The 54,799-nt window shown below is 59.6% G+C and carries 58 protein-coding genes (1 of these 58 only partly in view); 34 read left to right on the top strand and 24 right to left on the bottom strand.

The window, feature by feature from the left end:
- The first annotated feature begins 269 nt into the window (after positions 1–269).
- The 10 genes from ACWHXD_RS27805 (at position 270) to ACWHXD_RS27760 (ending at position 8,159) form a co-directional block, all read left to right on the top strand.
- Positions 270–851 (top strand): YjfI family protein, encoded by a 582-nt coding sequence (locus tag ACWHXD_RS27805; protein WP_083535088.1) that lies wholly within the window; start codon positions 270–272, stop codon positions 849–851.
- 17 nt (positions 852–868) lie between these two features.
- Positions 869–1,567, top strand: coding sequence for a PspA/IM30 family protein (locus tag ACWHXD_RS27800; RefSeq protein ID WP_003194548.1), 699 nt, complete (start codon positions 869–871; stop codon positions 1,565–1,567).
- Between the two features lie 63 nt (positions 1,568–1,630).
- The gene (locus tag ACWHXD_RS27795; RefSeq protein ID WP_138761840.1) at positions 1,631–2,191 is read left to right on the top strand and encodes a rhomboid family intramembrane serine protease; all 561 of its coding nucleotides are present in this window, start codon (positions 1,631–1,633) and stop codon (positions 2,189–2,191) included.
- Between the two features lie 72 nt (positions 2,192–2,263).
- Positions 2,264–3,298, top strand: coding sequence for an ion channel (locus tag ACWHXD_RS27790; protein WP_138761841.1), 1,035 nt, complete (start codon positions 2,264–2,266; stop codon positions 3,296–3,298).
- Positions 3,285–3,959: a DUF2491 family protein gene (locus ACWHXD_RS27785; protein WP_138761842.1), complete on the top strand. Its 675-nt coding sequence runs from the start codon at positions 3,285–3,287 to the stop codon at positions 3,957–3,959. Before ACWHXD_RS27790 ends, ACWHXD_RS27785 begins: the two co-directional genes overlap by 14 nt.
- A 15-nt stretch (positions 3,960–3,974) precedes the next feature.
- Entirely contained in the window at positions 3,975–4,403 is a 429-nt protein-coding gene (locus ACWHXD_RS27780) for a DUF350 domain-containing protein (RefSeq protein ID WP_003194539.1), read from the top strand.
- An 18-nt stretch (positions 4,404–4,421) separates the two neighbouring features.
- Positions 4,422–5,132: a DUF1190 domain-containing protein gene (locus tag ACWHXD_RS27775; RefSeq protein ID WP_034126869.1), complete on the top strand. Its 711-nt coding sequence runs from the start codon at positions 4,422–4,424 to the stop codon at positions 5,130–5,132.
- 11 nt (positions 5,133–5,143) lie between these two features.
- Positions 5,144–6,301 (top strand): glutathionylspermidine synthase family protein, encoded by a 1,158-nt coding sequence (locus ACWHXD_RS27770; RefSeq protein ID WP_138761843.1) that lies wholly within the window; start codon positions 5,144–5,146, stop codon positions 6,299–6,301.
- 180 nt (positions 6,302–6,481) lie between these two features.
- Positions 6,482–7,246 carry a type IV toxin-antitoxin system AbiEi family antitoxin gene (locus tag ACWHXD_RS27765; protein WP_138761844.1) on the top strand — a complete coding sequence of 255 codons (765 nt, stop codon included), beginning with the start codon at positions 6,482–6,484 and terminating at the stop codon, positions 7,244–7,246.
- Entirely contained in the window at positions 7,236–8,159 is a 924-nt protein-coding gene (locus ACWHXD_RS27760) for a nucleotidyl transferase AbiEii/AbiGii toxin family protein (RefSeq protein ID WP_138761845.1), read from the top strand. The genes ACWHXD_RS27765 and ACWHXD_RS27760 overlap by 11 nt, the downstream gene beginning before the upstream one ends.
- Positions 8,160–8,215: 56 nt before the next feature.
- On the opposite strand, the gene ycaC is transcribed toward ACWHXD_RS27760, so the two are convergent.
- Entirely contained in the window at positions 8,216–8,848 is a 633-nt protein-coding gene (gene ycaC / locus ACWHXD_RS27755) for an isochorismate family cysteine hydrolase YcaC (protein ID WP_069557506.1), read from the bottom strand.
- Positions 8,849–9,358: 510 nt separating this feature from the next.
- Here ycaC and ACWHXD_RS27750 point away from each other — a divergent pair.
- Positions 9,359–9,595, top strand: a complete 237-nt coding sequence (locus ACWHXD_RS27750; protein ID WP_138761846.1) for a hypothetical protein — start codon at positions 9,359–9,361, stop codon at positions 9,593–9,595.
- A 237-nt stretch (positions 9,596–9,832) separates the two neighbouring features.
- Complete coding sequence (locus ACWHXD_RS27745) at positions 9,833–10,483, top strand: sce7726 family protein (protein WP_411101163.1); 651 nt, start codon at positions 9,833–9,835, stop codon at positions 10,481–10,483.
- A 2-nt stretch (positions 10,484–10,485) separates the two neighbouring features.
- Here ACWHXD_RS27745 and ACWHXD_RS27740 read toward each other — a convergent pair whose 3' ends face one another.
- The 12 genes from ACWHXD_RS27740 to exaC form a co-directional block, all read right to left on the bottom strand.
- A complete protein-coding gene (locus ACWHXD_RS27740; RefSeq protein WP_138761848.1) occupies positions 10,486–11,613 on the bottom strand; it encodes a beta family protein in 1,128 nt (375 codons plus the stop codon).
- A 4-nt stretch (positions 11,614–11,617) separates the two neighbouring features.
- Complete coding sequence (locus ACWHXD_RS27735) at positions 11,618–12,109, bottom strand: ImmA/IrrE family metallo-endopeptidase (protein WP_192901630.1); 492 nt, start codon at positions 12,107–12,109, stop codon at positions 11,618–11,620.
- On the bottom strand, positions 12,106–12,711 hold the full coding sequence (locus ACWHXD_RS27730) for a hypothetical protein (protein WP_138761849.1): 606 nt from the start codon (positions 12,709–12,711) through the stop codon (positions 12,106–12,108). The genes ACWHXD_RS27735 and ACWHXD_RS27730 overlap by 4 nt, the downstream gene beginning before the upstream one ends.
- 480 nt (positions 12,712–13,191) lie before the next feature.
- Positions 13,192–13,962, bottom strand: a complete 771-nt coding sequence (locus tag ACWHXD_RS27725) for a LexA family transcriptional regulator (protein WP_138761850.1) — start codon at positions 13,960–13,962, stop codon at positions 13,192–13,194.
- A 211-nt stretch (positions 13,963–14,173) separates the two neighbouring features.
- Positions 14,174–14,701, bottom strand: coding sequence for an inorganic diphosphatase (ppa, locus tag ACWHXD_RS27720; RefSeq protein WP_003176323.1), 528 nt, complete (start codon positions 14,699–14,701; stop codon positions 14,174–14,176).
- A 109-nt stretch (positions 14,702–14,810) separates the two neighbouring features.
- Positions 14,811–15,626, bottom strand: a complete 816-nt coding sequence (locus tag ACWHXD_RS27715) for a M90 family metallopeptidase (protein WP_098950264.1) — start codon at positions 15,624–15,626, stop codon at positions 14,811–14,813.
- 6 nt (positions 15,627–15,632) lie between these two features.
- Positions 15,633–16,289 (bottom strand): DedA family protein, encoded by a 657-nt coding sequence (locus ACWHXD_RS27710; protein WP_003194521.1) that lies wholly within the window; start codon positions 16,287–16,289, stop codon positions 15,633–15,635.
- Positions 16,290–17,103: 814 nt separating this feature from the next.
- Complete coding sequence (locus tag ACWHXD_RS27705) at positions 17,104–17,562, bottom strand: GNAT family N-acetyltransferase (RefSeq protein WP_014720105.1); 459 nt, start codon at positions 17,560–17,562, stop codon at positions 17,104–17,106.
- Positions 17,563–17,651: 89 nt separating this feature from the next.
- On the bottom strand, positions 17,652–18,488 hold the full coding sequence (eutC, locus tag ACWHXD_RS27700) for an ethanolamine ammonia-lyase subunit EutC (RefSeq protein ID WP_032895129.1): 837 nt from the start codon (positions 18,486–18,488) through the stop codon (positions 17,652–17,654).
- A complete protein-coding gene (locus tag ACWHXD_RS27695; RefSeq protein WP_138761852.1) occupies positions 18,485–19,879 on the bottom strand; it encodes an ethanolamine ammonia-lyase subunit EutB in 1,395 nt (464 codons plus the stop codon). The genes eutC and ACWHXD_RS27695 overlap by 4 nt, the downstream gene beginning before the upstream one ends.
- 63 nt (positions 19,880–19,942) lie before the next feature.
- A complete protein-coding gene (gene eat, locus ACWHXD_RS27690) occupies positions 19,943–21,376 on the bottom strand; it encodes an ethanolamine permease (protein ID WP_003194515.1) in 1,434 nt (477 codons plus the stop codon).
- Between the two features lie 255 nt (positions 21,377–21,631).
- Positions 21,632–23,152, bottom strand: coding sequence for an acetaldehyde dehydrogenase ExaC (gene exaC, locus ACWHXD_RS27685; RefSeq protein WP_138761853.1), 1,521 nt, complete (start codon positions 23,150–23,152; stop codon positions 21,632–21,634).
- A 272-nt stretch (positions 23,153–23,424) separates the two neighbouring features.
- Between exaC and ACWHXD_RS27680 the strand changes: the two genes are divergently transcribed.
- Entirely contained in the window at positions 23,425–25,335 is a 1,911-nt protein-coding gene (locus ACWHXD_RS27680; RefSeq protein ID WP_098950270.1) for a sigma-54-dependent Fis family transcriptional regulator, read from the top strand.
- A gap of 357 nt (positions 25,336–25,692) precedes the next feature.
- Here ACWHXD_RS27680 and ACWHXD_RS27675 read toward each other — a convergent pair whose 3' ends face one another.
- The gene (locus ACWHXD_RS27675) at positions 25,693–25,875 is read right to left on the bottom strand and encodes a hypothetical protein (protein WP_138183518.1); all 183 of its coding nucleotides are present in this window, start codon (positions 25,873–25,875) and stop codon (positions 25,693–25,695) included.
- A gap of 13 nt (positions 25,876–25,888) precedes the next feature.
- Here ACWHXD_RS27675 and ACWHXD_RS27670 point away from each other — a divergent pair, with 13 nt between their 5' ends.
- The 4 genes from ACWHXD_RS27670 to ACWHXD_RS27655 all read left to right on the top strand — a co-directional run bounded on the left by ACWHXD_RS27670 (position 25,889) and on the right by ACWHXD_RS27655 (position 29,042).
- Entirely contained in the window at positions 25,889–26,680 is a 792-nt protein-coding gene (locus tag ACWHXD_RS27670) for a hypothetical protein (RefSeq protein WP_238344542.1), read from the top strand.
- 109 nt (positions 26,681–26,789) lie between these two features.
- Complete coding sequence (gene mpl, locus ACWHXD_RS27665) at positions 26,790–28,139, top strand: UDP-N-acetylmuramate:L-alanyl-gamma-D-glutamyl-meso-diaminopimelate ligase (protein WP_138761855.1); 1,350 nt, start codon at positions 26,790–26,792, stop codon at positions 28,137–28,139.
- Entirely contained in the window at positions 28,136–28,765 is a 630-nt protein-coding gene (gene ubiX / locus ACWHXD_RS27660; RefSeq protein WP_032895136.1) for a flavin prenyltransferase UbiX, read from the top strand. The genes mpl and ubiX overlap by 4 nt, the downstream gene beginning before the upstream one ends.
- The gene (locus tag ACWHXD_RS27655; RefSeq protein WP_003194502.1) at positions 28,758–29,042 is read left to right on the top strand and encodes a YceK/YidQ family lipoprotein; all 285 of its coding nucleotides are present in this window, start codon (positions 28,758–28,760) and stop codon (positions 29,040–29,042) included. The genes ubiX and ACWHXD_RS27655 overlap by 8 nt, the downstream gene beginning before the upstream one ends.
- A 504-nt stretch (positions 29,043–29,546) precedes the next feature.
- Here ACWHXD_RS27655 and ACWHXD_RS27650 read toward each other — a convergent pair.
- The 3 genes from ACWHXD_RS27650 to ACWHXD_RS27640 all read right to left on the bottom strand — a co-directional run bounded on the left by ACWHXD_RS27650 (position 29,547) and on the right by ACWHXD_RS27640 (position 32,588).
- Complete coding sequence (locus ACWHXD_RS27650) at positions 29,547–30,188, bottom strand: oxidoreductase (protein WP_138761857.1); 642 nt, start codon at positions 30,186–30,188, stop codon at positions 29,547–29,549.
- A 29-nt stretch (positions 30,189–30,217) separates the two neighbouring features.
- A complete protein-coding gene (locus ACWHXD_RS27645; protein ID WP_032895140.1) occupies positions 30,218–31,936 on the bottom strand; it encodes a C13 family peptidase in 1,719 nt (572 codons plus the stop codon).
- Positions 31,937–32,132: 196 nt separating this feature from the next.
- A complete protein-coding gene (locus ACWHXD_RS27640) occupies positions 32,133–32,588 on the bottom strand; it encodes a MaoC family dehydratase (protein WP_003194496.1) in 456 nt (151 codons plus the stop codon).
- A 182-nt stretch (positions 32,589–32,770) separates the two neighbouring features.
- On the opposite strand from ACWHXD_RS27640, the gene ACWHXD_RS27635 reads away from it, so the two are divergent.
- From ACWHXD_RS27635 to ACWHXD_RS27620, 4 genes are all read left to right on the top strand, one after another.
- Positions 32,771–33,124 carry a CidA/LrgA family protein gene (locus ACWHXD_RS27635; RefSeq protein WP_003194494.1) on the top strand — a complete coding sequence of 118 codons (354 nt, stop codon included), beginning with the start codon at positions 32,771–32,773 and terminating at the stop codon, positions 33,122–33,124.
- Positions 33,121–33,837, top strand: a complete 717-nt coding sequence (locus ACWHXD_RS27630) for an LrgB family protein (protein WP_032895141.1) — start codon at positions 33,121–33,123, stop codon at positions 33,835–33,837. The genes ACWHXD_RS27635 and ACWHXD_RS27630 overlap by 4 nt, the downstream gene beginning before the upstream one ends.
- A 22-nt stretch (positions 33,838–33,859) precedes the next feature.
- Complete coding sequence (locus ACWHXD_RS27625) at positions 33,860–34,450, top strand: LON peptidase substrate-binding domain-containing protein (RefSeq protein WP_138761858.1); 591 nt, start codon at positions 33,860–33,862, stop codon at positions 34,448–34,450.
- Positions 34,451–34,550: 100 nt separating this feature from the next.
- Positions 34,551–34,766, top strand: a complete 216-nt coding sequence (locus tag ACWHXD_RS27620; protein WP_138761859.1) for a hypothetical protein — start codon at positions 34,551–34,553, stop codon at positions 34,764–34,766.
- Here ACWHXD_RS27620 and ACWHXD_RS27615 read toward each other — a convergent pair.
- Together ACWHXD_RS27615 and ACWHXD_RS27610 are read right to left on the bottom strand one after the other, a co-directional pair.
- The gene (locus ACWHXD_RS27615) at positions 34,760–36,076 is read right to left on the bottom strand and encodes a bifunctional DedA family/phosphatase PAP2 family protein (protein ID WP_047711862.1); all 1,317 of its coding nucleotides are present in this window, start codon (positions 36,074–36,076) and stop codon (positions 34,760–34,762) included. The genes ACWHXD_RS27620 and ACWHXD_RS27615 overlap by 7 nt on opposite strands.
- 161 nt (positions 36,077–36,237) lie before the next feature.
- The gene (locus tag ACWHXD_RS27610) at positions 36,238–36,921 is read right to left on the bottom strand and encodes a DNA-3-methyladenine glycosylase (protein WP_098950274.1); all 684 of its coding nucleotides are present in this window, start codon (positions 36,919–36,921) and stop codon (positions 36,238–36,240) included.
- A gap of 175 nt (positions 36,922–37,096) precedes the next feature.
- On the opposite strand from ACWHXD_RS27610, the gene ACWHXD_RS27605 reads away from it, so the two are divergent.
- The 13 genes from ACWHXD_RS27605 to ACWHXD_RS27545 all read left to right on the top strand — a co-directional run bounded on the left by ACWHXD_RS27605 (position 37,097) and on the right by ACWHXD_RS27545 (position 49,577).
- Positions 37,097–38,362, top strand: coding sequence for a glutamate-5-semialdehyde dehydrogenase (locus ACWHXD_RS27605; RefSeq protein ID WP_138761860.1), 1,266 nt, complete (start codon positions 37,097–37,099; stop codon positions 38,360–38,362).
- Entirely contained in the window at positions 38,362–39,006 is a 645-nt protein-coding gene (nadD, locus tag ACWHXD_RS27600; RefSeq protein WP_003194480.1) for a nicotinate-nucleotide adenylyltransferase, read from the top strand. The genes ACWHXD_RS27605 and nadD overlap by 1 nt, the downstream gene beginning before the upstream one ends.
- A gap of 66 nt (positions 39,007–39,072) precedes the next feature.
- Positions 39,073–39,567, top strand: coding sequence for a ribosome silencing factor (rsfS, locus tag ACWHXD_RS27595; RefSeq protein WP_003176298.1), 495 nt, complete (start codon positions 39,073–39,075; stop codon positions 39,565–39,567).
- Between the two features lie 9 nt (positions 39,568–39,576).
- Complete coding sequence (gene rlmH, locus ACWHXD_RS27590; RefSeq protein WP_003176297.1) at positions 39,577–40,044, top strand: 23S rRNA (pseudouridine(1915)-N(3))-methyltransferase RlmH; 468 nt, start codon at positions 39,577–39,579, stop codon at positions 40,042–40,044.
- Positions 40,045–40,059: 15 nt separating this feature from the next.
- Positions 40,060–41,958 carry a penicillin-binding protein 2 gene (mrdA, locus tag ACWHXD_RS27585; protein ID WP_003194477.1) on the top strand — a complete coding sequence of 633 codons (1,899 nt, stop codon included), beginning with the start codon at positions 40,060–40,062 and terminating at the stop codon, positions 41,956–41,958.
- A 31-nt stretch (positions 41,959–41,989) separates the two neighbouring features.
- Positions 41,990–43,093, top strand: coding sequence for a rod shape-determining protein RodA (gene rodA / locus ACWHXD_RS27580; RefSeq protein WP_044268991.1), 1,104 nt, complete (start codon positions 41,990–41,992; stop codon positions 43,091–43,093).
- 17 nt (positions 43,094–43,110) lie between these two features.
- Complete coding sequence (gene mltB / locus ACWHXD_RS27575; RefSeq protein ID WP_054896188.1) at positions 43,111–44,121, top strand: lytic murein transglycosylase B; 1,011 nt, start codon at positions 43,111–43,113, stop codon at positions 44,119–44,121.
- Positions 44,121–45,125 carry a septal ring lytic transglycosylase RlpA family protein gene (locus tag ACWHXD_RS27570; protein ID WP_032895156.1) on the top strand — a complete coding sequence of 335 codons (1,005 nt, stop codon included), beginning with the start codon at positions 44,121–44,123 and terminating at the stop codon, positions 45,123–45,125. Before mltB ends, ACWHXD_RS27570 begins: the two co-directional genes overlap by 1 nt.
- 183 nt (positions 45,126–45,308) lie before the next feature.
- A complete protein-coding gene (locus tag ACWHXD_RS27565; RefSeq protein WP_003194468.1) occupies positions 45,309–46,466 on the top strand; it encodes a D-alanyl-D-alanine carboxypeptidase family protein in 1,158 nt (385 codons plus the stop codon).
- Positions 46,467–46,551: 85 nt separating this feature from the next.
- Positions 46,552–46,827, top strand: coding sequence for a DUF493 domain-containing protein (locus tag ACWHXD_RS27560; RefSeq protein ID WP_032895158.1), 276 nt, complete (start codon positions 46,552–46,554; stop codon positions 46,825–46,827).
- Positions 46,827–47,474, top strand: a complete 648-nt coding sequence (gene lipB / locus ACWHXD_RS27555; RefSeq protein ID WP_032895159.1) for a lipoyl(octanoyl) transferase LipB — start codon at positions 46,827–46,829, stop codon at positions 47,472–47,474. Before ACWHXD_RS27560 ends, lipB begins: the two co-directional genes overlap by 1 nt.
- Positions 47,475–47,499: 25 nt before the next feature.
- On the top strand, positions 47,500–48,501 hold the full coding sequence (gene lipA, locus ACWHXD_RS27550) for a lipoyl synthase (protein ID WP_161794304.1): 1,002 nt from the start codon (positions 47,500–47,502) through the stop codon (positions 48,499–48,501).
- Positions 48,502–48,656: 155 nt separating this feature from the next.
- A complete protein-coding gene (locus ACWHXD_RS27545; RefSeq protein ID WP_138761863.1) occupies positions 48,657–49,577 on the top strand; it encodes a S66 peptidase family protein in 921 nt (306 codons plus the stop codon).
- A 141-nt stretch (positions 49,578–49,718) separates the two neighbouring features.
- On the opposite strand, the gene ACWHXD_RS27540 is transcribed toward ACWHXD_RS27545, so the two are convergent.
- The 5 genes from ACWHXD_RS27540 to leuS form a co-directional block, all read right to left on the bottom strand.
- The gene (locus tag ACWHXD_RS27540) at positions 49,719–51,044 is read right to left on the bottom strand and encodes a lytic murein transglycosylase (protein WP_044268967.1); all 1,326 of its coding nucleotides are present in this window, start codon (positions 51,042–51,044) and stop codon (positions 49,719–49,721) included.
- Positions 51,045–51,105: 61 nt separating this feature from the next.
- Complete coding sequence (gene arfA / locus ACWHXD_RS27535; protein ID WP_003176285.1) at positions 51,106–51,270, bottom strand: alternative ribosome rescue factor ArfA; 165 nt, start codon at positions 51,268–51,270, stop codon at positions 51,106–51,108.
- A 660-nt stretch (positions 51,271–51,930) separates the two neighbouring features.
- Positions 51,931–52,968, bottom strand: coding sequence for a DNA polymerase III subunit delta (holA, locus tag ACWHXD_RS27530; protein ID WP_032895162.1), 1,038 nt, complete (start codon positions 52,966–52,968; stop codon positions 51,931–51,933).
- A gap of 39 nt (positions 52,969–53,007) precedes the next feature.
- Positions 53,008–53,613: an LPS-assembly lipoprotein LptE gene (locus ACWHXD_RS27525; protein ID WP_014720078.1), complete on the bottom strand. Its 606-nt coding sequence runs from the start codon at positions 53,611–53,613 to the stop codon at positions 53,008–53,010.
- Between the two features lie 88 nt (positions 53,614–53,701).
- A protein-coding gene (gene leuS, locus ACWHXD_RS27520; RefSeq protein WP_138761865.1) for a leucine--tRNA ligase crosses the window boundary here: on the bottom strand, positions 53,702–54,799 show its end. It continues 1,509 nt past the right edge of the window; the window shows 1,098 of its 2,607 coding nt (coding positions 1,510–2,607); the start codon falls outside the window, past its right edge — the gene reads right to left on this strand; it ends in the stop codon at positions 53,702–53,704.

The raw sequence follows: 54,799 nt of genomic DNA, 5'->3' as shown, positions 1-54,799 counted from the left end.
TCCCGGCAGACGAGCAAATCGAGCGAGAGTTGGCGGGGTAGGCTGGGTCTTTTCGGTGGCTGAAAAATGTAAGGAAAAATCTCACGCGTGAGCTATTGAGTACCTTGAAGATTGCCTGTAGATTTTCTCACGCGTGAGTTTTTCACAGCGAGGTCAGTACCATGAACAGCAGCTCTCCATCGAGCCCATCAACTGGGCCCGATACCGATTCAACAAGCCTCAAGGGAGAGCGCTTGAAGCCGTCCGCAAAAAAGCCGTCGAGCTTTTACATGAAGCAGATGCGTGCGGGGCTGGCGGCGGCCGGTTATGTGAAACACGAGACTTGGGTGCTTCCCGAAAACCGAAGCCTGCTCAAGCAAATGGAGAAACAGCTACGCCAACCGATCCTGGCTGGCTCATTCATGTCGGAGAATTTCATGAGCGCAGGTACTAACTGGAATATCGATCGCCTCTTCAGTGCTCTTCAGGCGCTGGATGACGTGACGTCCCATGACATTACGCTTTCTCTCGTCCAAGGCTCCGAGTCCAGCATCAAGCTGGAGATGAACGACTTTGGTGGCTTGCCGATTTACATCGCGGTGGTGGGCGAGCAAATCATCGTGGATACCGTCCTGGTCGACGCCGAGTCCATCAACGACGTGCCGGCCTTCAACGACGCCGTGCTGCGCAGCCGGGAGATGTTCCCGTTGTCGTCCATCGGTATCGAGTCCATGCCGAACGGGCAGGTGGTCTACAACATGTTCGGTGCGCTCAGCTCCGACTCCAGCCTGACCAACATCGTGACCGAGGTGAAAACCCTGGTTGATAACGTGCAGCGCGCCAGCGAAGCCTTCGAACGTTTCTTCATTTAATTATTCGGGAAAATCCAATGACTCAGTCCATCTGGAGCAAATTGTTCACCGCGTTGCGTGGCGGTGCCAGCGAAGTCGGCGAATCGATCGTCGACCAACAGGCCCTGCGCATCCTTGACCAGGAAATTCGCGATGCAGACAGCGCCTTGGCCAACGCCAAGCGTGAGCTGGTGAGCATCATGGCCAAGCACAAACTGGCGGCTGATCGTGTTGGCGAGTACGACGCCAAGATCAAAGACCTGGAATCCAAGGCGATGGCCGCTATCCAGGCCAATCGTGAAGATCTGGCCCTGGAAGTCGCCGAAGCCATTTCGACCCTGACCAACGAGCGGGACGTCGAGCAAAAACAAACTGCCGAGTTCGGTGGCTACGCCGAGAGCATGCGCAAGGACATCACCAAGGCCGAGAGCCGCATCAAAAGCCTGCGCCAGCAAGTGGACATGGCCAAGGCTCGCGACAGCGTGCAAAAGGCTCAGGTTAGCGCCTCCATTGCCAGCGGCGGTGCCAACGGCAAGCTGGAAACTGCCGTCGGTACGCTCAATCGCTTGCAGGCCAAACAGCAGCAACGTGCCGCTGAGCTGCAAGCCCAGGATGAACTGGCTGAAGCGTCGACGGGGACAGACCTGGAACGCAAACTGCGCGATGCCGGAATCACGCCGAACGAAGGCAGTGCCAATGCGATTCTGGAGCGCTTGAAGCAAAAGTCGGCTGAGTAACAAATCCGCACATTTAAGCACTGCCACAGTGGCAGTGCTCTTCTTTTGTATGTTGAGGTCAGGGTGAACGCCTTGAACGGTTTCAAGACAATCGCAGGCCTGGCCCTCTTCATGGTCGCGCTGCAACTGCTCAATGTGGCCACCGGTTACAGCCTCATGTCGTTCGGGCTAATCCCCAGAACGGTGCAAGGCCTGTTCGGCATCCTCACCTCACCGTTTTTGCATGCCTCCTTCGCCCATCTGAGCGCCAACCTGATTGCCTTTTTGGTTTTGGGCTCCCTGGTCATGATCGAAGGGGTCAACCGGTTCATTACCGTCAGTTCCATCGTCATTCTGCTGGGCGGCTTGTTGGTCTGGCTGTTTGGTTTTTCAGGCGTACACGTCGGCGCCAGCGGTTGGGTGTTCGGGCTATGGGCCTACCTGCTGTCTCGCGCCTGGTTCCACAGAAGCTGGGGCAACCTGTTAACAGCCGCTGTGGTGGCTTTGCTATATGGCGGCCTGATCGTGGGCTTCCTTCCCCGGCAGGGCGTTTCTTTCGAAGGGCATCTGTTTGGTGCGCTCGCCGGATTTATTGCAGCCAAGGTACTTCTATCCAGGCCGCGCAGCGGGTTTAATGCCGGGTGAACGCACTTGAGCATCCAGAAGCCGAGGCGATGCTGTCGTCAGGATTCAAGTACCCAGGGAGCCAGGGGCGAAATGTCGATTTTCCTTTTGTTACGCATGTACGCCTCGTCGCTCTTTCACCGCTTCGGTTGGGCAGGGCTGATCGTTGCCTTGGGTATCCACCTGAGCACGGCTTATCTGGGCCTGGTGTTGCTGGGCGAGCAACACCTCACCGCTCCCGCCACGTTTATCTACTTCTATCTCACCACCACACTCACCGTCGGCTATGGCGACCTCGCACCGCAGACCTCGGCGGGGCGAATTTTTGTGGCGGCCTGGATCATGCTCGGGGGCATTGCGTTGCTCACGGCAGCCATCGGCAAAACCACCAGCAGTGTTATCGATGCATGGAGAAAAGGCATGAAGGGCAAAGGTGATTTCACCGGCAAGGTCGGCCATACCGTGCTGATCGGCTGGGAGGGCGCGTCCAGCGAGCGGGTGATTGAGTTGTTGCTGCAAGACGAAACCTCGAACGACAACCTGATCGTGATCTGCGATTGCAGCCTTGAAGAAAACCCGATGCCGGGCAAAGCAGCGTTCATCCGCGGCGAAAGCTTGTCTTCCACCGCGCTGTTGCTGCGTGCCGGTGTGCCCGGTGCCGAGCGTGTGCTGGTGCGAACCCCGTCTGATGACCTGACCCTGGCCACCGTGCTGGCGGTGAACCAACTGAGCCCCGTCGGGCATGTGGTCGCCCACTTCAACGAAAGTGAAATCGCCGCACTCGCCAGCTCCTACGCGCCGCGCCTGGAGTGCACGTCCAGCATGGCAATCGAAATGCTGGTGCGCGCCTCTCAGGATCCGGGCTCGTCGGTGGTCATCAATGAATTGCTGTGCGTGGGGCAGGGCGCCACCCAATACCTGATGAAATTGCCCGATGCCTTTGAGGCAACCTTCGGCGAGCTGTACACGCAGATGAAGGAGCGCCACAACGCCACCCTCATCGGCTATCGCGCCCAAGGTGTTCAGCAGGCGTCGATCAACCCGCCCAGTGCCACACAGGTCAAAGGCGGCGAACTCTTCTACATCGCTTCCACTCGACTTAAGGAAATCTCCCATGGGATGGCTTAAACAGTTGATGGGGCTTGAGGCCCCAAAAGCCACTAACGACTCGAACCGGGCCGTCAGCCCAAGCCTGCCAGCCACCGGCCCGCTTGGCCTGGCACCGGGCAAAGGGGTGATGTTCGACACCACCCTGAAATTGCTGCTCGACGAAAAAACCAACGTGGTGATCCCCGGCTCCCAGGAAATCTGGAGCAATGGCACCATCGATCTTGGCCAGTCCACCTGGCTGTCGCGCTATTACATGAACGAAGAAGACTATTGGCTGCAGGTGCACACCACCGGCCAGATCGCAGGCCAGGTCGAGTCGGTGATTCTGTTCAACTACCTCAGTTACGTCACCATCAGCAGCGAAGCGGAACTGCGCAGGCTGGCGGGCCCACAGAGCCTGATCGGTCTGCCGACCTACACCCACGACGGTGTCGAGTTTTTCCGCGAGTGGGGCAGCGAGGACGGCCAGACCGAATTGGTGGCGATGAGCGAACAGGTCACCAGCCCAGAGGCCACCTACAGCGTCGAGCACCGTTCGATGCTATACGCCCGCGACACCGGCCTGACCGACCGTCGAGAGTTTTTGCTGTTCTCCGTCGAAGAAGATGCCGAAGGCACCATCAGCCTGAGCACATCCCTGGGCATTTCGCTGTACACCACCGACCTGACTACGCTCTAAAAAAGGAAGCCGTCCATGCTAGAAGCACTCTCCATCTCCCTCAACAAAGCTGCGGTGCTCGGCTTTGTCCTCTACATCCTGGGGGCTGCGGTACTGTTTGCGCTGTTCCAGTTCATCTACACCCGCATCACCCCGCACAAGGAGTTCGAACTGATCCGTGCGGGCAACACCTCCGCAGCGGTCGCCCTGGGCGGTGCCATCGTCGGTTTCGCCATTCCGGCCAGCAACGTGATTGCCTACTCGATCAATGTTCTCGACTTCATCGTCTGGGCCGTGATCGCCGCCGTCGTCCAACTGCTGGCGTTCCTGCTGACCAGCCTGGTGCTCAAGGGCACATCCGAGCGCATCAAGAAGGGCGAACTGGCGGCCGGTATCTACGTGGCCGCGGTGGCCATCAGCGTCGGCATGCTGAATGCCGCGTGCATGACGCCCACCTCGAACTGATTGCCCACGGAGCTCCCGATGAAACGAAGCAAGTACGTCCAGCTTTCGCTGGCAGCGTCGGTCGCCATGGCGATATCCGGCTGCGGCCCAACGGAAAAAACCTACGACCTGCAAAAGAAGTACAACTTCCAATCGGTACAGCAATGCGCCGATGAAAAACTTCCGGTAGACGTGTGCTCGGACGCCTACATGACCGCCATGGCCGAGCATCGCCGCATAGCGCCGGTGTACGACAGCCAGGCCGACTGCGACGCCGACTTTGTCGCCGACTGGTGCCAGCAAGACTCCACCGGCAAATTCATCCCGCGCTTGGGCGGTTTCGAACTGACTGCCGAAGGCCAGGTGACACAATCCCAGGTTGATGCTGCCAATGCGCAAGCGGCCAACGCTCAGGCCAGCGGCGGTGGCTCAGGCTTCTCTACCAGCAGCCTGCTGACCGGCCTGCTGATCGGCAACATGCTGAGCAACAACCGCAACAGCTACCGCTCTGAACCGGTGTACCGCTATCGCGATGATCGCGGCAATTACGGCAACTCGACGCTCAACCAACGCGTGTCCAATGGCGCGACCTTTGGCCGCTCGAACCAGGCCCGATACGGCAGCAGCAATTACACCAACACGCTGCGCTCGTCGCCTAAGTCGAGCTCGGTTTCATCGGCCACCTCCCGGGGCGGCTTCGGCAGCAAAGCCAGCGCACGCAGTGGCTGGGGCGGCGGGTCGAGCAGCTAAGGAAACCGGCCATGAAGAAGATCCAATGCGCAGAGCGTCATGACTGGAGACACACCGCCGAGAGCCTCGGCTTCCTGTTCCATACCATCGACGACGAACCCTACTGGGACGAAAGCGCGTACTACCAGTTCACGCTCAAGCAAATCGAGCGCGACCTCGAAGACCCGACCACCGAGCTGCATGACATGTGCATGGACCTCGTCGCCCGCGTGGTCCACAGCGAAGAACTGCTTGAACGCCTGAGCATCCCCGCGCCCTTCTACGACATGATCCGCACCTCTTGGCTTGAAGGCCACCCGCACCTGTACGGGCGCATGGACTTCTCCTACAACGGCAGCGGGCCCGCCAAGTTGCTGGAACTCAACTACGACACCCCCACCAGCCTCTACGAAGCCGCGGCATTTCAGTGGGGCTGGCTGGAGCAATGCATCGAACGCGGCCTGCTGCCCAAGCACGCCGACCAGTTCAACAGCATCGACACCAAACTGCACCAGGCCTTCGCGCAACTGCAGGTCAGCCAGCCGTTCTACTTCGCCTCGATGAAAGACTCGGTCGAAGACAAAGGCACCACCGACTACCTGCGCCTGGTCGCCGAAAAGGTCGGCATCGAATCACGCCACATCGACATCGAAGACATCGGCCTGACCAGCGAGGGCCGCTTCGTCGACCTTGAAGATCGCTGGATCCCCCACCTGTTCAAACTGCACGCCTGGGAGTTCATCTTCCACGAACCCTTTGGTACCGCGATTGCCCAGAGCGACACACAGTTCTTTGAGCCCGCGTGGAAATCCATTATTTCCAACAAAGGCATCCTGCCGCTGCTGTGGGAATTCAACAAAGGCCACCCCAACCTGCTCGCGTCCCACCTGGATACCGACCCAGGTAAAGCCGTGCCAAAAGGCTGGGTGCGCAAACCGTTCTTCTCCCGGGAAGGCGCCAACATCGAACTGCAAACCGCCGAAGGCCTGACCGTAAAAGAAGACGGCCCCTACACGGATGCGCCCTTCATCCTTCAAGAGTTCGCACCGCTGCCAAAATTTGGTGATAGCTACACGCTGATCGGCTCTTGGGTAATTGGCGACCAGGCCGCCGGCATCGGTGTGCGCGAGGACAATAGCTTGATCACCAAGGACTCAAGCCGGTTTCTGCCGCACTTGATCCTGGATTAAGGAAGTTGATCGTTCCCACGCTCCGAGTGGTAATGCATCCACTGACGCTCCGCGTCACCGCGCCCTGGTATTGACGTACCCATTCACGGCTGCAATCAAAGCTTCGCCAGAATAGCCATGCCCAGCATTCTCATGGTTTAATATTTTTCATATAAATACCCTTATAGGGTGATATCTATCATGAAAATAAACCATCTTCTCGCTGAATGGCCACCGGGCTCCATAGCCACTCAAGCGTGGCTGCACGAACACGGCGTTGGGCCGAGCCTCATTCAAAAGTATCAGCACACGGGTTGGGTAGAGCGTGTGGGGCATGGTGCGTGGAAACGCAGCGGCGACGATCTTGACTGGCACGGCGGTGTCTTCGCACTGCAACAAGACGCAACGGTGCAGATTTGGCCGGGTGGTGCGACGGCGTTGAGCCTGGCCGGTTACAGCCACTACCTGACCTTCGGAACGCAGACAGTCGATCTATTCGGCACATCAGAAGCTCTTCTGCCAGGCTGGTTTCGCAAGCACGAATGGGAGGCCCAGGTAAATTTCTACCGAGGCGCGCTCTTTGCGGAACTGGAAGATATGGCGTTACAACTTTTCCAAGTGCCGTACCGCCAATTTGCGCTAAAAATCTCCACCCCGGAGCGTGCGGTGCTTGAGCTTATCCATCAAAGCGACGATGAAATGCTGTTCAGCGGTGTGACCGATGTATTGAGCGGTCTGGCCACACTCAGCCCCAAACGCCTGCAAAAACTGCTTGAAGCGTGCAACTCGATCCGCGTCAAACGCGTGTTCCTGTTGCTGGCACGTAACGCGAACCATGCGTGGTATGGGCGAATAGATCGTTCCAGCATCGACATGGGTAAGGGCAAGCGGCAAATCATCCGGGGCGGTCGACTCGATAAAGAGTTCCTCATTACCGTTCCGGAGCGTTTTGCCAATGCCACTTGATCCACGTTATGCCGCTCAGGTTCGTCTGCTGGTGCAGGTCATTCCTTACGTAGCGGCAGAACGATGTTTCGCACTGAAAGGGGGGACCGCCATTAACCTGTTTGTGCGGGACTTGCCTCGGTTGTCGGTAGATATAGACCTGGCGTATCTGCCCAATTCTGCCCGCCAGCAGGCATTGGCCGACGTTCGTCAGGCGTTGGAGCGCATTGCTGGTGCCATAGCACGAGCCCTCCCTTCGAGCATCGCGACCGTTCAAGCAAATCGAGACGATGAGCTTCGGATTCTTGTAAGAAACGCTCACTCCCAAATTAAAATTGAAGTTTCGCCAGTGCTGCGCGGGACTGCCCTGCAGCCGCTGGAACGTGACGTAGTGCCGTTGGTCGAGGATGAGTTTGGTTTCGCCTCGATAGCGGTGGTGTCCTTGCCCGACCTCTACGGCGGTAAAATTTGCGCTGCACTGGATCGGCAACACCCAAGAGACCTTTTCGATGTGATGTTGATGCTTCGAGAAGAAGGGCTGACACGCGAAATTTTTGAGGGCTTCTTGGTGTATTTGATCAGTCATGGGCGGCCTATGGCTGAGCTGCTTGCTCCACGATGGAAGCCACTGGCGGATATATTTCAGGCTGAATTTGCTGGCATGACACGAACGCCGGTCACTCTTGAAGAATTAGAGGTAACCAGAGAGGCTTTGCTGACCGCGATCCAGCAACAATTCTGCGAGCAGGATGCCGCCTTTCTGATTTCGCTAAAACAAGGAGAGCCTGACTGGGCGAAGTTGAGTTTGCCTGGGATCGAAGAGTTGCCTGCTGTGCAATGGAAGCTGCATAACGTCAGGCGGATATCTACTGCGAAGCGAGTAGACGCTGTGGCGAAGCTGGAGGCGGTGGTTGGTCAATTGCTGGCCGGGTAAGCCGTGGAATGAAAAAGCCTGCTTTTCAAAGCAGGCTTGTCATACAGCGTGGTGACTTACTTAGACTGGGCAGTCAGCGCCGCATACCCATTCATCAAATTGCGATAGTTAGGAATCCGCTGGGACAACAGATTCCCCAGCCCTTCGATGTCGTTGCGCCAGTCACGGTGCAACTCACACGCCACCGAGAACCAGTTCATCAACTGCGCACCGGCCTGCGTCATTCGGCTCCACGCCGCCTGCTGCACCGTGGTGTTGAACGTGCCCGACGCATCCGTTACCACAAACACCTCAAAGCCTTCTGCCAGCGCCGACAAGGTCGGAAACGCTACACATACATCCGTCACTACACCGGCAATGATGATCTGCTTACGACCGGTGGCCTTGATTGCCTTGACGAAATCCTCGTTGTCCCAGGCATTGATCTGACCAGGGCGAGCGATATACGGCGCGTCCGGGAACATCTCCTTCAGCTCCGGCACCAGCGGGCCGTTAGGGCCTTGCTCGAAACTGGTGGTGAGGATGGTCGGCAAGTTGAAGAACTTGGCCAGGTCAGCCAGGGCCAGCACGTTGTTCTTGAACTCGTTGGGGGAGAAGTCCTGCACCAGGGAAATCAGGCCGGTCTGGTGGTCGACCAGCAGAACAATGGCGTCGTCTTTGTTCAAGCGGTTGTAGGTTGCAGTGCTCATGGTTGAATCCTTTTTTGTTTAGGTTGGTTGGGCGTTGCGTTCAACATGGGCACAGATTAATGGGTGGGTGACGAGGGATAAATCGGGTGGGAGGCGTCTTACTGTCAACTTAAAGTGGACAATGGTTGGCGCCCGATTTCAGGCCTCCGGGTTGCTGTGCAGAACAGGAGTGAATTGCCTGATTTTGAGTAGCCAGCAGGTCCGATCCCTTTCATTTGCAGGACGTTTCCTAGAGAATCCCAACCGCTTGCGCCAGTGGAATTGGGTGACTAGGCTGCTGACCGTCACTGCTAATTCAGTGATCGGGTTTAGTCGCCCGGACCTCGCTAGGCGCACGCGCCATCCCAAAGACAGGTGTCTTCTCGCCTGCACTTTATGGTGGCTGTGCGCAGGGCACCCTCGGGTGCGCCGGTGCCTAGCGGCCGGTCGACTAACCTGCGTACAGCCGCCACCTCTGCTCGTTTAGTCGCGAAAGGACGGTGGTAGTCACTTACTGCTAGGAGTTTTGCTATGGATAACGTTCGTTCAGATACGCTGTCGTCACACCCGACCAACCCATTTACGGTCAATGAAGAACTGAGCTTCGAGGATGCCTGGGTGCAGGTGGCTGAGCTGCTGCATTGTGCGCTGGCTACGTCACAGGTGATCGGCGATTCAGCGGCTGCGCCGCAGAGAGCGGTGATGCATTTGGTGGAGATGGCGAAAATGGTCGCGGATCGGGCTGTGGAGTGTTTGCAGCCGAAATAACATAAGGCGCTTGCTTCGCGTGAGCAGAGCAAGCGTCAAAAAACTAAATTTTGGTTTCGTTTTTTCAGAATATTATCGAAGTGGATAAGTTCAATTCTGCCAGTTGTTGTTCAGCAGTATACGTTGATGATAATATTGTTTGCGTTTTTAATTTTGGCTGGGTTCTTTTGTTTGATTTAGTTGTGTTGTAGGCGTTTATTAGGTTTCGTTGGTGTCGAATTTTTAGAGTGAAGAGACGTGGGTGAAAAGGAAATAAAAGCCGTCGTGCTAAATTATCTTATAAATAAAGGGCAGATTGATTTGTCTTCTATCGTGTTTAATGAGATGAGTTTAGCTCGCAATGTGCGTAGATTGGACTTAGGGTTCGTACAGCGAGGAGAAATGGTTGCGATAGAAGTAAAGAGCGAAAAAGATTCCTTGTTTAGGTTTTCTGGGCAAGTTGAAGAGTACTTAAAGTATTTTGATCGTGTCGTTGCTGTTGTGGCTCCTAAATTTGTTGATAGTGTGGTTGCTGAAACTGAGAATGATGTTGCAGTATGGATGGTTTCCAGCTCTGGTTTGAAAGTAATACGTAAAGGTCGAATAAATCGTAAGGTGACTAAAGAATGCCTTGTCGATTTGATGACAAAAAGAGAGGTTTCTCTTCTTGCAAAAAGAATCGGTGTGAAGTTAGAAGGGGTTGCAATGTATGAGCTAAAGATCGAGGTTGTAAGTCGTTTGAATAAGATCAGCAAGGCTGATGTGAAACGAATTCTTCTAGATGGGATTTCAAAGAGGTTCACCTTGCCGTCAAATAGGTTTCTAACTGCAGTTGTTGGTCGTGGTAAGGTGGAAGTCGATGATGTCTCATTGCTAAGTCCGTATTTGATTTACTTAAGAAAAAATTAGTGTCAGTCAATCCATTCTTCGTCTGTGTTAATTTCGCTTATGTCTGAGTTGTAATGTAGCTGGTTAAAAAGATGGATGTTGATGCGTACGGCAGTAGATCTTAGTGCGCTATATATTCCAAAGTCGCTACTTTCTGAGGTTATTTCAATTTGCTGAGTGCCCCAGAGTCGAAGCTCAGAGACCCAATAGTCATTGGAGATTATTTCTTGAGCAATATCTATGTATGCTGCTCTGCGTTTTTCTTTTGAGTTTGGAGAGTTATCATCTACTTCTCGTCTCGAGAAAACCCAATCTTTTTTTAGTGGGTAATCAATTCGAGGGGGAGGAACGCCAGCTCCACCGTCTTGCTTCAGAGCACGAGCACTTCCTCTATCTGAATAAATGATGGGGTTATAAATTTCCCGGTCTAACAATTTATTAAATAGCATCCTTTCATATATTGAGTTTTCTCCTTGACGCTGGCCCGCAAACCCTGCCGGGAAGGAGGATGCACTGATAGATATTGTGAGGCCTGCAATGGCTCCCTTCGCTTCTGACATGAAGGTTTCGAGTAAAGGTATCCGCTCGCTGAAGTTGACATCCAAGCTTTCAAGATCATAAATAATTAGAATATTTTTTGCCTTAGTTGATCGTAAGGCGTTTACTAGTTTTCTGTGTTTTTCAAGATTGCTGTCGTTTACGGTTATCCTAACCACTAGTCCTCTGTTGAGGGAGGATAACTTTGTAATTTGCTCCTCAATGTTGTGGAGACTTTCGTGCCTCAGGCACGGAATTGCATTGTCTTCGCTTTCGATGAAGCGAAACCAGTTTTCGTAACTGTCAGTGGGGCACAATAGTTCTTCGATTTCTTTGAAGACTTGTTTGTCGGGGTAATTGCCAGTAAATAGAAAAACTTTGTTATTGGAAAGGAATTTTTCATCAATGTCCGCAATCCATGAGCGAGTGCCAATCGCCAATTTTATTCTATCTAGTGCGCTATTCAATTTGTGAGCATTTAGCCATCCTCTTAGCGGAAATAACGGAAGTAGTTCATCTTTGTCTTTGTCGGGTAGCTGCTCAAGAGCAGTCATTTCGGCGTTGCTAATTGCCAGAATAGGTATGTAATTTCGATCTGAGAATTTATTTTGCATAGCTTTATTTTCCTATCCTGATTCTTATTGCTGCTAGAGATACTTGCGCCTGCTCCGCTATTTTTTTGTAGCGCTCCTCTGGTTTTAATGTGCTGCATGCTGTCAAGGCTAATTTAATTAATGATGCAGGCATTATGAGGTCGGCAGCTAATCTGTTTGCTTCCCTCTCTAAGTCGTCGGTTAGCCTAGATCGATAGAGTACATCGTCTGTTATTCCGCTGGCTAGTCGATCGCGATGCAAGAGGAAATGTGCAATTTCATGTGCAATTGTGAAGCGTTGTCTTTCCTTAACATCGTGCCGATTTACCTTTATTATGACAACCCCTTCTTTCTCTCTGATTTCCCCAGAGATTGATCCTGGCATTGTTGACTTTAATACGCTTATCCCAAAGTCTTTGGCTATTGCGCCGATCGATATTGGTAAGCTTATTTGATGTCTTAAGATGACAAGTTTTTGGGTGTCGTCAAGAGAGTCCCATTCAGGCGATGTATTCAACTGGCACGCTCCTCTATTGAGGTAGAGTCAGGTATTGATATTCCGCGGTATGCGATATTTTCAACGGCACTCTGTATTAATTCATCGAAGCGATTTTCTTCGATTAGCTTAATTAGATTTGCTTCTGTTGCTTTGGGTATTTCGACTTTAGCAATTAATTCTACGGATTCTTTTGCAATGGTTCGAGCGTCTTTTATTGCTTCTTTCTTTATGTTGCTATATCCCAAGATCGAAAGTATAGCAATTAAAACGCCTAGGACTGTGATAATTACGGACACCGATGCTAGTACAAGCGCTACAGGGTCGGTGTTAGCTGGCTTTTTTAAATCTAGTATATCTTTTTCGAGATGCTTTATTTTTTCTTCTTGCAACTTTATATAGATTTCTAATTTGTTCGTTTCTCTAGCTGAAAGTTGAGCGTTTGCTTGAATTGTGTCCTTCATAGAGCTGAGCGCTTCGTATGTACCATGCGAGTCGCCTGCTACAGAATGCTGTTGCAGCGATTGACTTTCTGGTTTTTCTCTCTCTATGGCATGACTAGCTAAGCAAAAAAACAGGCTCGCAAAAGCAATCAACGAAGTGAAAGTTTTTAATTTTGCCAATATCGAGCTCCTTTCGAATCTATCAATGTGCCTTGCTGTGGCTATTCTACGGCACACAGTGCTCCTTGCTGTCAGTCTGCCACTAGGTGCGTCGAGTAGCAACTCGGCTAACTGAATCTCTGCCAATTTCCGTTACAGTGCCAAATGCACCGATTGTTGGACTTCCTCCCCGGCTGGCTGTTTCCACAAAAGAGTCTATTCTCGTCAAGCTAGTCGCAGTCTTGGTTGCAGGTTTGAAACGCAACTGTGTTGATCTTTTGATTAGAATGTTTCGGGCATTAAAAAGCCGGCTTGTGGCCGGCTTCTCGGGGACTGCCTCAGCTTGTTTTTGACAAACCTCACCAGCCTTCAAATCGCTCAGCCCACATTGCGTCAGGCTGAATAGTAGGGGCATCCGCGGGAACTCCTCCGCTTCGCCAGCAGGGAATCAGCTAAAAGCGACCCCTGCCAAATGTGCGGCGCATGATACCCACATTCACTTCAATTGCCCACCTCCGGTTCCGATTTAGAGCCTTCCCAGCCCAGCATGTGTTCATCCAGTGGCACCGGTGGGCGGCGGTTGTTGAGGGTGGACCACCAGAATACCCAGCCGACGATCTTGAAGCTCTGCTCGAAGCGTTCTTCGTGGTTGAGGTATTCGTCCGGGTGTTCGCTGGCGTTGTGGCTGCGCATGCGCAGGCCGCCGCCAGGGCGGTTGTAGAGGTATTTGATGCGCAGCATGCCGTCGTGTTCGACGGCGTAGATTTCACCGTCGATGATTTGGGTGCGGCCTCGGTCGATGGCGAGGGTGGCGCCTTGCTGGATGATGTCGATCATGCTGTTGTCGACCATGTAAGCACCTACGGCGCGGTCGGGGTTGACGTTGAGGGTTTCCAGGCTGTGCAGGGAGACGCGGATGCGTTCGGTTGAGGTGAAGGTGGGGTGGAGAGGGATCTCCACGTCGGTTTTTTCCGGGCGGCAGGCGGGGCCTGTGAGGTATTTGCCTGTGTCTTCGCGGGCGGTTGCAATCCTTGCGGTGGGGCCTTCCAACAGGTAGTTGGCGGGCGGGTGTTTGGGGCCTTTGCCGTCGCTTAACCAGCGACTTGAGACGCACAGCAACTCTGCGATCTCGTTGAGTCGGCCCATGGGGACGCCGCGTTTGAACCAGTTGTTCACGTGCTGAGGCGTGACGCCGCGGTTCTTGGCGAAGTCGGAGGCGGAAAGATGAACTTCCCGTAGTAGCGCTTTTAAACGATCACCTGATGTATTCATAAACGCAGAGTTTACTGGCCGGAAAGTCTAATCAAATAAACCATGCGTTGATTTGCCGTTGTAGGATTTGGCTTAGTTGTGGCTGGATCTTTCAGGGGTGCAACTTAGTTAAACGCTGCAAATAAACATTGAACTTGATGTTTAATTCGGCCCATAAAAAAGCCCCGAATTAACGGGGCTTTTTAATTGCCGTGGCAATGAGGGGCGGGTATCAGCCTTTGTAGGCGGCAACCGACTTCATGATCTCGGCGCGGGCGGCGTCTGCGTTGCCCCAACCGTCGATCTTCACCCACTTGCCTTTTTCGAGGTCTTTGTAGTTCTCGAAGAAGTGCTTGATCTGTTCCAGCAGCAGTGGCGGCAGGTCGGTGTATTCCTTCACGTCCACGTACAGCTGGGACAGCTTGTCGTGTGGCACTGCGATGACTTTGGCATCGCCGCCGCCGTCGTCGGTCATGTTCAGGATGCCGACTGGGCGCGCGCGGATAACCGAGCCTGGGGTGACTGGGTAAGGGGTCACGACCAGCACGTCGAGGGGGTCACCGTCGTCAGCCAGGGTGTTGGGGATGAAACCGTAGTTGGCCGGGTAGAACATCGGGGTGGCCATGAAACGGTCAACGAACAGGCAGTCGCTGTCTTTGTCGATTTCGTATTTGATCGGCGCGTGGTTGGCCGGAATTTCGATGGCGACGTAGATGTCGTTCGGCAGGTCTTTGCCAGCCGGAATCTTGCTGTAGCTCATTGGGCGTTGCCCCCGTTAGTTGGCCATATGACATGGCCGGATTGGCCTAAAAGTGGCGGCGATTATAGGCATATTCTGACGCCGATGCCATGCGCCAAGCGTCGTACGGTCATTCGCCCTGTGGCGAGTAGCGCGGGTCGCTGGCTTGCAGTTGGGCTAGGCGGGCCAAGGGATCCTGGCGATAAAAGCGGCTGAGTTGGGCGTACACCTGTGGATAACTATTGGCCAATAAATCCGGGGCGCTGAAGAAATATTCACTGGTGACGGCAAAGAATTCCGCCGGGTTTTCCGCGGCGTAGGGGTCTATCTCGGTCTCGGCGTCCGGGTTGGCGTCCAGCTGGCGGTTGAGGTCATCGAAGGCGCCTTGCATGACGCTGGCCCAGTCCTGCACGCGCATGTCATGGTGCAGAGGCGGCAGGCCGTTGGCGTCGCCGTTGAGCATGTCCAGCTTGTGCGCCAGTTCGTGGATGACCAGGTTGTAGCCTTCCCATTGGCCGCTGGCGAGCACACCAGGCCAGGCGAGGATCACCGGGCCTTGTTGCCAGGCTTCGCCGCTGTGTTCGCCGTCCCATTCGTGCTCCACGCCACTGGCATCGCGATGGCGTTGCGGGCTGAGGAAGTCGTCGGGGTACAGCACGATCTCATGGAAACCCTGGTACCAGTCGAGGTCGCCCAGGTTCATCAGCGGCAATTGCGCCTGGGCGGCGAGCAACAAGCGTTGTTCCTGGTGCAGTTCGACGCCGGGCAGGGCGGTGAGGTGTTTTTCGCTGAGGAACACCACGCAGGCTTCGCGCAGCCACTGGTCTTGCTCCGGCGTGATGCCGTCGAGGAAGGTCAGGTGGTGGCGCACCCGTTGCCAGGTGTCATCGGCAATCGGGTGCTTGGCCAGCAGGCGCCGGCGACGCCAGGCGCTGAAGGACCACACGGGCAGTCAGTGCGGGTTGGCTTCGGAAGAAGTGCGGCCAAAGCGGCTGCGCACCACGCCAATAATCATCGGCACCAGGGACAGCAGGATGATGAACACCACCAGCAGCGACAGGTTCTTCTTGATAAAAGGCACGTTGCCGAAGAAGTAACCCAAGGTCACCAGGCCGCCGACCCACAGGATGGTGCCCAGTACGCTGAAGCCGAAGAAGCGCGGATACGGCATCTTGGCCACGCCCGCGACGAACGGCGCGAAGGTGCGCAGGATCGGCAGGAAGCGCGCCAGGGTCACGGTTTTGCCGCCGTGCTTGTCGTAGAAGTCGTGGGTTTTTTGCAGGTAGTCGCGGCGGAAGATTTTCGAGTTCGGGTTGCTGAACAACCGCTCGCCCGCCGTTCGTCCGATCACATAGTTGGTGCTGTCGCCGAGGATGGCCGCCAGCATCAGCAGGCCGGCCAGCAAGACTGGGTCCATACCGCCGCCGGCCGCTACGGCACCGGCGATAAACAGCAAGGAGTCGCCCGGCAGGAAGGGCATGACCACCAGGCCGGTTTCGCAAAAAATCACCAGGAACAGAATGGCGTAGATCCACGGACCGTAATTGGTTACCAGCATGTCGAGGTAAACGTCGAGATGCAGGATAAGGTCGAGCGGGTTGAAATCCATGGATGGCACCTGTGTGAATAGCCCGGCTCAGCGGGCTTGTGCGGAAGCTCAGGCAATAAGGCTACAAGTAATTGTCGCGGTTCTTACAACCCTGAAAGGTCGGCATTATACGGATTGAGAGGTGAAAAGCGTGTGGCTTTTGTAGCGGGGAGTGTCGCGAAATTGTGAAGGGGTTGGGCTTCGCCTGAGTCGCCGGATCAAGTGTGGGAGCTGGCTTGCCTGCGATGGCCATAGGTATTAACGCCACACTGTAGCGCCAAAGGTAACCACGATGCGAAGCGAGTCGCTCTTGATCTTGATCTGCTTTTGATCTCAGGCGCCCCGTTAAACCACGCTGGCCGTAATTCGACAGGGATTTGGGGGGTAAACCGGCAGGGATGCCGGTTTAGCCGCCTCGCGCCATGGATGGCGCGTGGCGGCGGCCCCCCAAATCACTGGCGAATTACGGGCACACCGAGCCTGGGCGAGGTGCCGAGTGGTGGGGCAAGAGCGCTTTGCTTACTTTCGCGCTTTTCGAAAGTGAGCCGCCGTCAGGGCGGAACCCTAGGTGGCCGTTACCGCGGCTATGGATATGTACACAATCCAACTGTGTTGGCTGTCAGGCCGTCTTCGCAGGCAAGCCAGCTCCCACATTTGGACTGCGTCGCGTCAGGTAGATAAGCGTCGGATGTCAGGCCGTCACGGGAGCAAGCTCCCTCGCCACAGGGTCAGGTAGATACCTATGCTGCGATAGCCGATACAGTATGGCTGACCCTCCGCCATCGCAGGCAAGCCAGCTCCCACAAGGAAATGGCGGTGTTTGGCTTACCGGTTTTCAGTCTTCGTTGATCGGCAACACGTAGTTTTTGAATTCGGTGTCTTCGCGAAACCCAATCGACTCATAGGTCTTCTGCGCCACGTCGTTATCGCTGCTGGTCGATACCCGCAACCGCACCGCGTGGGTGTCCTTGGCCATTTTCTTGGCCGTGCGCATCAGGTTGTCGGCCACCAGTTGCCGACGCGCATCTTCGGCCACATAGATGTCGTTGAGGATCCACACCCGCTTGAGCGACAGCGAAGAAAAACTCGGATACAGCTGGCAAAACCCCAGCAGCCGCTTGTCGTCATCGTCGGCCAGGGCCAGGTAGATCACCGACTCCTTGCGCCGCAGGCGCTTTTCCAAAAAGGCCCGTGACGAGTCCGGGAACGGCAAGGCCCCATAGAACTCGCGGTATTTGACGAACAACGGGGTCAACAGGTCCAGGTGTTCCAGGGTCGCTTGAGTAATCCGCATGCCAGGCCTCAACTTCCAAATGGGGTATGACCACACGAGCGGCCGTGACTCGATGCTGCCTAATGACGCCAAAAAGCGCAATCGTACCGCTATCGGTCATCCGCCGGGCTGAGCAGGAAATTGCCCTTCATCAGGTCCGGGTCGTCGGATTCGAGGGTCTGAACCTGCGCCTCATCCTTGAGATTGACCCCCGACAACTGCCGGCGACACGCCTCTCGCATCAAGTACAGCAGGCGATGGGCCGCCATGCCATAACTCAAGCCTTCCAGCCGCACATTGGAGATGCAGTTGCGATAGGCATCGGTGAGGCCGACCTTGGGGTTGTAGGTGAAATACAGGCCCAGGCTGTCCGGCGAGCTGAGCCCTGGGCGTTCGCCGATCAGGATCACCACCATCTTGGCGCCCAGTAGCTGCCCGATTTCATCGGCCACCGCCACACGGCCTTGCTCCACCAAAATCACCGGTGACAACGACCAGCCTTCGGCGTGAGTCTGTTCTTCCAGGCGCGCCAGAAACGGCGCTGTATGTTTATGCACGGCCAGTGCCGACAAGCCATCGGCCACCACGATGGCCAAGTCCACACCTCCAGGCTGGGCCGAAGCGTAGTCGCGCAGCGTTTGCGCCGACTCATCACTCAGGCGTCGCCCCAGGTCCGGGCGTTGCAAGTACATATGTCGGTCTGTGGCGGCGCTGTGCACCAACAGGCTGTCTCGGCCACGTTCGGCCAATTGTCCACTTAGCCCAGCGTGATCGAAGGGCAAATGCACCGCGTCCCGCGCCTGGGCGTGGGCAAACTGGAAGTCCAGTTGGGCGCTAGTGGGAATGCTGGTACCGGTGCGGCCCAGGGCAATACGCGCCGGGGTCAGGCGGCGCAGTTCCAGCCACGGGTTGTCAGGCAATTCTGGTTGCACAGTCGGCTCCTTCATCCCAATTGCGCCAAGGCGTGGCGAAAGGCCGGTGGCAGGCTGTTACCAAAGCGCACCTTGCCATCAGCCTGCGTAAAGATGCCCATTTTCGCCAGCCACTGCTCGAACTCTGGCGCCGGTTTTAAACCCAATGTTTGCCGGGCGTACAGGGCGTCGTGAAACGAGGTGGTCTGGTAGTTGAGCATGATGTCGTCGGAGCCGGGGATGCCCATGATGAAGTTGATGCCCGCCACGCCGAGCAGGGTCAGCAGGGTGTCCATGTCGTCCTGGTCGGCTTCGGCGTGGTTGGTGTAGCAGATGTCGCACCCCATGGGCACGCCGAGCAGCTTGCCGCAGAAGTGGTCTTCCAGGCCCGCGCGGATAATCTGCTTGCCGTTGTACAGGTACTCCGGCCCGATAAAGCCGACCACGGTGTTCACCAGAAACGGCTTGAAGTGCCGGGCCACGGCGTAGGCTCGGGTTTCACAGGTTTGCTGGTCGACGCCAAAGTGCGCATTGGCCGACAAGGCGCTGCCCTGGCCGGTTTCGAAGTACATCAGGTTCTGGCCCAGGGTGCCGCGCTTGAGGCTCAAGCCCGCGTCATAACCTTCCTGCAGCACGTTCAGGTTGATCCCGAAACTGGCATTGGCCGCTTCGGTGCCGGCAATCGACTGAAACACCAGGTCCAGGGGGACGCCGCGGTTGATCGCTTCGATGGAGGTGGTGACGTGGGTCAGCACGCAGGCCTGGGTGGGGATTTCGTAGCGTTGGATAATCGCGTCGAGCATTTCCAGCATGGCGCAGATCGAGGCGATGCTGTCGGTGGCCGGGTTGATGCCGATCATGGCGTCGCCGTTGCCGTACAGCAGGCCGTCGAGAATGCTCGCGGCGATGCCGGCCGGTTCATCGGTGGGGTGGTTGGGCTGCAAGCGTGTGGACAAGCGCCCGCGCAGGCCCAGGGTGCCGCGGAACTGGGTGACTACGCGGATCTTCTGCGCCACCAGCACCAGGTCTTGCACGCGCATGATCTTGGACACCGCCGCGGCCATTTCCGGTGTCAGCCCTGGCGCCAAGGCGCGTAGGGTATGTTCATCGGCCGCATCGCTGAGCAGCCAGTCGCGCAGGCCGCCGACAGTGAGGTGGCTGACCGCTGCAAACGCCTGTTTATCGTGGGTGTCGATGATCAGCCGGGTGACTTCATCGCTTTCATAAGGAATCAGTGCTTCTTGCAGGAAGTGCTTGAGCGGGATATTTGCCAGCGCCATCTGCGCCGCCACACGCTCACCGTCATTCTGCGCGGCGACACCGGCGAGGAAGTCCCCGGAGCGTGCGGGGCTGGCCTTGGCCATCACGTCCTTGAGGCTGTCGAAGCGGTAGGTTTGAGCACCCACCGCGTGGGAAAAGCTTGCCATACAGTGTCTCCTTGATGACGCGGGCCTGCTGTGGGCAAGGCGCCGCGTCGAGGTTTTCGGCAGTTAGTGCAGGGCGGCCTCTGCGGCCTGGATCGCCGCGAATTCCTCTTCCGGCGTGCCTGCTACCAAGTGATGCCGGCTGTAGAAAGCAAAGTAAGCAATTAATACTCCATAGATGATCGCCGCGCCAATCACCACGCGTGGGTCTACCAAAAAGCCCGCCACCACGGCTACGCAAGCCAGCACCAGCGCCACACCCGAGGTGAAGATGCCGCCGGGCGTGCGGTATGGCCGCTCCATTTTAGGGCGACGGATGCGCAGGGTGATGTGGGCGGCCATCATCAATACGTAGGAAATCGTGGCGCCAAACACCGCCACCAGAATCAGCAAGTCACCCTGGCCGGTCAGCGACAGGCCAAAGCCGATAATCCCGGGGATCACCAGTGCCAGTACTGGCGCCTTGCTTTTGTTGGTCTCGGACAATTTGCGCGGCAGGTAACCGGCACGGGACAACGCAAAGATCTGCCGCGAATAGGCGTAGATAATCGAGAAAAAGCTCGCGATCAATCCCGCCAGCCCGACCAGGTTGACGAAGCTGCCCATCCAGGTGGAACCGCCGTAGGACAACGCCAAGGCTTCAACCAGCGGGTTGCCGGATTTGATCAGCGCGTAAGTCCCCGCACCGCCCGGCGCGATCACCAGAATCAACAAGGCAAAACTGGTCAGCACCACAATCGCGCCAATCAGCCCACGCGGCAGGTCGCGCTTGGGGTTTTTGGTTTCTTCAGCGGCCAGCGGCACGCCTTCCACCGCCAGGAAAAACCAGATGGCATAAGGGATCGCGGCCCACACGCCGACGTAGCCGAACGGCAGGAAACTGCTGGCGCCCTTGGCCTCGGTCACCGGAATATCCAGCAGGTTGGCGACGTTGAAGTGCGGCACCATCGACACCAGGAACACGCCCAAGGCAATCGCGGCGACGGCGGTGATCACGAACATCAACTTCAAGGCTTCACCCACACCAAAAATGTGAATGCCGATAAAGATGATGTAGAACGCCAGGTAGATCATCCAGCCGCCAATGCCGAACAACGACTCGCAATAGGCGCCGATAAACACCGCAATGGCGGCGGGCGCGATGGCATATTCGATAAGGATGGCAGTGCCGGTGAGGAATCCGCCCCAGGGGCCGAAGGCGCTGCGGGCAAAACCGTAGCCACCGCCAGCAGTGGGAATCATGGAAGACAATTCGGCCAGGGAAAAGCACATGCACAGGTACATGGTGGCCATCAGCAAAGTGGCGAGGAACATGCCGCCCCAGCCGCCCTGGGCCAGGCCAAAGTTCCAGCCGGCGTAATCGCCGGAGATGACATAGGCGACGCCCAGGCCAACCAGTAATACCCAGCCGGCGGCGCCTTTTTTCAGTTCGCGTTGTTGAAAATAATCGGTGCCGACTTTTTCAAAGTCGACAGAAGAACCAGTGGGTTCGCTAGGCATGGGAAGTACCTTCCATTCTTATTGTTTTTGACTCGGCATCTGTGTGCCGAACGAGGTAGCAATTGCGTGTGATATCAAATGTGGGAGCTGGCTTGCCTGCTACCCCTTATTTGGCTGATGCACGCCGCTAATGTAGGAGCGAGCTTGCTCGCGAAAAACTTGCGAGCGCCTCGGGGAGTCAGGCTGCTCGCGTTATCGTTAATGTTCTTCGCGAGCAAGCTCGCTCCTACAGTGACGGTTGTTGCCTTGGTGGGGTTAGAAAAAGCCCAGCGGATTAATGTCGTAGCTCACCAGCAAGTTCTTGGTCTGCTGGTAGTGATCCAACATCATCTTGTGGGTTTCACGGCCTACGCCAGACTTCTTGTAACCGCCAAACGCGGCATGCGCCGGGTACAGGTGGTAGCAGTTGGTCCATACACGGCCGGCCTTGATCGCCCGGCCCATGCGGTAGGCGCGGTTGATGTCGCGGGTCCACAGGCCAGCGCCCAGGCCGAACTCGGTGTCGTTGGCAATCGCCAGGGCTTCGGCTTCGTCCTTGAAGGTGGTGATGCTCACCACCGGGCCGAAGATTTCTTCCTGGAACACACGCATGTCGTTGGTGCCCTTGAGCAGGGTCGGCTGGATGTAATAACCGGTGGCCAGGTCGCCCGTGAGCTTCTCGACCTTGCCGCCTGTGAGCAATTGCGCGCCTTCGCCCTTGGCGATTTCCAGGTAGGACAGGATCTTGTCGAACTGCTGCTCGGACGCCTGGGCGCCCACCATGGTGTCGGTGTCCAGCGGGTCGCCACGCTTGATCGACTCGACCTTTTTCATCACCACTTTCATGAAGTCTTCGTAGATCGACTCTTCCACCAGAGCACGGGAAGGGCAGGTGCACACTTCGCCCTGGTTGAAGAACGCCAGCACCAGGCCTTCGGCGGCTTTTTCGATAAATTGTGGTTCGGCTTTCATGATGTCGGCGAAGAAGATGTTCGGCGACTTGCCGCCCAACTCAACCGTGGACGGAATGATGTTCTCGGCCGCCGCATGCATGATGTGCGAGCCCACAGGCGTTGAGCCGGTAAAGGCGATCTTGGCAATGCGCTTGCTGGTGGCGAGGGCTTCGCCGGCTTCCTTGCCGAAACCGTGCACCACGTTCAGCACGCCTGGCGGCAGCAGGTCGCCGATCAGTTCCATCAGCACGCTGATGCCCAGCGGCGTTTGCTCGGCGGGCTTGAGCACCACGCAGTTACCGGCGGCCAGGGCTGGCGCGAGTTTCCACGCGGCCATCAGCAGCGGGAAGTTCCAGGGGATGATCTGGCCGACCACGCCCAGCGGCTCGTGGAAGTGGTAGGCGGCGGTGAGTTCGTTGATTTCCGCGCTGCTGCCTTCCTGGGCGCGGATGCAGCCGGCGAAGTAGCGGAAGTGGTCGGCGGCCAGGGGGATGTCGGCGTTGAGGGTTTCACGCACGGCCTTGCCGTTGTCCCAGGTTTCGGTGATGGCCAGCAGTTCGAGGTTTTGCTCGATGCGGTCGGCGATTTTCAGCAGCACCAGCGAGCGGTCCTGGGCCGAGGTTTTGCCCCAGGCATCGGCGGCGGCGTGGGCGGCGTCCAGCGCCTTGTCGATGTCTTTGGCGGTGGAGCGCGGGAAGTCGGCAATCGGCTTGCCGTTGACCGGCGAGGTGTTGGAGAAGTAGTTGCCATCGACCGGCGCCACGAACTCGCCGCCGATGTAGTTGCCGTACTTGGCCTTGAACGAAACGATGGCGCCTTCAGTACCGGGGTGTGCATAACGCATGGTGGGCATCTCCTGCTTTTATGTTTATTGGAGTACAGCGCGGCAAGCGCGTTATAAAGCGTAGAGCAAAGGTTGGGCCACTGCTGTGCGGGCCCGCAAAATCAAGGGGTTGGGCTTTGTTGCAAGGCGTTGCCGTGACAGGGGCGATACAGGCCAGGTGACAGTTTGTGCCACAAACGGTACAGCCTGTGACCGGTGGGTCGGGCCGGGATTGCAATGGCCGGATGGCTGGGGGATGCTGGGCGTTCTCACGCAGGGAGAATAATAAGAACATGCATAACGATCATTTCAGTCGCCATGCCCAGCAAGTCTTGACCGTCACCCGGGGCCAAGAGCTTTCCCAGGGGCCTGGCAGCGACCCGTCCATCGCCCGCTCCTGGCTGCGCTGCGTGGAGGACTACCACCTCGACCCGGCGCTGACCATCGCGCCCACTGTGCTCGAACACGGGCGCCTGCTGGAAAGTCGCGAGCGCCTGCGCCAAGTGCTGCACATCGCCGGCAGCGAAATGAACAGCCTGCACCAGCAACTCTCCGGCGCTGGTCACGCGGTGCTGCTCACCGATGCGCGCGGGGTGATCCTCAACTGTGTCACCGCGCCGTCGGAGCGCAAGATCTTCGAGCGTGCCGGCTTATGGCTGGGCGCCGACTGGAGCGAAGCCTGCGAAGGCACCAACGGTATCGGCACCTGCCTGGTGGAACGGCAGTCGTTGACGATCCACCGTGACGAACACTTTCGCGGCCGCCATACCGGGCTGACCTGTTCGGCCAGCCCGGTGTTCGACCCTCACGGTGAATTGCTGGCGGTACTGGATGTGTCCTCGGCCCGCGAAGCCGTGTCGCGCCAGAGCCAGTTCCACACCATGGCGCTGGTGAACCTGTCGGCCAAGATGATCGAAAGTTGCTATTTCCTGCGCCACTTCGAACATCACTGGCTGTTGCGTTTTCACCTGCAGGCCGAGTCGGTCGGGTTGTTCAGCGAGGGCTTGCTGGCGTTCGATGGCGAAGGGCGCATTTGTGCGGTCAACCAGAGCGCCCTGAACCTGTTGGGGCAGTTGCGCGGCGGTTTGGTGGGCCAGCCGGTGGAAGCGTTTTTCGACTGTTCCCTGGACCAGTTGCTGGGGCGCGCCAGCGCGAACGCCACGGCCAGTTGGCCGCTGCGCACCCGCGAGGGTCGGCCTCTGTTTGCAGCGCTGCGAGGCCAGCCACGCAGTGTGCCGGCCCCTATCATCAAGCCGCAGGCGCCACGGCCTTTGGGTATTTGCCTGGGCGACCCGGCGTTGCAAAATGAGCTGCGCAAGGCCTCGCGAGTGTTCGAGCGCGACGTGCCCTTGCTGATCAACGGTGAAACCGGCTGTGGTAAAGAAGCCTTCGCCAAGGCCGTGCACCAGACTAGCCTGCGGGGCGACAAGGCCTTTGTCGCGCTGAACTGTGCGGCGATTCCAGAAAACCTGATCGAGAGCGAATTGTTTGGCTATCGCGCCGGCAGTTTTACCGGCGCCCTTAAAGAAGGTATGCGCGGCAAGCTGCAACAGGCCGATGGCGGTACGCTGTTTCTCGACGAAATCGGCGACATGCCCCTGGCGCTGCAAACCCGCCTGTTAAGGGTGCTGGAAGACCGCCTGGTGGTGCCTATCGGTGGTGAACCCCAAGCCGTGAACGTGCGCATCATCAGCGCCACGCACCGCAATTTGCTGGAGCGTGTGGCCGATGGCAGCTTTCGCGAAGACCTGTATTACCGCTTGAACGGCTTGGAAGTGGCCCTGCCGCCGTTGCGCGAACGCACTGACAAGTCGCAACTGTTGGACTTCCTCCTGGCCCAAGAGGCGGGCACCGAGCAGGTGAGGCTCGACGAGTCGGCGCGCCAGGCCCTGTTGGCATTCCCCTGGCCCGGCAACCTGCGGCAGATGCGTACGGTGTTGCGCACGGTGGTGGCGCTCTGTGAGGGCGGGCGAGTCGGTCTTGAAGACTTGCCGGCGCTGATTCGACAGGCGCGGCCCCAAGGGGAGAGGGTGGATGCGCCGTGCGCCTCGCCGCTGGAGAGCGCCGAGCGCCAGGCATTACTCGATGCGTTGGCGCAGCAGCGCTGGCATATGAGCCATGTGGCTGAACAGTTGGGCGTCAGTCGCAATACGCTGTACCGCAAGTTACGCAAACATGGGATTTCACGGGAGGTTATGCATTAGGGGCGCGACAGTTGTCGGAATAACTCAGTTATTGCGGACTATTCGTTTTTTGTCCCACGTGATTTAAGGTTTTTTATCGCTCTACACACCCACGTCGTCCCGGAACGTGGCGTGTTGTTTTAAGCACTGATGGAGTAAGGGCAGAGCATCGCTTGCCCTTAAACACCGTTGTTTGAAACTTCTAGGGTGACAACACATGAATATTACAAGTCCAATAACGACTCCTGTGCCACAACTCCCTGTTCAACTTGATGTTACGCCCGCGCCTGCACCGCAGCCCTTGATGGCGGGCTGGGGCGAACCGATGCACCCCCTTGAGCCTGAGCCTGGCACGCAGTTGTCTGAGCCGGAGGCAGATCAAACGCCGAAGGTGCGCGTCAAGCGTGGAATCTTCGGGCGGCGGTTCGGGGGAGGGTCCAGGCCCACACCGCCCGTGTCTCCCCCGCCGTCGCCCAGGGTACCGCCGGCCCCGGTCAGTCCCACGCCTACCCGGCCCCAAACCGCGACGGGAGGGAAAAAACCGACGACAACCCACGACACCTCTGGCACCAGTGTGACCGCGGGCAGTTCAGGCCAGTCGACGGCCAGTAGGCTCAAGGACGCGCTGACCAAGGGGCCTCAGACGCCCCCTCTCGGTGGCACCCCCCCTGTAAAACCGGCGGAATCGCCCAAGGTCAGTGTGGCCGATGTCACTCAGCGGCTGTTGGATGCCGACAGGCTGGTCAAGGCGGGCGTTATTTCTACATCGCCCTCTACCGGCAAGATGGTCAAGGACGCGTTCATCAACGCAGGCATCAATGGCATGGTCAGCGCGCCGATCAATGTGGGCGCCTATGCCGGGTCCGTGGCTGCGGGGGAAGCGATCAAGGGCCAATACGTACCGTCGCCGGTGCCGCCTCCGCCACCGCATTTGCCTGGCGGTGTGCAGGCCGGTCAGAAGCCAGCGCCGCCAGTCGTTACGCCATCCACACCCGATGAGCCTGCGCCTGGGGCCACACGCCATCTGGATCGCGTAGAAAAGGTGCTGCTGGAGTTTGCCAATCTCATCATCACGCTGGCGGGAAACACCGGAGACCGGCTTGTCATGGACGACGCCTGGCCCAAGGAGCGCGGGGCACGCATGAGTAACCTTGAGCAGTTACTGGACGTTTCAGAAACCCATATGAAACAAATTGCCGAGGACAACGAGCTGATTTTCAAACCTCACACCGAGTCGCAAACGTCCCCTGGTATCGGTGGCCGCTTAGGCGTGATCGAGCGTCGGTACCATGCCTTGAAAAAAACTGCTGACCGAATCATGACCTTGAAAGGCGCTGAGCTTAACAACGCGGGCACCACGGTTTAAGTCATCGCTTTTGCCCGCCGGATCCTACCGGCGGGCGTTTCGCCCTCAGCTAATGCGTGCGAACTTTCCCACCCTACGCTAACCTGCCTCGATGTTTACGAGGTCGACTATGCACATTCATATTCTGGGTATCTGCGGTACGTTCATGGGTTCGATGGCGGTTCTGGCCAAAGAGCTGGGCCATCACGTAACAGGCTCCGATGCCAATGTTTATCCACCCATGAGCACGCAGCTACAGGCGCAAGGGATTGAGCTGACGCAAGGCTACGACCCTTCGCAATTCGACCCGGTGCCGGACCTGGTCGTCATCGGCAACGCTATGTCGCGCGGCAACCCGGCGGTGGAATACGTACTGAACAAAGGCTTGCCTTACGTCTCCGGCCCCCAGTGGCTGGCCGACCACGTGCTGCAAGGCCGTTGGGTCCTGGCAGTGGCGGGTACCCACGGCAAGACCACCACCAGCAGCATGCTGGCCTGGGTGCTGGAGCATGCGGGCATGAGCCCGGGCTTCCTGATTGGCGGTGTGCCGCAAAACTTCTCGGTGTCGGCGCGCCTGGGTGAGACACCGTTTTTTGTGATCGAGGCCGATGAGTACGACAGCGCCTTTTTCGACAAGCGCTCCAAGTTCGTCCACTACCGCCCGCGCACGGCGATCCTGAATAACCTTGAGTTCGATCACGCAGATATCTTCCCCGATCTGCCGGCGATTGAGCGGCAGTTCCACCACTTGGTGCGCACCATTCCCAGCGAAGGCCTGGTCATTCATCCCACTACCGAGCCTGCGTTGCAGCGTGTGATCGACATGGGCTGCTGGACCCCGGTGCAAACCACCGGCGCGGGCGGACAGTGGCAGGCCAGGTTGCTCAGCGACGACGGCTCGCGGTTTGAAGTGCTGTTCGAGGGCCAGGCCCAAGGTGTCGTCGACTGGGGCATGACCGGCCAACACAACGTGGCCAACGCCTTGGTGAGCCTGGCCGCCGCCCGGCATGTCGGCGTGGTGCCGGCCATGGGCATCGCCGCCTTGAGCGCATTCAAGAGTGTGAAGCGGCGCATGGAGAAAGTCGCCGACGTGAATGGGATTACCATTTACGACGACTTTGCCCACCACCCAACCGCAATTGCCACCACCCTCGATGGCCTGCGCAAGCGCGTCGGCGATGCGCAGATCATCGCGATCGTCGAACCGCGTTCCAACTCCATGAAGCTCGGCGCGCACCGTGATGGCCTGCCTGAAAGCGTCAACGATGCCGACCAGGTGGTGTGGTATGCGCCAGCCAACCTCGGCTGGGATTTGCCGGGCATTGCTGCGCTGTGCACCATACCTTCGAAGGTTTGCGATTCGCTGGAAGGCATCATTGAGCAGGTGAAGTCCTTGGCCCAGCCCGGCACCCACGTGGTGGTCATGAGCAACGGCGGCTTCGGCGGCCTGCACGGCAAGCTGGCCGAGGCGCTGAAATGAGCGGGCCGGAGCGCATTACCCTGGCGATGACCGGCGCATCCGGTGCGCCTTACGGCCTGCGCCTGCTCGATTGCCTGGTGCGTGAAGACCGTGAAGTGCATTTTCTGATCTCCAAGGCGGCGCAGTTGGTGCTGGCGACCGAGACTGATGTCGCGCTGCCTTCCAAAGTGCAGATGATGCAGGCGTTCCTCACCGAGTACACCGGTGCGGCGGCGGGACAGATCAAGGTCTACGGCAAAGAAGACTGGATGTCGCCGGTAGCTTCGGGCTCCGGTGCGCCGGCGGCCATGGTGGTGGTGCCGTGTTCCACCGGTACCTTGTCGGCGATTGCCACGGGTGCCTGCAACAACCTGATCGAACGGGCGGCGGACGTGACCTTGAAGGAGCGCCGCCAATTGATCCTGGTACCGCGCGAAGCACCGTATTCGAGCATTCACCTGGAGCACATGCTCAAGTTGTCGAACATGGGCGTGACCATTTTGCCGGCGTCGCCTGGCTTCTATCACCAGCCGCAGACCATCGATGACCTGGTGGACTTTGTGGTGGCGCGCATTCTCAACCTGTTGAACATTCCCCAGGACATGCTGCCGCGTTGGGGTGAGCACCATCTGGGCGGCGATGAATAAAGCGCTGCTGCTGTTGATGGCGCTGCAACTTACCGGCTGCGCCACGGCGCGCACGCTGGATGCGGCGCAACCGGGCGCACCGGTGGTGTATGCCGGCACGCGGCTGGATCTGTACGCGATCAATGGTGGCTGTTGCGCCAAGGACCGCTTTGGGGCCGAGGCCCCGAGCTATCCCCATCTCGACCTGCCGGCCAGTGCGTTGCTCGATACCTTGTTGTTGCCACTGTCGGTGTTGACGGTGCTGGGGGTTGGCTTCAACGCCACGGGCGGGCTGTAAGGCAGTGGCTGCCTGGGCCGGCCCCGGCGGCCAGCGCATATCTACCTGACGCCCCGCGATCCAAATGTGGGAGCGGGCTTGCTCGCGAAGGCGGCCTGGCAGTCAACACAGCTGGATTGTGTACATATCCATTGCTGCGGTAACGGCCACCTAGGGTTCCGCTCTGACAGCGGGTCACTTTTGGAAGGACCCAAAAGTAACCAAAAGGTCCTCGCCCCACCACTCGGCACCTCGCCTAGGCTCGGTGTGCCCGAACGCAGGCTTGAATCCGTGGGCCGCCGCCACGCGCCATCCATGGCGCGGGGCGGCTAACCCGGCGTCCTGCCGGGTTGCCCACGAATTCAAGCCTGCGTTCGGCCAGCGTGGTTTAACGGGGCGCCTGAGATCAAGATCACAAGCAGATCAAGAGCAAGAGCGGCTCGCTTCGCATCGTGGTTAGCGTTGAGCGCTACTGCGTTATTTAGATACCGATGCTGCGATGAGGCCAGTACCAGCCCAGCATCATTACTTGCCGAGCTTGCGCAACTCGTCCGATTCCACCACCCGCACGCCATCCTGTTCTTCCAGCGCCAGGCGCCACATGGCGCGGGCCAGTTCGCAGACTTCAATACCGTGGTACTTGCCCGGAATAAGCCGTGACAAAGGCCCGGCCAACTGCTCGGCCAGGCGCGGTTCCAGTCGTTCGCCCAGCAGCAGCGACGGACGTACGATGGTCAACTGCGGCCAGTCTTGCGCTTGTAGCGCCAGTTCCATTTCCCCCTTGACCCGGTTGTAGAACACCGAGGATTTCGGGTCGGCGCCAATCGCACTGATCACGATCAGGTGCCGCGCGCCCAGTTCCCGTGCGCGCTTGGCGAAGACCACTACCATGTCCAGGTCGACCGCACGGAACGCCGCTTCCGAGCCGGCTTTTTTGATCGTGGTGCCCAGGCAGCAGAAGGCGATATCCACGCGGCCGCTCAGTTGCGGCAGGAACACCGCCGGGTCGCCCACCGGGTTTTCCAGGCGTGGATGTTCAGCCAATGGTTTGCGGCTGGGTGCCAGCACGCGGGTCACGGTGGGTTCGTTGAGCAGGCGGTCGAGCAGGTGTTCGCCCGTGAGGCCGGAAGCCCCGGCCAGCAAGATATGCTGCGGTGTCAGGTACATGGTGTTTCCCCCTTGTTACACGTTACAGCTTAGTTGCCTTTGGCTTCCTTGCTATTCATTGAGACGCTTTCGAGCGCCTTTCGTGCCTGCTGTTTACGTAATAATTGCCAATGAGCGATCACGCCTTTAGGCGCCCAGATCTGCGGTTCGGAGGCTTCGAAGTTGTCCGCCTGTTCGCGTTCGGCCACGTGCAGTTGTGCCAGTTTGAAGGCGTGTTGCAAATCATCCGTTTGGTTGAAGGCTTGTGCGAAAAGGGCATCACCGAAGTAGGTGAAGTCTGCTTCTTCCGAGCAGCCGAACGACACGCGGTCCGCGCGGGAGGCGGTCATGATCAGGGTGCGCTCATCTTTGAGCGCCGGTATGAAACCGCCTGAGTAACAGGCGGAGATCACGATGACCTTGTCACGGTTTTTCAGCGGTGCGAGCACGGCGGCCAGTTCATCGGCGGGCAGGTCGGCCAGTTCCATGCGCGGTTGGTCGAGCACCAGTTCATGCTCATGGGTGCCATGGCTGGTCATGTAAATGAACACCAGGTCTTCGGGCCCGGTCCGTTCGGCCAGGGTTTGCACGGAGCGGCGCAGGCTTTCGCGGGTGGCCAGGGGGCGGTCGGCGATATGGTCGCGGTGGTTGACCAAGCGCACTTGCCCGCGCGCGCCGAAGCGGGTAGCGAGCAGGTTGCTGACGTAATCGGCTTCGCGCAGGAACACGCTTTGTTTGCCGTCACCGGCCAGTACCAGGGTGTACAACTCCACGGCCGGGGTGGACGCGGGCACGGCTGCCAGGGCGTCATCGAGCAAGCGGCCTTGGGCCAGTATGCCGGTCTCCAGTGGGTCGGGCAGCAGCGTGCCCTCGGCGTCGCGCACGCGCAGGCCGTTGACCCAGGTGCCGGACTGCACGGTGCCGTCGGTGAGCACCAGGGTGCCACGGCCTTGATAGTTGTCGCTGTCGAAGCCACCGATATAGAAACTGCCATCGGTGAGGTTCAGACGCCCTTCGCCGGTAAAGCGCCAGTCACTGAACTGGCCGACGTAGTGGCTGCCATCGACGCCGATCAATTCGCCTTTGCCGGTCAGCGCGCCTTCCTTGAACTGGCCGATCCACACATCGCCGTCGGCGTTCTCGTAGCGGCCTTTGCCGTTGAGCTGGTTCTGCTTGAACTGGCCGACATAGATATCGCCTTCGGCGCTATTAAAAGTGCCATTGCCTTCCAGTTGGCCATCGACAAAGCGGCCGCTGAACTGGTTGCCGCTGTCGTCATTGCGCTGGCCTTCGCCATTGGGCTTGCCGTGGGCGAACTGGCCCTGGTACTGGCTGCCGTCGGCCAGTTCCAGGCGGCCCAGGCCTGAGTACTGGTCGTCCTGGAATTCGCCGCGATAGGTCATTTGCCCCTCTTTGAGGGTGCCTTCGCCGTTGCGTCGACCGTTCTTGAAGCCGCCCACGTAGCTGCTGCCCGAAGTGGTCAGGCTGCCCTGGCCGTCAAACAGGCCCTGCTTGAATTCGCCTTTATAGACTTCGCCATTGCTGCCATGCCATTCGCCCTGGCCGTGCCACTGGCCTTTGTCGAACTGGCCGGCGTACCAGCTGCCATTGGGGTAGTCCACGCGGCCTTGGCCTTGCAGCAAACCGTTGACCACATCGCCACGGTAGCGGCCGCCATCGGGCAGGCGCGCATCGGGCGGCAACAGCGATTCGCCGTCTCCGCAAGCGGTGAGCAACAGGGCAAGGGCAAGGGGAGCGAGTGGGCGCATAGCGGGATCCGGATAATTGAGCGCCGAGTATGCCGTAGCCGAGGTGCCGAACCTAGTGGTCTATGCGCAGGATCCATCACCTGTAGGAGCGGGCTTGCCCGCGAAAAACTCACAGGCGCCGCATTTGTTCAGCCAGCACGCGTTATCGATGACGACCTTCGCGAGCAAGCTCGCTCCTACAGTGGGGGTGTGGTGGTTATACGAAGCACAGTGACAGCGACTCGGCAATGTAAGCCGGCTTCTCCTGGCCTTCGATTTCCAGGGTGGCGGTGGCCTTGAACAGCCATTGGCCGGGCTTCTTCTCGGTGACGTCAGTGAGGGTGACGTTCAGGCGCACCTTGGAATTCACTTTCACCGGCTGGATAAAGCGCACGCTGTCCAGGCCGTAGTTGACGGCCATCTTCAAGCCTTCGGGCATGATCAGGATGTCTTCCATCAGCTTGGGCATCAGCGACAGCGACAGAAACCCGTGGGCGATGGTGCTGCCGAACGGGGTTTGCGCCGCCTTGACCGGGTCGACGTGGATGAACTGATGATCGCCGGTGGCTTCTGCGAACAGGTTGATACGCGCCTGGTCGATGGTGAGCCATTCGGAACGTCCCAGTTCCTTGCCGACGTAATCTTTGAGCTGCGCTACGGGTACATAGGGCATTGCGTCTCTCCTTGGTTCATCATTTTTGCCCATCGGTAACGGGCGTTTTTATCGGTGACAGAGAACCAATGTAGATCATCATGGGCAATCAGCCCGGTCAACCCAAGATGCTTTTGGCGAATGCCGGAGCATAGGGCGGGCATGCTTATAATGCACGCGAGCGTTGAGGGGGAGAGAGCGGGATGCTGTTACGTGGCCTGACCTGGCTGGTGCTGTTTCAATTGATCGGCACCGCGATCAATCATTTGCTGGTGCCGGTGTTGCCGGGGCCGATCATCGGCTTGTTGCTGATGCTGGGCTTTCTGGTCTGGCGCGGTGAAGTCGGCGAGCCCCTGAGCCTGGCGGCCGGCAGCCTGTTGCGTTACCTGCCACTGCTGCTGGTGCCGCCGGCCGTGGGGGTGATGGTGTACGCCAAGGACATCGTGGCGGATTTCTGGGCCATCGTCGGGGCGTTGGTGTTGTCGCTGGTGATCGCCATGGGCTTTGTCGGTGTGCTGATGCAGCAGATGGTCAAGCGCAAGGAGAAGGACCAATGATCCTCGACTGGCAGGGCGCCTGGACGGCGGTCATTCATCACCCGCTGTTCGGTATCGGTATCACCCTGGGCGCTTATCAATTGGTGCTGGCGGGGTTCGAGAAAACCCGCTGGATCTTCCTGCAGCCGGTGCTGGTGTCGATGTTGCTGGTGATTGGCGTGCTGCTCACCTGCGGCCTGAGCTACGCCGAATACCGTAAGAGCACCGAGATCATGGGCATCCTGCTGGGGCCTGCGACCGTGGCCCTGGCGGTGCCGCTTTATCTGAACCTGCGACGGATTCGCCAATTGTTCTGGCCGATTTTTACTACGCTGGTGGTAGGCGGGGTGTTGGCCACCGGCCTTTGTGTGGCGTTGGGGTGGTGGTTTGGTGCCGAACACAGAGTGCTGATGACCATGGCGCCCAAGTCGGTGACCTCGCCGATTGCCATGCTGGTGGCCGAGCAGATCGGCGGCGTGGCGGCCTTGGCAGCGGTGTTTGTGTTGATCACTGGGGTGGTCGGCGCGATGATCGGCCCAGCGCTCTTGACGCGCCTGGGTGTACGCAGCCCCGAAGCGCGCGGCATGGCTTTGGGCATGACCGCCCACGCCGTCGGCACCTCGGTGGCCTTGCAGGAAAGCGAAGAATGCGGCGCCTTCGCGGCGCTGGCCATGAGTTTGATGGGCGTGGCCACGGCGGTGTTCCTGCCGTTGGCGGTGTCGGTCATTGTTTAACCCAGGTTTTAAGGAAACCGTTATGAGTCTGGCGCTATTCCCCCTCAACACTGTGCTGTTCCCGGGTTGCACCCTCGACTTGCAGATATTCGAGGCGCGCTACCTGGACATGATCGGCCGTTGCATGAAAAAGGGCGAAGGCTTTGGTGTGGTGTGCATCCTGGATGGCTCAGAGGTGGGCATGGCCCCTGACGGTTATGCGCTTGTCGGCTGTGAAGCGCTGATTCGTGACTTCAAACAGCAGGACAACGGCCTGCTGGGCATTCGCGTCGAAGGGGGGCGTCGTTTCCGCGTGCATGAGAGCGACGTACAGAAAGACCAATTGCTGGTGGCCGACGTGCAATGGTTGCAAGAGTTGCCGGACCCGCCACTGGGCGAAGAAGACGCCGACTTGCTGGCGTTGCTTGAGGCCCTGGCCGAGCACCCGATGGTGGCTTCGCTGGACATGGGCGGTGACGTCGAAGGCCAGCAAGCCCTGGGCAACCGGTTGGCCTATCTGCTGCCGTTTACCGAGGCCGACAAGATCGACTTGCTGCAACTGGACGACCCACAGCAACGCTTGGATGCGATCCAAATGTTGCTCGATGAACTGCAGGGCGAACTGTTCACCTGAGGTTCGGATTTGCCTGACAGAGCTTTCAGACTTTGCTCGGTCGTCTCCACTGCGTCGCCTGCACTATTTTCCGATCACACAACAATGATCGGAGATAACCATGATTCGGCTGACACCCTCGGAACAAGTCGCGTGGGACGCTTATTTCGTCAGCGTGACCACGCATTTACTCCAGCAGCAAGCCTCGCGGGGCGCGGAGTACATCGCCGAGCGCGCCGCCGAAGTGGCCGATGAGATGCTGCTGGAGCGCCGCGAACGTTGCGTTGAACGGCGCAGCGCCTCCGTGGACTGGATCGGCCCGGCCAAGGGTCAGTAGGCGTACCTGAGCAGGGCGTGGGGCGTGCCGGTAAAGGCGATAAAACCGAGCACAGCCACCACGGCGGGCAGCACCAGCCACCAGGCTTTTTGCGACATGGCTGGTAATGGGCTGCGGTACTGGATGGCCGTCAGGCTGAACGCACACACGGTCATCGCCAGCAAGGTGCCGGCCAGGATGTCCGTGGGCCAATGAGCCCCCAGGTACACCCGCGACAAGGCAATGAACGCCGCGGGAATGCAGCCCAGCAGCATCCAGGTCAGGCGCAGCCGCGTGGGTTGGCCGCGACCGGCCAATACCGCGAGCGCCAGGAAGAAGGCAAAGGCACCGGAGGCATGACCGCTGGGCATGCTGAAGCTGGTCAGCGGGTCGGTGAGGATTTCCGGGCGGCCACGGGCAAAGAACAGCTTGGTGCCGGTGTTGATCACTGCCGCGCCGGCGAGGGTGGCGCCGACAAACACGGCATGGCGCCATTGCCGCGCCAACAGCAACAGGCCAGTGAACACGGCGCTGGCGAAAAACATCTTCTTGAACTCGCCCAGTTGGGTGACCCGCACCATCACTTCGTCCAGCCACGGGCTGCGATGTTCCTGCACCAGTGCACTCAGGCCCTGGTCGAAGTCATTGAGATGGGGGTAGCCGATAAACAGCGCGATCAACAACACCAGGCTGGCGCAACCGATCCACAAGGTGGCGCGCCGATGCCCACGCCAACTGCTGTTCAAACTCAGCCCCAGCAGCACCGCGAGGCACGCCGCGATAATCGCCGCTTCCGGCCAGAAACCTTCCGGCAACGGCAGGCGGAACGCGGCGCCGGCGGCCCAGCCCGGCAGCAGATAGGCCACGGTCCAGCCCGCTGCGGCAATGATGCTCACGGCGGCGAAGCGCGGGAAGGGCATGTCGCACATACCCGCGACCATGGGCAGCATGGGACGCAATGGCCCGATGAAACGCCCGACCAACAGGCTGGCAATCCCGTACTTGTGGAAGTAGGTTTCTGCGCCGTTCATCCATTCAGGATGCTGGCGCAGGCCGGGCAGGCGCCGGATGTTCTGATGGAAATGGCGGCCCAGGTAATAGGAAACGCCGTCGCCCAACAAGCCGCCGAGGAAGCCCAGCAGCAGGGTTTCACTCAACGACAGCGCGCCGCTGCCGGCCAGCGCGGCGATTGCAAACAGCAACACCGTGCCTGGCACGATCAGCCCGGCAATCGCCAGGCACTCCACGCACGCGACGATAAACACCGCCGCTGCCAGCCATTGTGGGTTGAGGGTCAACCAGCCGGTGATGCTATCGAGCCATTGGCCCATACAATCCACTCCATGCATACATATTCAAAAACACTGAAGATCCAATTGTGGGAGCGGGCTTGCTCGCGAATGCGGTGTGTCAGATACAGATTCCTACACTGACACACCTCATTCGCGAGCAAGCCCGCTCCCACATTGGAGCCGCTGTGTTGCGGATATCATCAAATCAAAAAATAATCCCGGCCTTCGACCTGCCCCCGACGCAGCGGGTTCCGCGTGCAATAAGGCGCATAGCCAGCATCGACGAAGCGGTACATCAAGTGCTCATCGCGCCCGCTGGGGATGCCCAGGCGCGTGGTCTGGATAATCTGCGTGGGCACCTGGCCCACGTCTTCGACGTACAGCAGTTCCTGGTCGAAGCGCTTGGCATCCCACATCGGCACTTTCAGGCCCAGTGCCTTGCACAGCAGCGTCTGGCCCGCACACAGCTTTTGCGAGGGGCGTGGGCTGCCGTCGGGGTTGGGGTTGTTCAACAGCATCTGCGCCAGGCTCGCCGCGCCGGAAATGTCATCGACCCAGGGATAGGCCGATTTGATCAGCACGGCATTGCCCGGGCCGTGGGCGCTGAAGTTCAGCGAATCACCGCCACGGGCGTAGTACATGTAGATATGGCCACCATCCAGAAACAAAGCCTTACGCTTTTCTGTGTAGCCGAGTGAGGCGTGGCTGCCTTTTTCGGCCACGTAATAGGCTTCGGTTTCAATAATTCGCGCCGAAAGCCAGAGATCGCCCACTCGATGGCGAATGACTTTTCCGAGTAATTGGCGCGCAAGCAGTTGCGCGTCGCGGTCGAAGAAGCTATCGGGCAGGGGGCTGGCGGGGAGTTGGGGCGAAAAGTCGGGCATGGCGGTCAAGGGTTGATACGGCTAAATGTGACCGAATCATAACAACTCTCACCTTAATTACGCCTGAACCTGGGGTTTTTACAGTTCATTTCGACCATCCGCCCCTCACCGCTGTCAGTCGGGCGGCGTCACAGCTATAATCTGCCGCTTTCCTCTTTGCCAAGACTCCCTGACCATGACTGAGTCCGTTCTTGACTACATGACCCGCCTGGGTCGCGCTGCCCGGCAGGCCTCGCGGTTGATCGCCCGTGCGAGCACTGCGCAGAAGAACCGTGCGCTGCTGGCGGCTGCCGATGCTCTGGATGCTTCGCGCTCCGAGCTGACTGCCGCCAACGAGCTGGACCTGGCCAATGGGCGCGCTAATGGCCTGGAGCCAGCCCTGCTGGACCGCCTGGCGCTGACCCCGGCGCGTATCGACGACATGATCGAAGGCTTGCGTCAGGTAGCCAAGCTGCCTGACCCCATCGGTGAAATTCGCGACATGCGTTACCTGCCGTCCGGCATTCAGGTAGGCAAGATGCGCGTGCCCCTGGGCGTGATCGGCATCATCTATGAGTCGCGCCCGAACGTGACCATCGACGCCGCGAGCCTGTGCCTGAAGTCGGGCAACGCCACCATCCTGCGTGGCGGCTCCGAGGCGATCAATTCCAACCGCGCCATCGCCGGCTGCATCCAGCAGGGCCTGGCCGTGGCCGAGTTACCGGCCGAAGTGGTGCAAGTGGTGGAAACCACCGACCGTGCCGCCGTGGGCGCGCTGATCACCATGCCGGAATTCGTCGACGTGATCGTACCGCGAGGTGGCAAGAGCCTGATCGAGCGCGTCAGCCGCGATGCCAAGGTGCCCGTTATCAAGCACCTGGACGGCGTCTGCCATGTGTTCATCGACATCGCCGCCGACCTCGACAAGGCGATTCGCATCGCCGACAACGCCAAGACCCACCGCTACGCGCCGTGCAACACCATGGAAACCCTGCTGGTGCACGCCGGCATTGCCGAGCGCGTGCTGCCGCCGCTGGCTGCCATCTACCGTGACAAGTCGGTAGAACTGCGTGGTTGCGAGCGCACCCGGGCGTTGCTGGGCGCGGACGTCATCGAGGCGACCGAGCAGGACTGGTACACCGAGTACACGGCCCCGATCCTGTCGATCCGCATCGTCGACGATCTGGACCAGGCCATCGAACACATCAATACCTATGGCTCCAAGCACACCGACGCCATCGTTTCCGAGCATTTCAGCGATGCCCGGCGTTTCCTCAACGAAGTGGATTCCGCTTCGGTGATGGTCAACGCCTCGACGCGTTTTGCCGACGGCTTCGAGTATGGCCTTGGGGCGGAGATCGGTATTTCCACTGACAAGCTCCACGCACGCGGCCCGGTGGGCCTCGAAGGGCTGACCAGTGAGAAGTACGTGGTGTTTGGCGACGGTCATGTGCGCACTTGATGACTAAACGCATCGGGCTGCTCGGCGGTACTTTCGACCCCGTGCACATCGGCCATTTGCGCAGTGCCCTGGAAGTTGCGGATGCCCTTGCGCTGGATGAGCTGCGCCTGCTGCCCAATTTCCGGCCGCCCCATCGCGACACGCCGCAGGTGGCCGCCGAGCAACGCCTGGAAATGGTGCGTGTTGCCGTAGAAGGTATATCGCCGCTGGTGGTGGACGATCGCGAACTCAAGCGCGATAAACCGTCCTACACTATCGACACCCTGGAGCTGATGCGCGCCGAATTGGCCGCAGATGACCCACTGTTTCTGCTTTTGGGCTGGGACGCATTTTGCGGCCTGCCCTCTTGGCACCGCTGGGAGGAACTCCTCCAGCATTGCCACATCCTGGTTTTGCAACGCCCGGATGCCGACAGCGAACCGCCGGATGCCTTGCGCAACCTACTGGCCGCGCGGTCGGTAAGTGACCCCTTGGCCCTGACCGGGCCGAACGGGAATATTGCATTCGTCTGGCAGACCCCGCTTGCGGTGTCCGCCACCCAGATCCGTCAACTGCTGGCCAGCGGGAAGTCGGTACGTTTCCTGGTGCCTGACGCGGTCCTGGCCTACATCGATGCGCACGGGCTTTACCGTGCGTCGAACTGAAAAGGCGCGCTTGAACGCACGAACCGTGCAGCAAGCGCCCGAACATACGAGCAAAACGAGTTTTATATGACGAACAAAGACGTAAGCAAAGTTAAGCGCAAAGGCACCTTCAAAAGCGCGCCGCTGCCGGTTGAAGCCCACGTTGGCCCGGAACTGGCTGGCGAAGAGCTGGTGAAAGTCGCCGTGGCTGCCCTGGAAGACGTTAAAGCCCAGGACATCCAGGTGCTGGACGTGCGCGACAAGCAGAGCATCACCGACTTCATGATCATCGCCACCGGTACCTCCAACCGCCAGATCGGCGCGATGCTGGACAAGGTTCGCGAAGCCGTCAAAGCCCAGGGCGTCAAGCCACTGGGTGAAGAAGGCAAGGGCGACAGCGACTGGGTGCTGTTGGACATGGACGATGTGATCGTTCACATGATGACCTCCAACGCTCGCCAGTTCTACGACCTGGAGCGTCTGTGGAAAGGCGCCGAGCAGAGCCGTGCTGCCGATGGCAAGCACCACAGCCCGGAAGTAGGCCACGCGCACTTCGACAAGCTCAACAAAGACCAGGAATAAGGAACGGCTGTGCGCCTGCGTCTGATCGCTGTTGGTTCACGCATGCCCAAGTGGGTGGAAGAAGGCTGGCACGAATATGCCAAGCGTCTGCCCGCTGAGCTGTCGCTTGAGCTGGTGGAAATACCGCTCAATACCCGGGGCAAGAACGCCGACGTGGCGCGCTTTATCCGTCAGGAAGGCGAAGCCATGCTGGCCAAGGTCGGCCCCAATGAGCGCATCGTCACCCTTGAAGTGCACGGCAAGCCCTGGAGCACCGAGCAACTGGCGGTGGAACTGGATCGCTGGCGCCTGGATTCGCGCACGGTCAATTTCATGGTCGGCGGCCCCGAAGGGCTGGCGCCGGAAGTCTGTGCGCGGGCCGATCAGCGCTGGTCGCTGTCGGCGCTGACGTTGCCGCACCCGTTGGTAAGGATTCTGATCGGTGAACAGCTGTATCGCGCCTGGACAGTTCTGTCCGGGCACCCTTACCACAAATAGTCTGCGCCGCCCCCGATGACCCAGCCGATCCGCATCAAGGACCACGAGAAAGACGCACGTCTGGTACGCGCGCGGGTGGTGTTCGGTGCTGTTTTGGTGGTGGTGCTGATGTGCGTGCTGATTGCGCGGCTGTATTTCCTCCAGGTGATCCAGTACGACTATCACTCCACGCTGTCGGAAAACAACCGGGTGCATGTGCAGCCGATTCCCCCGACCCGTGGGCTGATCTTCGACCGCAATGGCGTAGTGGTTGCCGATAACCGGCCCAGCTTCAGCCTGAGCATGACCCGTGAGCGTTCCGGCGACTGGAAGCAGGTGCTCGATGTCATCGTCGAGGTGCTGCAACTGACGCCGGAAGACCGGGTGGTCTTCGAGAAACGCATGCGGCAGGGGCGCCGGCCGTTCGAGCCGGTGCCGATTCTGTTCGAGCTGACCGAAGAGCAGATCGCCCGCATTGCGGTGAACCAGTTCCGCCTGCCGGGTGTGGAAGTGGTGGCGCAGTTGGTGCGGCATTACCCGCAAGGGCCGCACTTTGCCCACTCGGTTGGCTACATGGGGCGGATCAACGAGAAAGAGCTGAAAACCCTCGATCCGATCAACTACAGCGGCACCCACCATATTGGCAAAACCGGCATCGAGCGCTTCTATGAGGCTGAGCTGCATGGCCAGGTGGGTAACGAAGAAGTCGAGACCAATGCGCGTGGCCGCGTATTGCGCGTGCTCAAGCGCACCGATCCGGTGCCGGGCAAGGACATTGTCCTGAGCCTGGACATCAAGTTGCAGGAAGCTGCCGAAATGGCCCTGGGCGGTCGGCGGGGTGCCGTAGTGGCGCTGGACCCGAAAACCGGCGAAGTGCTGGCGATGGTCAGCCAGCCCAGCTTCGACCCCAACCCGTTCGTGACCGGTATCAGCTTCAAGGCCTACGCCGAGCTGCGTGATTCCATCGACCGGCCACTGTTCAACCGTGTGTTGCGCGGCCTGTACCCGCCGGGCTCGACCATCAAGCCGGCGGTAGCGATTGCCGGCCTGGATGCTGGCGTGGTCACGGCTTCAAGCCGGGTGTACGACCCAGGCTATTACATGCTGCCCAACTACGACCACAAGTACCGTAACTGGAACCGCTCCGGTGACGGCTATGTCGACCTGGATACCGCAATCATGCGCTCCAACGACACCTATTTTTACGACCTGGCCCACAAGCTGGGGATTGATCGGCTGTCTGCCTACATGGGTAAGTTCGGCCTCGGTCAGAAAGTCTCCCTGGACATGTTCGAAGAGTCCCCCGGCCTGATGCCGTCGCGGGAGTGGAAGCGTGCGACCCGCCGCCAGGCGTGGTTCCCCGGCGAAACCCTGATCCTGGGTATCGGCCAGGGCTATATGCAGGCCACACCGCTGCAACTGGCCCAGGCCACGGCGCTGGTGGCGAACAAAGGCGTGTGGAACCGACCGCACCTGGCTCGGACCATCGAAGGCGAAAAACCGGTGGACGACAATCCGATTCCGGACATCGTGCTGCGTGACCCGTCCGACTGGGCCAAGGTCAACCACGGCATGCAGCAGGTGATGCACGGTGCTCGTGGTACCGCACGCAAGGCGGCAATCGGCGCGCAGTACCGCATTGCCGGCAAGAGTGGTACGGCCCAGGTGGTCGCGATCAAGCAGGGCGAAAAGTATGACCGTTCCAAGGTGCAGGAGCGCCACCGCGACCACGCCTTGTTTGTCGGCTTTGCTCCGGCGGAAGACCCGAAAATCGTGGTGGCCGTAATGGTCGAGAACGGCGAGTCCGGCTCCGGCGTCGCGGCCCCCGTGGTACGCCAGGTGATGGATGCCTGGCTGCTGGCCGACGATGGCCGGCTCAAGCCCGAGTATGGCGGCCCCCCTTCAAGCCCCGAGGTTACGGCCCGTGAAGAGTAATTTTGACCGCATCCTCTCCAGTGAAGATGTGATGCGTCGCCGTGCGACGTTGCTGCAACGCATGCACATTGATGGCCCCTTGCTGATCCTGCTGCTGACGCTGGCAGCCGGCAGCCTGTTCGTGCTGTATTCGGCCAGCGGCAAGAACTGGGACTTGCTGATCAAGCAGGCGTCCTCGTTTGGCCTGGGCCTGCTGTCGATGGTGGTGATCGCCCAACTGGAGCCGCGCTTCATGGCGCGCTGGGTGCCCTTGGGCTATGTCGCCGGCGTGTTGCTGCTGGTGGTGGTGGACGTTATGGGCCACAACGCCATGGGCGCCACACGCTGGATCAACATCCCCGGGGTGATTCGCTTCCAGCCGTCGGAATTCATGAAGATCCTGATGCCGGCCACCATTGCCTGGTACCTGTCCAAGCGCACCTTGCCGCCGCAGCTCAAACACGTGGCGATCAGCCTGATCCTGATCGGCGTGCCTTTCGTGCTGATTGTGCGCCAGCCGGATCTGGGCACCTCGTTGCTGATCCTCGCCGGTGGCGCGTTCGTGCTGTTCATGGGCGGATTGCGCTGGCGCTGGATCCTCAGCGTGCTGGCCGCCGCCGTGCCCGTGGCCGTGGCCATGTGGTTCTTCTTTATGCACGACTACCAGAAGCAACGGATCCTGACGTTCCTCGACCCGGAGAGCGACCCGTTGGGCACCGGCTGGAACATCATCCAGTCCAAGGCGGCCATTGGTTCCGGCGGAGTATTTGGCAAGGGCTGGCTGCTGGGCACCCAGTCCCACCTGGACTTCTTGCCCGAGAGCCATACCGACTTCATCATCGCAGTGATGGGCGAAGAGTTCGGCCTGGTGGGCATTTGCGCGTTGTTGCTGATCTATCTGCTGTTGATTGGTCGCGGCCTGGTGATCACGGCCCAGGCGCAGACGCTGTTCGGCAAATTGCTCGCCGGCAGCCTGACCATGACTTTTTTTGTTTACGTTTTCGTCAACATCGGTATGGTCAGTGGCCTGCTGCCGGTGGTTGGGGTGCCGTTGCCATTCATTAGCTACGGCGGAACTTCGCTGGTGACATTGCTGTCAGCGTTTGGTGTTTTGATGTCGATTCATACGCATCGCAAGTGGATCGCACAGGTTTGAATAAGGTGAAGATGTCAATGCAAGTAATGCGCGGCTGGGCGACTCGGCATGCGACCTGGATGGGCCTGATCGGGCTGCTGGGGGCAACGCAAGAGGCGCAGGCCGGTGACTACGATGGCTCTCCCCAGGTTGCCGAATTTGTCGGTGAGCTGACCCGCGACTACGGTTTTGCCGGTGAGCAACTGATGGGCGTGTTCCGCGAAGCCCAGAAAAAGCAGGCGATCCTCGACGCTATCTCCCGGCCCGCCGAACGCGTAAAGCAGTGGAAGGACTATCGCCCGATGTTCCTCACTGATGCGCGCATCGCCCGGGGCGTGGATTTCTGGCGTCAGCACGAGGCAGTCCTGGCCCGCGCCGAGCAGGAGTACGGCGTGCCGGCCCAGGTGATCGTCTCGATCATCGGCATCGAAACCTTTTACGGGCGCAACACCGGCAGCTATCGGGTGATCGACGCCTTGTCGACCCTGGGCTTCGATTACCCGCCCCGCGCTGAGTTCTTCCGCAAGGAACTGCGCGAATTCCTGTTGCTGGCCCGCGAAGAGCAGGTCGACCCGTTGAGCCTCAAGGGCTCCTACGCCGGGGCGATGGGCTTGCCGCAGTTCATGCCGAGCAGCTTTCGCGCCTATGCGGTGGATTTCGACGGTGACGGGCACATCAATATCTGGAGCAACCCTGACGATGCCATCGGCAGCGTGGCCAGCTACTTCAAGCGTCACGGGTGGGTGGCCGGCGAGCCGGTGGTTATCCGCGCCGATGTCACGGGCGAGCGCGCCGACGAGGGCCTGACCCAAGGTATCGAACCGGTCAAGACCGTTGGGGAGTTGCGAGCGCTGGGCTGGTCGAGTCAGAATGCGCCACGCGATGACATGCCGGTGACGGCATTCCGCCTGGAAGGCGCAAATGGCCCTGAATACTGGATGGGCCTGAAGAATTTCTACGCAATCACGCGTTATAACCGCAGTGTGATGTACGCCATGGCCGTGCATCAGCTGTCAGATGAGCTGGTTCAAGCACGGGGCAACAAGTAATGCGGGTATCGCCGTTCAAAAAACCGCTCAAGCTGGTGGCGTTCGCCGCGTTGTCCTTGTTGGTAGCCAGTTGTTCCACCACCCCTAACCGTGCGCCGGCCAAGAAAGCGGGCGGTGCGGTGGTCCGCGCCCAGCCGGGCCTGGACATCAACCGCGCGCACAAAGACGGCGCGCCGTGGTGGGATGTGGATGTGTCGAAGATCCCGGACGCCACGCCGACCCTGCACACCGGCCCGTACAAGGCCAACCCCTATACCGTGCTGGGCAAGAATTACTTCCCGCTACAGGAATCCAAAACCTACGTGCAGTCGGGCACCGCGTCCTGGTACGGCACCAAGTTCCATGGCCAGAACACCGCCAACGGCGAAGTGTATGACCTGTATGGCATGAGCGCGGCGCACAAGACCCTGCCGCTGCCCAGCTATGTGCGCGTGACCAACCTGGACAACAACCGCACCGTGATCCTGCGGGTCAATGACCGTGGGCCGTTCTATTCGGACCGCATCATCGACTTGTCCTACGCGGCCGCCAAGAAACTCGGTTATGCCGAAACCGGCACCGCACGGGTCAAAGTCGAAGGCATCGACCCGGCGCAGTATTGGGCCCAGCGTGGCAAACCCGCGCCGTTGATGCTCAACGAACCGCCAACCCCGCAACCGCAAGTGACGGCATCCACCGGCAAGATCGAGCAATGGACGCCGCCACCGGCGCAGCATGCGCCTGATACCGTGGTGGTACCTCACGCGGCAGCGGGCGCTTCCATGGCCGGTGGGCAATACTTGCAGGTCGGCGCTTTCGCCAACCCGGATGCGGCAGAACTGTTAAGGTCCAAGCTCAGCGGCATGGTCAGCGCGCCGGTCTTCATCAGCTCCATCGTGCGTAACCAGCAAACCTTGCACCGTGTACGCATGGGCCCGATCGGCTCGCCAAGCGAAGTGGCGCAAGTGCAGAACAGCGTGCGCCTGGCCAACCTGGGGCAACCCAGCGTGGTCACCGCAGAATAAGCAGTAACGGTTTGATGGCTCAGGCGCGCCTGCGCGCCTGAACCCTGGTTGTTGGCTCGTTGAACAATAAAAACCCAGGGGCAAGGGGTGAGCGGGCAACCGAACACGTGACAGTCTGGAAGCGGGCTGTCTGAATAGTTTTGCCCGCGAGGGCAAGTTTCCATAAGCAATTTCGAGAGACGGATGAACATCACCACCTTAGCCAAACGTACGTGCCTGCTTATCTCGCTGATCATCACCCCAGCCGCCTGGGCGGTTGAGATGGTGCCGGCCTCCCCGCAACTGGCCGCCAAGTCCTGGGTCCTCATGGACGCCGCCAGTGGCAACGTGCTGGTCGAAAACGGTGGTGACGTGCGCCTGCCGCCTGCCAGCCTGACCAAGTTGATGACCGCTTACATCGCGACCCTGGAAATCCGTCGCGGCCAGATCGGCGAAAACGACCCGGTGACCGTCAGCGAAAACGCCTGGCGTACCGGTGGTTCGCGGATGTTCATCAAGGTGGGTTCGCAAGTCACCGTGAGCGACCTGCTGCACGGCATCATCATCCAGTCCGGTAACGACGCCAGCGTCGCTCTGGCCGAGCACATCGCCGGCAGCGAAGACGCCTTCGCCGACATGATGAACAAAACCGCCGGCGAGCTGGGCATGACCAACAGCCACTTCATGAACCCGACCGGCCTGCCAAACCCAGAGCACTATTCGTCGGCTCACGACATGGCGATCCTGGCGCGCGCGATCATCCGCGTAGACCCGGTGCACTACGCGATCTACTCCCAGAAGGAGTTCTTCTGGAACAACATCAAGCAGCCTAACCGCAACCTGTTGCTGTGGCGCGACAAGACCGTCGATGGCCTGAAAACCGGCCACACCGACGAAGCCGGCTACTGCATGGTGTCGTCTGCCGTACGTGATGGCCAGCGCCTGATCGCCGTGGTATTCGGCACCAATAGCGAGCAGGCCCGTGCGGCCGAGACGCAAAAACTGCTGACTTACGGCTTCCGCTTCTTCGAAACCCAGACCTTCTACCAGAAGGGTGCTGAACTGGCGACCGCGCCGGTGTGGAAGGGCGCGACTTCGCAAGTCAAGGCCGGCCTGGCCGACGACCTGACCCTGACCATGCCTAAAGGCCAGCTCAAAAAGCTCGCCGCCAGCATGACCCTGAACCCGCAATTGGTTGCGCCAATCGCCAAGGGTGATGTGATCGGTAAGGTTGAAGTCAAGCTGGACGACAAGGTGGTGCACAGCGCCGACCTGATCGCGCTGGACGCTGTCGAGGAAGGTGGTATCTTCCGCCGCGTATGGGATAGCATCCGTCTATTCTTCTACGGCTTGTTCAACTGATTGTGTGCACCTGCAAAGCCCCGCGTTGATCCAACGCGGGGCTTTGCCCGTCGCCACGGCTTAGCGCTTACGAGGCTGTTCTGCCATGACCGATAAAGAAGTAAAGGCGCCAAAGATTGAATTCCCGGTGGTGGACTATCCCATCAAGGTAATCAGCGATACTGGTGTCGGCCGTAAAGACCTGATTCTCGGGATCGTGCGCAAACACGCGACGATCAACGATCAGCGTGTGGATGAGCGATCAAGCTCTACCGGCAAATACACCACGATCCAGTTGCACATCGTTGCGACCGGTCAAGACCAGCTCTACGACATCAACAGCGAACTGCGGGCCACCGGCTTCGTGCACATGGTGCTGTGATGTCGCAAACCCTGGGCTTTCGCGAGCTCGGCCGGATGGCCTATGAGCCGGTCTGGCATGCCATGCAGCGCTTTACCAATGAGCGCGGCACCTCGGCCCCGGATGAGATCTGGCTGGTGGAACACCCGCCGGTCTTCACCCAGGGCCAGGCCGGCAAGGCCGAGCACTTGCTGCTGCCGGGTGATATTCCGGTGGTGCAGGTCGACCGAGGTGGCCAAGTGACTTACCATGGGCCCGGTCAACTGGTGGCTTACCTGCTGCTGGACGTGCGCAAGCTGGGGTTTGGCGTGCGCGACCTGGTCAGCCGCATGGAGACGTGCCTGATCGAGCTGTTGGCCAGTTACGGCGTGACCGCCGTGGCCAAGCCCGATGCGCCAGGTGTGTACGTGGATGGCGCGAAAATCGCCTCCCTGGGGCTGCGCATTCGCCACGGTTGTTCCTTTCATGGCCTGGCCTTGAATGTGGACATGGACCTGGCGCCGTTCCGGCGCATCAACCCGTGCGGTTACGCCGGGCTTGCGATGACCCAGTTGAGTGACCATGCAACATCCATTGAATTTGCCGAGGTAAGTGCCCGGCTGCGCGCGCAGCTCGTCAAACACCTCGACTATGCAGAGCAGACGACCCTGACGGGCGGAATCGATTGATATGACTACTGATGTTGTGCAAACCATGATCCCGACGCTGGACATCACTGAGCGTCCAGCCCCGGCCCCGCGTGCCAAGGTGGAAGCCGGCGTCAAGCTGCGCGGCGCCGAGAAGGTTGCACGCATCCCGGTCAAGATCATCCCGACCACGGAACTGCCGAAGAAACCTGACTGGATTCGCGTGCGCATCCCGGTTTCGCCGGAAGTCGACCGTATCAAGTCGCTGCTGCGCAAACACAAGTTGCACAGCGTCTGCGAAGAAGCGTCCTGCCCGAACCTGGGCGAGTGCTTCTCCGGCGGTACCGCCACCTTCATGATCATGGGTGACATCTGCACCCGTCGTTGCCCGTTCTGCGACGTGGGCCACGGCCGTCCGAAGCCGCTGGACGTCAACGAGCCAGAAAGCCTGGCCATCGCCATCGCCGACCTGAAGCTCAAGTACGTGGTGATCACCTCGGTGGACCGCGACGACCTGCGTGACGGCGGTGCCCAGCACTTTGCCGACTGCATCCGCGAGATCCGCAAGCTGTCGCCGAACGTGATGCTCGAAACCCTGGTGCCGGACTACCGTGGCCGCATGGACGTCGCCCTGGAAATCACCGCTGCCGAGCCGCCGGATGTGTTCAACCACAACCTGGAAACCGTGCCGCGCCTGTACAAGGCTGCGCGCCCGGGTTCGGACTACCAGTGGTCGCTGACCCTGCTGCAGAAATTCAAGCAGATGATGCCGCACATTCCGACCAAGTCCGGCTTGATGCTGGGCCTGGGTGAGACCGACGAAGAAGTCATCGAAGTCATGAAGCGCATGCGCGAGCACGACATCGACATGCTGACCCTGGGCCAGTACCTGCAACCGTCCCGCAGCCACTTGCCGGTGCAGCGCTTCGTGCACCCGGACACCTTCGCCTGGTTCGCCGAGGAAGGCTACAAGATGGGCTTCAAGAACGTGGCCTCGGGCCCGTTGGTGCGGTCTTCGTACCACGCCGATGAGCAGGCCAAGCTGGTCAAGGCGAGCCTGGTTTCGTAAACAGCACCGCAAAATCGGCGTGCAAATGCTGGCCTGTGTGGGAGCTGGCTTGCCTGCGATAGCATCACCTCGGTGTCACTGATACACCGAGGCGCTTGCATCGCAGGCAAGCCAGCTCCCACATTTCGTTCTGCGTCATATTGGGAGAACCATGGATGAGTGCCGCCGTACCTGCACTGCCCCCCGAAGGCACCCTCGGCCTGATCGCCCCCGCCGGCCCCGCCGAGCTGGATGTTGAAAAAGCCAGGCAATGGATGCGTGCCCGTGGCTACGACCTGCACATTTTCCCGGGTGTGCACGAGCGCGACGGCTACCTGGCCGGTAGCGATGAAGTGCGCCTGCGGGATTTGCATGCCGCGTTCGCCAACCCCGACATCGATGCCATCCTTTGCCTGCGGGGCGGCTATGGCACGCCCCGTTTGCTGGATGCCGTGGACTTCGACCTGCTACGCGCCAACCCCAAGCCGTTCGTGGGCTACAGCGATATCACCGCCTTACACCTGGCGATCAACCGCTACGCGGGCTTTGTGACGTTCCACGGCCCGATGCTCAATGCCGACCTGCTCGGCGGCAAACAGCCGCCCACCGAATCCTCCTTGTTCAGCCTGCTGCGTGGCCAACGGGGCGCCGGCAGTGTGCTGCCGCACCCGATGGCCTACCCGCTGACCACCATCGAGCCAGGTGTGGCCTGTGGGCGCTTGCTGGGCGGTAACTTGTCGATGATTGCCGCAGTCATGGGCACGCCGTACGAAATAGACGCCGATGGCATCATTCTGTTTATTGAAGACGTCAACGAACCGCTCTATCGCATCGACCGATTGCTGACTCACCTGCGGTTGGCGGGCAAGCTGGCTCAAGTTGCCGGTGTGCTTGTAGGGGATGTGGCGGGTGTGGATAACCTGGCGCTGGCGCGTCTGTTGAAGCAGACCTTTGCGCCGCTGTGCATTCCAGTGCTGGCGGGCTGGCGCAGTGGGCATTGCGACCCGAACCTGACATTGCCGATGGGCGCCTTGGTGCGCCTGGATGCGGGGGAGCAGCGGGTGGTGTTGGAGCAGGATGTAGTCTTCAAGGCTTGATCGTTCCCACGCTCTGCGTTGATCGTTCCCACGCTCTGCGTGGGAATGCCTCCAGTGACGCTCTGCGTCACCCTCTCCAGCCGCGGACGCGGAGCGTCCAAGGCCGCGCTCCCACGCAGAGAGTGGGAGCGATACAACGATCTATTGGCTCTGCAGCGACTCCAGCAACTTCACCGTCGGATACCCATCCGCCGGCCAGCCCAGCGCCTGCTGCGCCGCCCGAATCGCCTTGCGCGTGTTGGCACCAATAATCCCGTCGGCATTACCCGCGTCGTAGCCCTTGGCGCTGAGCGCCGTCTGCAGGTCAATGCGTTGCGAGCGGCTCAATGGCAGCTCATCTTTTGGCCAACTGCCCCGAATCACACCGCCACCGCCAAATCGCTCCGACAGCAGGCCAACCGCCAGTGCATAGGACGACGAATTGTTGTACTTGAGGATCGCGCGGAAGTTATCCAGCACCAGGAACGCCGGGCCGCGGTAGCCAGCCGGCAGCAGCAGGGCAGCGGACAGCTGGTCGACATTCGCCGGCAGGCTCACGCCAGGCGGCAGTTGGATGCCCAGTTGCAGCCATTGCGCCACGGTCTTGCGCACGCCGCCATCGGCCAGGCTGTAGTCGAAGCCCGACGGCAGCGGCTGCACTTCAACGCCCCATGGCTGGCCTTTTTGCCAGCCGGAGCTTTGCAGGTAGTGCGCGGTAGAGGCGAGGGCATCGCCTGGGCTGTTCCAGATATCGCGGCGACCGTCACCGTCGAAGTCCACGGCGTGGGTGTTGTAGGTGGTCGGGATGAACTGGGTCTGGCCCATCGCCCCGGCCCAGGAGCCTTTCATCTGGTCAGCCTGGATATCGCCATGCTGGATGATCTGCAGCGCCGCCAGCAGCTGCGCCTGGGCAAAGGCCGGGCGACGGCCTTCGTAAGCCAGGGTGGCCAGGGAACGGATCACCGAGTTATTGCCCTGGAACTGGCCAAAGTTGCTTTCCATGCCCCACACCGAGACCAGCGCCTGGCGGTCAACGCCATAGCGCTCTTCGATGCGCTGCAGGATATCGGCGTACTTGACCAGCAACGCCTGGCCATTGCGCACGCGCAGCGGCGACAGGGCGCCCTCGATGTATTCCCACACCGGGCGGGAAAACTCTGGCTGGCTGCGGTCGGCACGAATCACCGCCATATCGGGGGTGACGCCGGCAAAGGCGTTATCGAACACCGCGGGTGTAATCCCGGCTTGCAGGGCTTGTGCACGGAAGCCAGCCTGCCACTCGGCAAAGGTCTGGGTGGGTTGGATATCGAGATTGTCCACTGCCAATGGGGCCACCACGGCGGGCGCGATAGCCGGGGCCGTCTGGAGCTTGGGCAGGGGTTGAGCGTCCGCAGCCGTGGGCTTTTCGGCGCAGGCGACGAGCAGAATGAGGCTGGAGGCAGCGATCAATTGGCGTAGGTGCCAACGACGGGAAAGACTAGAGGGCATGCACAGGTCCAGGGATTACCAATCAGGTACAGACCTTATCATGCCAGAGGGGCGCTTGCCTTCAGGCAGCCAGAAAGTAAGAAGCCTCCCAGCTATTAGACTGGAAGGCTTCGCGGCGGTAGCTGCCTTTGCCTTTGCCGGCGCGTTCCTGGCGGCTGCGGAACAAGGGCTGGGCGATGATGGATTTGGCCTTGTTGGGGCCATGCTTGGATGGCTTTTTGCTCATGGTGGGTTCTCTCGCTTGGGGTGGAATGTGGCGGTGCAAATCATCTGCCGAAGTGGGCTGGCTGTAAAGCCCGGCGATAGTGGGAAATGTCGCAAATAAGTGGTGGGCAGAGTCCATGTGGGGGCTTGCTCCCGCGACGGCCTGACAGCCGACACTTATCTACCTGCCGCCCCAGGATCCCAATGTGGGAGCTGGCTTGCCTGCGATGGCGGCCTGGCAGTCAACACAGTTGGATGGTGTGCATATCCATTGCTGCGGTAACGGCCGCTTAGGGTTCCGCCCTGACGGCGGCTCACTTTTGAAAAGCGCAAAAGTAAGCAAAACGCTCTTGCCCCACCACTCGGCACCTCGCTTGGGCTCGGTGTGCCCGTAATCCGCCAGTGATTTGAGGGGCCGCCGCCACGCGCCATCCATGGCGCGGGGCGGCTAAACCGGCATCCCTGCCGGTTTACCCCCCAAATCCCTGTCGAATTCCGGCCAGCGTGGTTTAACGGGGCGCCTGAGATCAAAAGCAGATCAAGATCAAGAGCGGCTCGCTTCGCATCGTGGTTACTGTTGAGCGCTACAGAGCTGTGTCAGGAGCAAATGGGCCAGCTGGCCCACCGCCATCGCAGGCAAGCCAGCTCCCACAGGGTTTTGTGGGGTGGTACAGAGGGGGGGTTACTCGGCAGGCAATGCCAGGCGCTGGCCGGCCATCAGCAGCGACAGACGGCTCAGGCTCATCCATGGCGAGCCGGCTGCCTGGCCTTTGATTTGTGCGTCGATGCGCTGCGCTTCCAGCAGCAGTTGCGCCCAGCGTTGCGCCGAGTGCCGTTGCAGGGCTTTGCTCATCAGGGGTTTGCGCTTGTCCCACACCGGTGGCCGGGCCTGGCTGAAGCATTTGTCCAGCGGGGTGCCCTGGCTGTATTGCAGGGCAATGTTCGCCAGCACGCGCAACTCACGGGCCAGGGCCCACAGGATCACCGGTGGTTCCACCCCTTCGCCGCGCAGGCCTTCGAGCATGCGCAGGGCGTGGGCGGGCTCGCCGTTGAGGATGGCGTCCACCAGGCCGAACACATCAAAGCGCGCGCTATCGGCCACTGCGCCTTGCACGGTTTCGACGGTGATCTGCCCGTCTTCAGCCATCAACTTGAGCTTTTCGATCTCCTGGGCGGCGGCAAGCAGGTTGCCTTCGACCCGAGCGGCGATCAGCTCCACGGCGTCCTGTGTTGCCGCCAGGCCTGATTGGGACAGGCGCTGGCGAATCCACTGCGGCAACTGGTTGCTGTCCACCGGCCAGATCTGGATAAACTGAGTCTGTGGACCTTCGACCAGGGCCTTGCCCCACTTGGTTTTCTGCGCGCTGCCGTCGAGCTTGGGCAGGCTGATCAGCAACACGGTGTCTTCGGCAGGGCGCGAGCAGTATTCCATCAAGGCCGCCGCGCCTTTATCGCCCGGCTTGCCCGAGGGCAGGCGCAGTTCCAGCAGGCGTTTTTCGGCAAACAGCGACATGCTCGCGCCAGCTTGCAGCAGCGTGCCCCAGTCGAAACTGGCGTCGGCGCTGAACACCTGGCGTTCATCGAAGCCCTGTTGGCGTGCGGCGGTGCGGATAGCGTCGGCCGCTTCCTGGCACAACAACGGGTCATCGCCGCTGACGATGTACACAGGCGCAAGGCCACCTTGCAGGTGTTTGGCGAGTTGGGCGGGGGCAAGTTTCATAGGCGGGGCGAACGGGGCGCCAGGGGCGCCCCGTCTGGCTTACTCGACAGGGACTTCAACAGGCGACTGTTTCGGCGTGTTGTCTTCATATTCCTGCGCAGCTTTCAGGGCGTCGGCGTCAGCCTTGGCCTTGTTGTCGGCCACTTGCTGCAGCTCAGCCAGTTTTTCCGGGGTGAGCATTTGCAGGCGAGTCATCATGCGCTGGATCAGCTCACGACGCATTTCCTTGCGCACCTGGATGGTCTCGGAGTCCGAACCCACGAGGTTGTTGCCGTCGTGGCTCACCACTTTCTGCACCTGGATCTTATCACCCATCAGCGGCAACTGATCACGGCCTTGTATTTCGAACATCAGCGCCGTGTTCAGCTCGACGTCGGACGCACGGCCAGCACTGGCGTAGCTGATATTGCGTTGGGTTTCGCGCTCATCCGTCAGGATCAGTTTGTAGGTCGCGCCGTTGTACACGTGCACACCGCTGTTTTCCAGGGTCTGGCGCAGCTGGGTGACGGTTTCGCCGTAGGCGTTGCGGGCGCTGACGTCGAGTTCCTTGAGCGACAGCTCATTGGTGCCGGTGCCGCGCAGCTGGAAGCCGCAAGCGCTCAACAGCACGGCAAGGCCCATAACCAGCAGATTGCGTTTGATCATTTTGTTGCTCCCCTTGAAACCAGGTGGGCCTTCTCGGGCCCTAAAGGTTTAGTTCGGCGCGGGGCCCAAGCCCCGCGCCCGATCCGATTTAGCTGGCGACGATATTGACCAGTTTGCCGGGCACCACGATCACCTTGCGGATGGTCAGGCCTTCGGTAAAGCGCAGCACGTTCTCATTGATACGTGCAGCCGCTTCAACCTCTTCACGGCTGGCGCTGGCCGGCATGTCGATCTGGCCACGCAGTTTACCGTTAACCTGGATGACCAGTTGCAGCGTGTCCTGCACCAGGGCGCTGTCATCTTGCACCGGCCAGGCGGCATCAATGACGGCACCGCTGTGGCCCAGGCGGCTCCACAGTTCATGGCTGATGTGCGGCGTGATCGGCGCGAGCAACAGGGTAACTGTTTCCAGGCCTTCCTGGATCAGCGCACGGTCTTGTTCGGTCGCCTGCGGGGCTTTTTCCAGCACGTTCATCAGCGTCATCACCTGGGCGATGGCGGTGTTGAATTTGTGGTTCTGCCCAACGTCCTGGCTGGCCTGGCGGATAGCCAGGTGGATGCTGCGACGCACGGCTTTCTGCTCGTCGTTCAAGGCGCCGAGGTCCAGCTTGCCCGGCAGGCCCTGGCTGACATGGGCGTGGGCCAGGCGCCAGACGCGCTTGAGGAAACGGTGCGAGCCTTCGACACCCGAGTCGGACCATTCGGCGCTCATGTCAGGCGGCGAGGCGAACATCATGAACAGGCGGCAGGTGTCGGCGCCGAACTGATCGATCATCGACTGTGGGTCGACGCCGTTGTTCTTGGACTTGGCCATCTTCTCGGTGCCACCGATTTCCACTGGCAGGCCGTCGGCTTTCAACTTGGCGCTGATGACCTTGGCTTTGCTGTCACGCTCAAGCTCGACATCCGCCGGGTTGAACCAGGTGTAGGCGCCATTGGCTTCGCGACGATAGTAAGTATCTGCGATCACCATGCCCTGGGTCAGCAGGTTCTTGAACGGCTCATCGGAGCTCACCAGGCCTTCGTCACGCATCAGCTTGTGGAAGAAGCGCGCGTACAGCAGGTGGAGGATGGCGTGTTCGATGCCACCGATGTACTGATCCACCGGCAACCAATGGTCGGCTGCGGATTTCTCCACCAGGCCACCTTCATAGTGCGGCGAGGCATAACGAGCGTAGTACCACGA

This window comes from Pseudomonas fjordensis, from assembly GCF_976987115.1.
This window is presented reverse-complemented; position numbering and strand designations above follow the sequence as displayed.

Excerpts from the sequence above, each read along its gene's own strand:
- ACWHXD_RS27765 (WP_138761844.1), top strand. The coding sequence starts at position 6,482 with ATGAAAATAAACCATCTTCTCGCTGAATGGCCACCGGGCTCCATAGCC.
- ACWHXD_RS27705 (WP_014720105.1), bottom strand. The coding sequence starts at position 17,562 with ATGCGGATTACTCAAGCGACCCTGGAACACCTGGACCTGTTGACCCCG.
- ACWHXD_RS27710 (WP_003194521.1), bottom strand. The coding sequence starts at position 16,289 with ATGGATTTCAACCCGCTCGACCTTATCCTGCATCTCGACGTTTACCTC.
- eat (WP_003194515.1), bottom strand. The coding sequence starts at position 21,376 with ATGCCTAGCGAACCCACTGGTTCTTCTGTCGACTTTGAAAAAGTCGGC.
- ACWHXD_RS27770 (WP_138761843.1), top strand. The coding sequence starts at position 5,144 with ATGAAGAAGATCCAATGCGCAGAGCGTCATGACTGGAGACACACCGCC.
- ACWHXD_RS27620 (WP_138761859.1), top strand. The coding sequence starts at position 34,551 with ATGATTCGGCTGACACCCTCGGAACAAGTCGCGTGGGACGCTTATTTC.
- mrdA (WP_003194477.1), top strand. The coding sequence starts at position 40,060 with ATGACCCAGCCGATCCGCATCAAGGACCACGAGAAAGACGCACGTCTG.
- ACWHXD_RS27785 (WP_138761842.1), top strand. The coding sequence starts at position 3,285 with ATGGGATGGCTTAAACAGTTGATGGGGCTTGAGGCCCCAAAAGCCACT.
- ACWHXD_RS27775 (WP_034126869.1), top strand. The coding sequence starts at position 4,422 with ATGAAACGAAGCAAGTACGTCCAGCTTTCGCTGGCAGCGTCGGTCGCC.
- lipB (WP_032895159.1), top strand. The coding sequence starts at position 46,827 with ATGTCGCAAACCCTGGGCTTTCGCGAGCTCGGCCGGATGGCCTATGAG.
- ACWHXD_RS27750 (WP_138761846.1), top strand. The coding sequence starts at position 9,359 with ATGGATAACGTTCGTTCAGATACGCTGTCGTCACACCCGACCAACCCA.
- ACWHXD_RS27800 (WP_003194548.1), top strand. The coding sequence starts at position 869 with ATGACTCAGTCCATCTGGAGCAAATTGTTCACCGCGTTGCGTGGCGGT.
- mpl (WP_138761855.1), top strand. The coding sequence starts at position 26,790 with ATGCACATTCATATTCTGGGTATCTGCGGTACGTTCATGGGTTCGATG.
- ACWHXD_RS27655 (WP_003194502.1), top strand. The coding sequence starts at position 28,758 with ATGAATAAAGCGCTGCTGCTGTTGATGGCGCTGCAACTTACCGGCTGC.
- ACWHXD_RS27680 (WP_098950270.1), top strand. The coding sequence starts at position 23,425 with ATGCATAACGATCATTTCAGTCGCCATGCCCAGCAAGTCTTGACCGTC.
- ACWHXD_RS27565 (WP_003194468.1), top strand. The coding sequence starts at position 45,309 with ATGAACATCACCACCTTAGCCAAACGTACGTGCCTGCTTATCTCGCTG.
- ACWHXD_RS27695 (WP_138761852.1), bottom strand. The coding sequence starts at position 19,879 with ATGGCAAGCTTTTCCCACGCGGTGGGTGCTCAAACCTACCGCTTCGAC.
- ACWHXD_RS27615 (WP_047711862.1), bottom strand. The coding sequence starts at position 36,076 with ATGGGCCAATGGCTCGATAGCATCACCGGCTGGTTGACCCTCAACCCA.
- rodA (WP_044268991.1), top strand. The coding sequence starts at position 41,990 with ATGCGTCGCCGTGCGACGTTGCTGCAACGCATGCACATTGATGGCCCC.
- ycaC (WP_069557506.1), bottom strand. The coding sequence starts at position 8,848 with ATGAGCACTGCAACCTACAACCGCTTGAACAAAGACGACGCCATTGTT.
- rsfS (WP_003176298.1), top strand. The coding sequence starts at position 39,073 with ATGACGAACAAAGACGTAAGCAAAGTTAAGCGCAAAGGCACCTTCAAA.
- ACWHXD_RS27790 (WP_138761841.1), top strand. The coding sequence starts at position 2,264 with ATGTCGATTTTCCTTTTGTTACGCATGTACGCCTCGTCGCTCTTTCAC.
- ACWHXD_RS27640 (WP_003194496.1), bottom strand. The coding sequence starts at position 32,588 with ATGCCCTATGTACCCGTAGCGCAGCTCAAAGATTACGTCGGCAAGGAA.
- ACWHXD_RS27540 (WP_044268967.1), bottom strand. The coding sequence starts at position 51,044 with ATGCCCTCTAGTCTTTCCCGTCGTTGGCACCTACGCCAATTGATCGCT.
- ACWHXD_RS27610 (WP_098950274.1), bottom strand. The coding sequence starts at position 36,921 with ATGCCCGACTTTTCGCCCCAACTCCCCGCCAGCCCCCTGCCCGATAGC.
- nadD (WP_003194480.1), top strand. The coding sequence starts at position 38,362 with ATGACTAAACGCATCGGGCTGCTCGGCGGTACTTTCGACCCCGTGCAC.
- holA (WP_032895162.1), bottom strand. The coding sequence starts at position 52,968 with ATGAAACTTGCCCCCGCCCAACTCGCCAAACACCTGCAAGGTGGCCTT.
- ACWHXD_RS27725 (WP_138761850.1), bottom strand. The coding sequence starts at position 13,962 with ATGAATACATCAGGTGATCGTTTAAAAGCGCTACTACGGGAAGTTCAT.
- eutC (WP_032895129.1), bottom strand. The coding sequence starts at position 18,488 with ATGAAGGAGCCGACTGTGCAACCAGAATTGCCTGACAACCCGTGGCTG.
- ppa (WP_003176323.1), bottom strand. The coding sequence starts at position 14,701 with ATGAGCTACAGCAAGATTCCGGCTGGCAAAGACCTGCCGAACGACATC.
- ACWHXD_RS27805 (WP_083535088.1), top strand. The coding sequence starts at position 270 with ATGAAGCAGATGCGTGCGGGGCTGGCGGCGGCCGGTTATGTGAAACAC.
- arfA (WP_003176285.1), bottom strand. The coding sequence starts at position 51,270 with ATGAGCAAAAAGCCATCCAAGCATGGCCCCAACAAGGCCAAATCCATC.
- ACWHXD_RS27560 (WP_032895158.1), top strand. The coding sequence starts at position 46,552 with ATGACCGATAAAGAAGTAAAGGCGCCAAAGATTGAATTCCCGGTGGTG.
- ACWHXD_RS27570 (WP_032895156.1), top strand. The coding sequence starts at position 44,121 with ATGCGGGTATCGCCGTTCAAAAAACCGCTCAAGCTGGTGGCGTTCGCC.
- lipA (WP_161794304.1), top strand. The coding sequence starts at position 47,500 with ATGATCCCGACGCTGGACATCACTGAGCGTCCAGCCCCGGCCCCGCGT.
- ACWHXD_RS27740 (WP_138761848.1), bottom strand. The coding sequence starts at position 11,613 with ATGCAAAATAAATTCTCAGATCGAAATTACATACCTATTCTGGCAATT.
- ACWHXD_RS27630 (WP_032895141.1), top strand. The coding sequence starts at position 33,121 with ATGATCCTCGACTGGCAGGGCGCCTGGACGGCGGTCATTCATCACCCG.
- ACWHXD_RS27545 (WP_138761863.1), top strand. The coding sequence starts at position 48,657 with ATGAGTGCCGCCGTACCTGCACTGCCCCCCGAAGGCACCCTCGGCCTG.
- ACWHXD_RS27605 (WP_138761860.1), top strand. The coding sequence starts at position 37,097 with ATGACTGAGTCCGTTCTTGACTACATGACCCGCCTGGGTCGCGCTGCC.
- ACWHXD_RS27635 (WP_003194494.1), top strand. The coding sequence starts at position 32,771 with ATGCTGTTACGTGGCCTGACCTGGCTGGTGCTGTTTCAATTGATCGGC.
- ubiX (WP_032895136.1), top strand. The coding sequence starts at position 28,136 with ATGAGCGGGCCGGAGCGCATTACCCTGGCGATGACCGGCGCATCCGGT.
- ACWHXD_RS27760 (WP_138761845.1), top strand. The coding sequence starts at position 7,236 with ATGCCACTTGATCCACGTTATGCCGCTCAGGTTCGTCTGCTGGTGCAG.
- ACWHXD_RS27525 (WP_014720078.1), bottom strand. The coding sequence starts at position 53,613 with ATGATCAAACGCAATCTGCTGGTTATGGGCCTTGCCGTGCTGTTGAGC.
- exaC (WP_138761853.1), bottom strand. The coding sequence starts at position 23,152 with ATGCGTTATGCACACCCCGGTACTGAAGGCGCCATCGTTTCGTTCAAG.
- ACWHXD_RS27780 (WP_003194539.1), top strand. The coding sequence starts at position 3,975 with ATGCTAGAAGCACTCTCCATCTCCCTCAACAAAGCTGCGGTGCTCGGC.
- mltB (WP_054896188.1), top strand. The coding sequence starts at position 43,111 with ATGCAAGTAATGCGCGGCTGGGCGACTCGGCATGCGACCTGGATGGGC.
- ACWHXD_RS27625 (WP_138761858.1), top strand. The coding sequence starts at position 33,860 with ATGAGTCTGGCGCTATTCCCCCTCAACACTGTGCTGTTCCCGGGTTGC.
- ACWHXD_RS27645 (WP_032895140.1), bottom strand. The coding sequence starts at position 31,936 with ATGCGCCCACTCGCTCCCCTTGCCCTTGCCCTGTTGCTCACCGCTTGC.
- ACWHXD_RS27650 (WP_138761857.1), bottom strand. The coding sequence starts at position 30,188 with ATGTACCTGACACCGCAGCATATCTTGCTGGCCGGGGCTTCCGGCCTC.